Source organism: Corynebacterium silvaticum (assembly GCF_004382825.2).
GTDB lineage: Bacteria > Actinomycetota > Actinomycetes > Mycobacteriales > Mycobacteriaceae > Corynebacterium > Corynebacterium silvaticum.
The window spans coordinates 57672-115342 of the sequence record NZ_SDQO02000004.1 but is presented as its reverse complement, the minus strand read 5'-3'; the positions used below and the strand labels follow the sequence as shown (position 1 = coordinate 115342).

The window sequence follows — 57671 nt, the reverse complement described above, 5'->3', positions numbered from 1 at the left end:
TATGGTCACTCATGCTCGCCTAGAGTAGTCGTGCTTCCTAGATCTTGCAGCGGTGCGCGACTAGGAGAGGGAGCGGTAAACATCAATGGTCTGCTGCGCAATCGACGCCCACGAGAAATCATTGACTGCTCGAGTCCGCCCAATGCTTCCATATGCCTTGACCAGGTGGGGACGCGCGATGAGTTCGTTGACTGCGTGCGCTAGGTCGCGTTCGAATCCTTCGGTGTCGGTCTCGTCGTAGTGGACTAGGTTTCCGGTGTGTCCGTCTACAACAACCTCGGGTATGCCCCCGACGTCTGAGGCGATGACGGCTGTGCCACAGGCCATGGCTTCTAGGTTGACGATTCCTAAGGGCTCGTAGATCGAGGGGCACACGAAGATGTCCGCGGCGCTAAGGATTTCTTGGATCTTTTCTCTGGGCAGCATGTCCTGGACCCATATGATGCCGTCGCGTTCGCTTTGTAGCTTCTCGACGAGCCCACGGATCCTTGCGGCAATCTCCGGAGTATCGGGGGCTCCGGCGCAGAGGACCAGTTGGATCTCCGGGTCAAAATGACGCGCGGCTTTGATGAGATGTTCGACGCCTTTTTGCCGCGTGATCCTTCCTACAAAGGCCACGATCGGACGATGGGGAGCTACCCCAAGCTCCATCAGCACAGAGTCTTCTGCCTGGCTGAACGTGGGGCGGGGGCGCCACAGATCGGTGTCTATGCCGTTAAGTACAACTTTGATCTTGTCGGCGTCGATACGCGGGTACGCCGCGAGCACTGATTCTTTCATTTTCGCGGAAACCGCGATGATGGCGTCAGCATTTTCCATGGCGTTGCGCTCAGACCAGGAAGAGATGTCGTAGCCGCCTCCTAGCTGTTCGCGTTTCCACGGGCGGTCTGGTTCGAGCGAGTGTGCGGTGACCACATGCGGGATGCCGTTCAAAAGACCCGCGAGATGCCCTCCTAGTCCCGCGTACCACGTATGAGAGTGGACAACATCTACGTCGCGTAGTGCGCTGGCCATGCGAAGCCCAGTGGATAGCGTGGCAATAGCTGCGTTGGAATCAGCTAGAGCCTCGTCGACGTCGTGGACGTAAACATCAGGTTCCGTTCGGAGTGCCCCCATGCAGTGCACCTGGACGGGAACGATTTGCCGCATAAAGCGGGTCAGCTCGGCGACGTGAACGCCGGCGCCTCCGTAGATCTCTGGTGGGTATTCCTTAGATAACATCGCAACTCTCATACTCTTGAGAGTAACTATGTCGCCGACATTTTGTTGAGTGTTGTGTATCCCAGTGCTGAAGATTTCCTGCGGAACTCATCATTTACCGTTACATTGGGCAGTGTGAGGAGCCAACAGAACGTCTTAGCAATCGTGCTCGCCGGAGGAGAAGGTAAACGCCTCTATCCGCTTACCGAGGACCGGGCAAAGCCCGCAGTCCCATTCGGCGGCACCTACCGACTGATCGACTTTGTCCTGTCTAATCTGGTTAACGCGGGGTATTTGAAGATTTGTGTGCTCACGCAGTACAAATCGCACTCCCTTGACCGCCATATTTCCCAGTCATGGCAGTTCAGCGGTCCGACCAGCCAGTATATTGCGTCCGTCCCAGCCCAGCAGCGCCTAGGAAAGCGCTGGTACCAGGGTTCGGCGGACGCTATTTTGCAGTCGCTGAACTTGGTGTATGACGAGATGCCGGATTACGTGATCGTTTTTGGTGCAGATCACGTCTACCGGATGGACCCTGAGCAGATGGTGGCCGATCACATTGCGTCGGGTAAGTCTGCGACAGTGGCCGGCATTCGGATCCCGCGCAACGAGGCAAGCGCTTTCGGCTGCATACAAGCAGACGAAAATAACAACATCACGGAGTTCCTAGAAAAGCCTCAGGACCCGCCGGGGATCCCCGACGACCCAGAGATGACCTATGCCTCCATGGGCAACTATGTCTTTAGCACCAAAGCGCTTATCGACGCCCTCAAAGTGGACGAATCCAACGCCGACTCCGATCATGACATGGGTGGGGACATCATCCCGTACTTTGTGTCTTTGGGAGAAGCCAACGTCTACGACTTCAACAAAAACGTAGTCCCGGGGTCAACGGAACGCGACCGCGGCTATTGGCGCGACGTCGGCACGATCGATGCTTTCTACGAGGCCCACATGGACCTTATCTCCGTGCATCCTATTTTTAATCTCTATAACCAGCAGTGGCCTATTCGCTCCACCGACCTTGGCGATCTCCCGCCAGCGAAGTTCGTGCAGGGAGGAATAGCACAGTCGTCGATGGTGGCACAGGGATCGATCATTTCTGCAGCAACAGTGAGAAATTCGGTGCTCTCCACAGACGTTGTTATTGAGGAAGTCGCCACAGTCGAGGGCTCAGTCCTCATGCCTGGCGTAAGGATCGGAAAAGGCGCGGTGGTGCGCCACTGCATCCTGGACAAGAACGTTGTGGTCTGTGACGGCACGCTTATCGGCGTAGACCGTGACCGGGACTCGCAACGCTTCCAAATCAGCCCCGGTGGCGTGGTCGTTGTAGGTAAAAACCAAGTGGTCTAAAAGGACACACGGCTGGGTGTGCGACTATACAAAGTCGCGCACCCAGTTACTTTTTGGTGACCAGAGTGATTCCGGCTCCTAGTGGGAGGCGCGCAACGATCACGTTATCGAGGGAAGAAATGTACTCGTCTGCTTCCCTTGCTGCGACGGTGTCCCGATCCTTCCTAGTCGCGTCGGCAAGCGTGCCGTCGAGAAGCGAATCCGCGAGGACTAGTACGCCGCCAGTGGCTAGGAGGGGGAGGGCGGCGTCGGTGAAGGCCTTGAGGTCCACAGGAGAGACCTCGCCATACACAATGTTGTAAGAATCTGCGGCCAGTCGTCCCATGACGTCGAGCGGACGAGAGGGGAGGAAACGGATACGCGATGGTGAGTATCCGGCGTCGCGGAACGTTTGCTTAGCTCGTTTTTGATGCTCCGGCTCGGGGTCGATGCACGTTAAAATCCCGGAGTCGCTCAACCCAGCAAGAAGATGAAGCCCAACGACGCCTGCGGCAGGGGTGACCGCGATAGCCCCCTGTGCACGTGCGGTAGCGGCTAGCGTGGTGAGGAGGGCGCCCGTCATTGTGTCGGGGAGCGCAAGTCCGAACTCTTGCGCATCCTCACACGCAGCGGCGAGGACATCGCCCACGGTGGTGGTCGACTCAATGTAGTCGCGGAGGTAATCGTTAGAAGCATTCACAGTGGCTAAGTTTAGGTAAAACACGAGAGAAATAGTGCACAACGCGCAGGTTGTGACGTCTGTGGCGTATGGGAATTGTTACCAAAAGTCGTGTTTGATCACGTTTTGGGAAAGATTGGGCTTTGACAGGGCTTTTCCAGACTTCTCGCTGGTTTTCCCCAGAAGAGTCGGGCACAATACGTTTCATGACATCGAACAGCGGTTCCCTTTCACTCACTTCACGCCTGGATCAGACACACGAGACGGCTGAGCTGAATGGAACTGCTGTATTTGATGCCGGCACCGGGGCAATGCCCACGTGGGGAGAGCTCGTAGCAGAGCACGCGGACAGCGTTTATCGCCTAGCATTTCGGCTATCCGGTAACCAGCATGACGCAGAAGACCTGACTCAAGAAACCTTTATGCGCGTCTTCCGCTCGCTGAAGAACTACCAACCAGGCACCTTTGAAGGATGGCTGCACCGGATCACCACCAACTTGTTCCTAGACATGGTTCGGCACCGCTCCAAGATTCGGATGGAGGCACTGCCCGAGGACTATGAGCGAGTGCCCGGCACCGACATGACTCCGGAGCAGGCTTATAACATCTCCAACTTAGACCCGGCGTTGCAAAAGGCCCTTGATGATCTTGGCCCAGACTTCCGCGTTGCAGTGGTTTTGTGTGATGTTGTGGGCATGAGCTACGACGAGATCGCAGATACCTTAGGCGTGAAAATGGGCACGGTTCGCTCACGAATTCACCGCGGGCGCTCCCAACTGCGTGCGAGTTTAGAGGCTGCGGCGGCGACTAATGAAGAGGCCCAACTCCTCCTACCGATGTCTCACTAAAAACAACGGTAAAGTACGAGGCGGAGGTGGAAAGAGTGACCCATGGACACCGCAACAGTAGAGCCGAAAAAATTCGGCACTTTGCCTCGGTTGAGCATCTTAACCCGGAAGCCGTAGCCGCGCTTGTCGACGACGAACTCAGCAGCTCCGCAGCACATCGCGCAAAAATACATCTGGTGCATTGCAAAGAATGCCGCGATGAGGTCGACAGGCAGCGTCGTGCCGCTGACCGACTCCGTGGGTCTACGCACTCAGAAATGAAGGCCTCCTCCGATCTCCTAGCCAAGCTGCAGGGGATAGCGCACTCCTGCCCCGAGGGCCCCAACGCGGAGGACATGGTTGTTGCCCCGCAAACCCTCCTAGACAAGATCGATGGCATGGCCCGGAACATTAGGAAAACAAGCCAAAACCTGCGCAATGCTCGAATGGCGGCGCTGAAACACCTTGATGAGCCGAACTCCCGCTAAGGTATAAGTGTGTTTTCTTCCATCGGTTGGCCCGAGATCATCACTCTCCTAGTGCTGGGCCTCATCATCATCGGGCCCGAGCGTCTTCCCAAAGTCATCGAAGACGTCCGCGCCGCCGCGTATGCGGCAAAGAAAGCGATCCACAATGCCAAAGCCGAGCTCAACGGAGATTTTGGCGCTGACTTTGAGGAGCTTCGGGAGCCAATCAACAAATTGGCTTCTATCCAACGCATGGGGCCAAAAGCAGCGTTGACAAAAGCGCTTTTCGACGGCGACCAGGAATTCATGGATACCTTTGACCCGAAAAAAATCATGGAAGATGACACCGCAGGGCAGGCGTATCGTGAACAGCAGGCGGGCGTCGAAAAGCCTCACACTCCGCCGGCCCCAGAAATACAAAAACCCCAGCCAAAGCAGGGCTTTAGCTGGGACGATATTACTTAACCCTTCCTAGTGACTCCCAAACCAAGGGATTTACCTGCAAGGGATTCTCTTCGGACCACGAGCTTGTCTGCAATCGCATGAATCGCTTGTCCAGCGGGGGAGTCCGGAGCTCCTAGCGCAAGGGGCACGCCGGCGTCCCCGCCTTCGCGCAGTCGGGGATCGAGGGGCACGCTGCCTAGGAGAGGGACGTTTGCTCCAGTGAGCGTCCGCAGCCGCTCAGCCATCGCTTCGCCGCCGCCGCTCCCGAACACGTCCATGACGGTGCCGTCGGGAAGCACCATGGCAGACATGTTTTCGATGACCCCGGCGATGCGCTGATGCGTTTGAATGCTTATCGACCCAGCACGCTCAGCCACCTCCGCCGCAGCCGCCTGCGGTGTGGTGACAACGAGAAGCTCGGCGTTAGGAACGAGTTGGGCCACCGAGATGGCGATATCACCTGTTCCTGGCGGGAGATCGAGTAGGAGGATGTCTAGGTCGCCCCAGAAAACATCTGCTAGGAACTGCTGTATCGCACGATGCAGCATAGGGCCACGCCAAACAACAGGGGCGTTTCCTTCCACGAAGTGAGCAATCGAAATCAGCTTCACCCCGTGAGCCTGCGGCGGCATGATCATGTCGTCTACAGCATGCGGCCGGTCCTCGGAGCCCAACATGCCGGGGACCGAGTGGCCGTAGATGTCTGCGTCGAGAACACCTACTTTTAAGCCTTTCGACGCCAAAGCCGTGGCGAGGTTCACCGTCATAGACGACTTTCCTACGCCGCCTTTGCCTGACGCCACCGCGAAGACTCGGGTAGTCGAATCAGGTTGTGCGAAGGGGATGACGGGTTCTTCAGTGCTGCCGCGCAGTGTTTGGCGGAGTTCTCGACGTTGGTCATCGGACATGACGTCGGTGCTCACACTCACCTCTCCTACTCCCGGAAGCTCTTCAAGAACTGCGCGAGTATTTTCTGTGAGGGTGCTCTTCATCGGGCAAGCGGCAATGGTCAGATAAATCTCGACGTGCACGTCGTTTCCGCTGATCACAATGGATTTCACCATTCCGATCTCAGTGATGGGACGGCCAATCTCGGGGTCTTCGACGCGTGCGAGGGCTGCGCGCACGGCGGATTCAGAAAGATTATGTTGAGTAGTCATTGTTTTTATTTGTAGTCGTTCTTCTCGTCGTCGTAGAGATCGCCTTGAGTAGGATCGGATATTTCCTCGTGGCCGGTGTCGTTGAGCTCGTGGATGAGGGCGATTCGCGACGCTGCTTCGTCGTCAAGCTTTGCCTCAAGGCGTTCGAGCATGTTGTGAAGATCTTCAAGCTCGTGCCGTAAATAATCGCGGGAGACCATGTCGCCAACTGCCAGACGCAAGCCGGCAAGCTCTCGCGTGATGAACTCGGTGTCGGCCTTTGTCTCAAAAGCTCGACGACGATCCTCGTTCAAGGACACACGGTCCCGATCCTCTTGCCGATTTTGCGCTAGGAGGATGAGAGGGGCCGCGTACGCAGCCTGCGTAGAAAACGCGAGGTTGAGCAAGATGAAGGGATAGGGGTCCCATTGCCAGACAAAGACTCCACAGTTGAGCACCACCCAGACGGCAACGAAGATGGTTTGCCACATGAGGTAGGTGCCGGTTCCAAAGAACCGTGCCACTTTTTCGGCGTAGGCGCCGACGGTGTCGTCGTCAAGCTTAAGGAATCTGCGGCGCTTCTTTAAAAAGGGCGTGTCAAGGTCAGAGCGATTGTATTCTGCCATGGGCTAGCCCTCTTTAGAGATGGGTGTTACGGGGCGGATCCCGGTTTCTCGCCAGTCATCCGGTAGGAGGTGGTCGAGAAGGTCATCGACGGCCACCGCGCCTAGGAGGTGGTTTTCGTCGTCAACCACCGGACCGCACACCAAATTGTAGGTGGCGAAGTACCGCGCGGCGGTTTCCTGAGAATCGCTGGCGTAGAGCGGCGGGAGATCGGGGTCGAGGATGCCGGAGATCAGGGCGCTGGGGGGTTCTCGCAAAAGTTTTTGCAAGTGCACGCATCCGAGATATTTTCCGGTGGGCGTGGCAGTAGGAGGGCGGACGACGAACACCAAGGACGCCAAGGACGTTGGAAGATCGGGGTTCCGCGCAAGGGCGAGAGCCTCAGCGACCGTCGTTTGGGGCGCAAGAATGAGCGGTTCGGGGGTCATGAGTGCGCCCACGGTGTCGGGGCTGAAGCTCATGAGTCGGCGAACCGGAGCGGATTCTTCTGGATCCATGAGCTCTAGGAGAACGTCTGCTTTGTCGTCGGGGAGTTCGCCTAGGAGGTCGGCGGCGTCGTCAGGATCCATCTCCTCAAGAACATCTGCAGCACGCTCGATGTCGAGGGTCTCAAGGAGTTCGGCCTGCCGATCCTCTGACATTTCTTGGAGCACGTCGGCGAGGCGATCGTCGTCAAGCTCGCTGGCCACAGTGACACGCTGGCGCTCTGGAAGCTTATAAAGCACCGTGGCGACGTCCGCAGGCCGCATATCCTCAAAGCCCGCTATAAGCTCGGCCGCGGCATCGGAAAGGCCTACGCCAGCAGCAGAAATGCCGTGCACGTGGGACCACGGAACGGTAAAGAGATCGGGACGACGGCCAAATTTGGGTCGCTCGCCGATCACTGCGACACGAGAGATAGCCCAGTCGCGAGTTCGGGTGCGCTCTAGTTCTACGTCCGCGACCTCGACCGGACGGCCATGTAATTGATCAAGTTCGGGGTCATCAACATGAACTTTGGAGCCGATGATGTCGCCGACCACAGCGACTTCACCATGCCGAGGTTTATAACCACGCAATGAAACCGAACCAGAAACGAGGTTGATCTCCTGTGGTTCGATAGCCGCGACGCGCAGCATGGGCAGAAAGATTCTTCGATTATTCATCATTTCCACCACAAGCCCCAGGACCCGTGACATGTGGCCGCTAGGGCGAACGTTAACGACCACGTCACGGACTCGACCAATAACATCTGTGTCTGGTCCGCGCACTACCATTCCGGCGAGGCGGCCGGCGTACACTCGTGTCACTTGACTCATGGTTTACCAGTCTACGTACGTGCTTAAACGAAGTCGACAACTTCAAGGGTGCTCTAGGGTTCCCGCGACTAGGAGAGGGGAGAGGGCTGGGATATTTACTAAAGCAAGCTAAACTCTCCCAAAGCCCCCTTTCCTAGTCACGTGGATGAAAGGCCCCCTGAACACATATGAGCCGTCGAGCAGAATTAATTGGATCGCTACTTGTGGGTGTTGTCGCATTAACCGGATGCTCCCGCTTTGAACCAAACGCAGATCCCATACCGGACCAGCATAAAGTGATAGTGATTGCGGTCGACCCCGGCTCTTGGGAGCAAGTCGTTTTGGGAGAAGCTTATAGCCAGGCGCTTCAGCATGCCGGGCGAGAAGCTGTGATTAGAGTATCGGCGACGACATCTCAGACGGATCCGCTGCGGTTGATCTCCCAGGGGGAAGCTGATTTGTATATCAGCTGTACCGGAAAGATTCTTACCTTGGCTAATTCGCATCGAGCGCGGGAGCTTTCCGACGACTACGTCAAAAACAAAGGGGCCTCCACCACCGATCAGTGGCGAGAAACTGTGTACTCGGAAATGATGGCGTCGCTAGGAAATAATGTGAATGCCACCGATCCTAGTAACACCATTGGCTGCGAGGATGAGACTCCGGAGCTACCTGAGAATCTTGTGCCGGTGTATCGCGAACCAGTGTTTACCAGGGAAAACCGCAATATCTTGAATCTCGTGTCAGGCTCGCTGTCCACAGAGAAATTGGAAAAGCTCGTGGAGGAAGCGGAACAAGGCATGAGCGCCTCCGCACCGGTGGAGAAGTTCCTCAAAGACGCCAAGCTTTAGATCAATATCACAAAAATAAGGTGTGAGGTACGAATCCGTACCTCACACCTTATTGTGCTTTGCGGCTAGTCGGCGAATGCTTCGTCGAGAAGCTGGCTTTGCTCAACTGCGTGGATCTTGTTCAATCCGGTTGCCGTTGATGCCTGAGCACGACGGGAAACGCGCTTCATCGGTGGCATATCCGGGATGAGCTCAGGAAGGTGCTCGTGGAGGAATGGCCACGGTCCCTGGTTAGCGGGCTCGTCCTGGCAGAAGCGGATCTCGTCGACATTCGGGTAGTAGTTGAATGCGTCGCGCAGACGGTTGAACGGAATCGGGTGCAGCATTTCGATGCGAACTATTGCCACGTCTTCGCGCTTGTCCTTTTCAACGCGCTTGGCAAGGTCGTAGTAGAGCTTGCCGGACACCAGCATGATCTTCTTGACCTTGGATGGATCAAGGTTGCCGTCGGTAAACCGTGGGTCGTTGATCACTGACTGGAATTTCTTTACCTCGGTGAAGTCGGAGACATCGGAGGTAGCGGCCTTCATGCGCAGCATGGACTTGGGGCTGAACACGATCAACGGACGCTTGAGTCCGCCAAGTGCGTGGCGACGCAGGAGGTGGAAGTAGTTAGCCGGGGTAGTCGGCTGAGCTACGGTCATGGTTCCTTCGGCGCTGAGTTGCAGATAGCGTTCGATTCGTGCAGAAGAGTGATCGGGGCCTTGGCCCTCGTAACCGTGCGGGAGTAGGAGGATCAATGAGGATGTTTGTCCCCACTTCGCCTCACCCGAGGAGACATACTCATCGATGATGGTTTGTGCGCCGTTAGCAAAATCGCCGAATTGCGCTTCCCAGGCGACTACTGCTTCGCCGTTTCCTACGGAGTAGCCGTACTCAAAGCCCATACCTGCGAATTCGGTGAGGGCGGAGTTATAGACGAGGAACTTGCCGCCGTTGCCCTTACGCTCAGCGAGCTCATTGAGCCCGTTGAACTCTGTGCCGTTGCGAGGATCGGAGACCACTGCGTGGCGCTGGGTGAAGGTGCCGCGTCGGGAGTCTTCACCCGTCAACCTCACAAATTTGCCGCCGGCAGCGAGGGAACCGAAAGCGATAAGCTCGGCCCAACCCCAGTCGATTCCACCGTTGTGCGCAGAGTCCAGGCGCTTTTGTGCTACTGGTGCCACGCGTGGGTGGAACTCGAAGCCCTCTGGCGCGGTGGCGTAGGCCTGCGCAATCTCCACGAGGTCTTCGCGCGAGATGTTGGTTTCCAAGCCGTGAGGAACCTGCTGAGAAGCGGTAATACCCGCCTGTGCTTCAAAGGGCTTCTTCTCGGATTCTTTGACATCGTTGAAGATGGATTCCATCTGGTCGTGGAAGTCGCGCTGGACCTTTTCTGCGTCCTCGGCGGTGAGTTCGCCGCGGCCCAGGAGGTTTTCCTTGTACTGCTCACGGACGGTCTTGCGAGCGTCGATAAGCTTGTACATCTCTGGCTGCGTCATCGATGGGTCGTCGGCTTCGTTGTGTCCGCGCCGGCGGTAGGAGATCATGTCGATGAAGACGTCTTTGCCAAACTCGCGACGGTATTCGGTAGCCAGCTTGCCCACCCATACGACTGCCTCGGGGTCGTCGCCGTTAACGTGGAAGACGGGGCAGCCATAAGCCTTAGCCAAGTCAGTGGCGTAGTGGCTAGAACGTGCAGAATCTGGTGTGGTGGTGAAACCGATTTGGTTGTTCACAACGATGTGAACGGTGCCGCCGACGGTGTAACCGCGCAGTTGTGCGAGGTTCAAGGTTTCCTGAACAATGCCAAGACCTGCAAAAGCTGCATCGCCGTGGAGCATCATGGGCATGACGGAGTATCCATCCTTGCCCTTGTCTAGGATGTCTTGCTTGGCGCGGGCGATTCCTTCCAAAACCGGATCGACGGCTTCGAGGTGTGAAGGGTTAGCGGCAAGTGAGACCTTGATCTCGTTGTCGCCAAACATCTGGATGTGGTTACCCTCTGCTCCAAGGTGGTATTTGACGTCACCGGAACCACCGGCAGCCTTAGGCTCGATGTGCCCTTCGAATTCGGTGAAGACAGTCGCGAGCGGCTTTCCAACTACGTTGACGAGGACGTTGAGGCGGCCACGGTGAGGCATACCGATAACGACTTCGTCCAGTCCCTGGCCTGCAGCGGTATCGATAGAGGAGTCCATGAGCGGGATAAGGGCTTCTGCACCTTCGAGGGAGAAGCGCTTTTGTCCGACGTACTTGGTTTGCAGGAAATCCTCAAAGGCCTGTGCGGCGTTGAGCTGCTGCAAGATGTATTTCTGCTCCGGCTGCGTGAACTTAGGCATGCCGGCTTCGATGCGATCTTGGAGCCAGAGGCGCTCGTCGCGGTCGAGGATATGGGTGTACTCGGACCCAACTTTGAGCGTGTATGCGGCGTGTAGCTTGCTGAGCACCTCACGCAGCGTCATGCTTTCCTTGCCGCCGAAACCGCCGACGTTGAAGGTGCGGTCAAGATCCCACAATGTGAGGCCGTGGGTAGCAATATCGAGATCGCGGTGATCTGGTACTGGCATACCCGGCTGGTGCCAACGCAGGGGGTTCGTGTCTGCGATGAGGTGACCGCGGGAACGGTATGCCTCAATGAGCTGCATAACGCGGGTGTTCTTGTCCACGCCGGTGTTAGGAAGATCCTGAGCCCAGCGCATAGGAGAGTAGGGGATGCCTACGGACTCAAAAATGCTGTCCCAGAATGCATCGTCGATGAATAGCTGGCTCAATGTGCGGAGGAATTCACCGGACTCAGCGCCCTGGATGATGCGGTGATCGTAAGTGGACGTAATAGTCACCAGCTTGCCCACACCAAGCTCGGCGAGGCGATCCTGGGAAGCCCCCGCGAACTCTGCTGGGTAGTCCATTGATCCAACGCCGATGATCGCGCCCTGGCCTTGGGTAAGGCGAGGCACAGAGTGGCGGGTACCAATTCCACCGGGGTTGGTCAGGGAGATCGTCACACCGGAGTAATCATCCATGGTGAGCTTGCCCACGCGAGAGCGTGCGACGATGTCCTCATATTTGGCGACGAACTCGGAGAAGGAGAGCTTCTCCGCCTCCTTGATGGCTGCTACGACGAGCGCACGCATGCCATTTTTTTGCTGCACATCGATGGCTAGACCCATATTGATGTGCTCAGGCGTATGAAGTGTGGGCTTGCCGTCAACAACTGAGTAATAGTTGTTCATATCGGGATGTGCCATGGTCGCCTTGACCACTGCATAACTGATGATGTGTGTGAATGAGACCTTTTCGCCCTTGGTGCGCTTGAGATGCTCATTAATAATTGCCCGGTTTTCAAACATGAGCTTGACAGGCATATCGCGAACCGAGGTTGCCGTGGGAACCTCGAGCGACTCATCCATGTTTTTGGCGATAGCCTTGTAGATGCCTTTTAGCGTTTGTTCGCCGGCTTGGGGCATCTCGCCTGTGCGCTCTAGCGGGGAAGGTTGAGTTTTCTTCACTTTTTTCTCGGGCTTAGGGTCTTTGGCAGCCGCCTGAGCTGGTTTATTCTCGCTCTTAGCTGCGACTTCAGCGGATTTCTTCGCCGAAGGGGTGGGCTGAGTGGACGTGTTCTCTGTGGGAGTGCCCGATTTCTTGGGTGCACCCTGCTCTTCGAAAAGTTCGCGCCATTCCTTATCTACGGACTGCGGATCCTTCTGGAACTGCTGGAACATCTCGTCTACCAGCCAATCATTCTGGCCGAAAGTACTAGCGCTGCTCACTGCAGGTGCTCGCCTCATTTCTTTGTGAGATTACTTACGTCTATTCACACTGTAATAGCTTTTATATAGGCTAACCAGTTTCTCCCCTCAACGACGAAATCCACAGGAAAGTTTTTCGTTCTTGGGAGGAAACAGCTGGAAACATCACCGCATAAAGGCGTCTAACTGCGTAATCCTCCTTCTCCATGCGCCCACATTCTGGAGTAAATACCCCCAAAAGTGCGGAGCTGGTCGTGGGTTCCTTCCTCCACAATTGTGCCCTTGTCAACAACTAGTATCCGGTCGGCCTTCGCCGCTGTGGCAAGGCGATGCGCGATGATGATGGACGTTCGGTTGCGGGTAAGGCGTTCCGACGCTTTCAGGATCGTCGCCTCCGTTGCCGGATCTAACGTTGCGGTTGCTTCGTCGAGAAGCAAGACATCAGGCTCGATCATCTCTGCGCGGGCAAGCGCAATGAGCTGACGCTGCCCGGAGGATAATCCACGCCCCCGTTCTCCTACGCGCGCGTGGAAACCTCCCGTGATGGCAGCAATTGCGGTGAGCGCTCCGACCCGCCGCGCCGCGTCGGTGATTTCTTGTTGCGATGCGTCGGGACGTCCATACGCGATGTTATCGGCCACTGTTCCTGCAAAGAGATGCGCCTCTTGGGGGACAAAACCCACGCGCTGCCGCCATCGGATAAGCGGAAGTTCCCGCAGATCCGTCCCCGAGGAAGAGACAGATCCCCGGGTGGGGTCGTAAAACCGTTCCACTAATTTGATGGCCGTGGATTTTCCCGCGCCAGTCGGGCCGACCACAGCCACCGTGCTTCCTGACTCAAATCGAGCATGAAAATTACGTATGACTTCAGCATCTGGCGAGTAGGAGAAAGAGACATCGGAGAATTCAATCGGCCCTGCCGCCTCGACGCGCTGATCCCCTCCTAGCGACACGGATGGTTGTGTCGCTAGGAGAGAGGAGATGCGACAAAAACCAACTTGGGCCTGCTGATAAGAATCAAAGACCTGCGACAAGTGCTGGATGGGAGTATAAAGCCTGTCGAGGTAGAGCAGGAAGGCAACAAGTACTCCGGCCTTGATCTGTCCACTAATAACAAGCTGTGTACCTACCGCAAGCACGGCTGCCTGTAAGAGCTCGCTGACCGCATTGATACCAGGAAAATAGACGGCGACGGCAGTTTGCGACTGGATGCGAGTGCGTCGATACGCTGCTGCACGACGGGCGAAGCGCGCAATGGTGTACTCCTCCATGCCTGCCATCTGGGAAGCTTTGAGGCCGTTCATGGATTCCTGGAACATGGCGTTGACACTGCTGATTTCCTCGCGCGCTTTGGTGTAGAGCTGTGACGAGATGCGCCGGAAGAAGAACGTGGCGACGGCAACCACCGGCACTCCTACTAACGCGATAAGAAAGAGTGTGACGTTGGTGAACCCCAGTAGCACGAGGATCCCTATCAGCGTGGTCAGCGAGACCACGGTCTGCGCCAAACTAGTCTGTAGGAAGGAGTTGAGCGCGTCGATGTCGGTGGTCATCCTCGTCATGATGGTTCCCGACATCGTGGTCTCGTAATAATCCATCCCCAGTTTTTGCAGGTGCGCGTAGGAGCGGACCCTGAGGTGATACAGAAGACGTTCTCCCGTACGCGCGGTAAGAATCGTGGTGGCTATGTCTGCACACCATGCAATAACGACGACCGTGAGGCCGATGGCGATGACTTCCCAGAGCACGCTCGCATTACCCATGGTCACGCCATCGTCGATAGCCCGGCGCACCAGCGTGGGAATAGCAAGACCAGCGGCAACCCCAACAATATAAAGGCCAACAACAAGAAGAATAAGCAGCCGCACCGACCCGAAAAGCTGATGCGCGGACACCCGACTCAGCTCGTCCGTAGGAGGTGGGCCAGGGCTTTCCGACGCCCGCGGCAACGCATCAACGCGCGCAAGCAGCTCCGGGGTCGCCGGCATAGCTGCCGCAGCAGAGCGGCCTCCTCGGCCTCCCGGTTTAGCCCCCGCCGAAGAAGCAGCGGCACGAATGGCCGAGGAGCTCATCGTCAAACGCTCATCCGTCTCCGCCACTGGTGTGGGCCACAGCGCATCCCAGTCGGGCTCAGCACCAGAATCAAAGGGAACACTGACTCCCTCCTCGTTGCTTTTGTCCGTAGGAGAGGAGAGGTCCATCAAATGGGCGAACTGTGCATCCCCGCGCATTTCCTCCCCATCTCCTACTCGCGTCACTCGGCCGTCCTCCACGAGTGCGATGCGATCAGAAAAGACCAGAGTGGAATGGCGATGCGCCACTGTAAGGATGGTGGTGCCTGGCAGCTCTGAGTGGATGGCACGGAAGATCGCACGCTCTGTAGAAGCGTCGATGGCAGAGGTTGCGTCGTCGAGAATGAGCACGCGCGGGCGCGTGACCAAGGCGCGGGCTATCGCGATGCGTTGGCGTTGACCGCCTGATAGCGTCAGGCCGCGCTCGCCGACGATCTGATCAATGCCTTGGGGCAGCGCGGAAATAAAATCTTCCGCCTGGGCCCACCGAATCGCCTGGATTATGTCTGCATCGCTTAGCCCTCGCCCCATGTCGATGTTGTCGCGGATAGTCGCAGAATAGAGGAAAGGTTCATCAAAAACGCAGCCTATGGCGGCGCGGAGGTCTGGGCGGGAGATGTCGGAATAATCCACCCCTCCTACTCGCAGGGATCCGGCGGCGGGCCTATAAAAGCCCGTGAGCAGCTGGACAAGCATTGTTTTGCCGGACCCCGGCGGACCAACCAGAGACACTGTTTCGCCAGCGGACACAGATAAGGAAAAGTCTTTGAGTATTCCGTCAAAGCTGACGGAGTCGCACTCTATCCCTAAGGGGCCCTCGGGGATGGCAACGGGGTGATCCGGTTCTGGGGCTTCCGGCTTTAAATTAATAACGTCCATCACTCTGTCAAAAGAGCTCAGTCCAAGCTGGACCTGGATCACCATCCCTGCAAGCATGGACACGACTGCGGTCATAGAAGTCAGATAAGCGCTGAACGCAAGAAAAGACCCGATAGTAATGTGGCCGCGCAACGCGAGGAAACCGCCGAGACCAATGCCCAGCACTAGCGCAATGTTGGGGAGTTGTTGGACGAAAGGTTTAAAGCGAGCAGTTAAGCGGGCAGAGCGCATTTGCTCGGAATAAACCCTCCTACTCAGCGCATCTAAGGTGGCGACTTCGCGGTCTTCTTGTGCAAAGGCTTTGACTACGCGAACACCCGTGATGGTTTCTTCTATGTGCGTGGCCAAGTTTGCCACCGATTGTTGCGCCGACCATGTCGCGGCAAAAAGCGTGGAGCGGGAGCGAAGCGATAACCAGACCAGTGGCGGAATGGACACCACAGCGATAAGCATCAGCCACGGGTTAATCCACGCCAGGATGATTAATGTAATAGCGATCTTGAGGAAGTGGCCAAGGAGAATCGGAAACATGGCCACCATGGCTTGCACGAGGTTGAGATCCGAAATGGATCGAGAAACTACTTGTCCGGTGATGAGTTGGTCTTGGCGGGGGCCGTCGAGAAGCTGAAGCGATCGCAGAACATCAATGCGGAGGCCGTGCTGGAAAGAGTTGGATAGAACACCCGCAAAATAACGACGGCCGAACTGGAACACGTACCGAGATAACGCCACAGCGATCAGAGCCCACACGACCGCGGATACTGAGTGCTTTGCGGAGCCCGTAGCTGCATCGACTGCGGAGCCGGCTAGGAGGGGGATGGTGGCGTCGAAAAGCGTAGTAAACACCGTCGAAAGGATCGCCGCGATCACAACGACGGGTTGACGCCACAACGTGGCTAGGAGAGTGCGGCCAACGTTGGGCGTCATAGTAGCGTGGGTCCTTTGTGCGTTAGTCCTTCAACGCCGCAGCTGCAATCTCTGTGGGTTCTGGAACGGAATCTTTGTTCGGAGCAGGGGAACTAAAAGCCGCGGGGAGTGGCCCCAGAGACTCATTGGTGTTATTTACCACTTTGGAAGCAAGTTTGCGATTGGCCACGGTACCAAGTACCGCTCCCACACCCATGGGCATGATCTTTCCGATCCATGCTGTCCTGAGCCGCTTGGACACCTGGTTAAGGGCCATTCGCAGAAGCTGGTTGTTCACTTCTCCCAGGTTGCGAACCGATAAGCGTGAGATCGCGGCGACGGAGTTACCGGCATTGATGGAGGCGTCGGCAAGGGCAGAGCCCGCGGAACCCAGGATCGCTACGAGGATAAGAGCTTTTCGACGTTCAGGGTCGCGGATATCGCCGCCGCGCAAGTACGCGGACGCCACAGTGTAGAAGGCGGCCGCGTCGAGGAAGACAAGCGATTCCGCGCTTACTGCCACCGCTCCGGTGATAAAACCAATACCCGGAACAGCGGCTGCGATTCCAGCCCCGGCGCCGGTGCCAGTCGCAAGCCTCATGAAGTGCTTGTCCATGAGACGCTGAATCTCTTGAGGGCTGGCCTCAGGATTACGAGAACGCAACCAATCCACATAGCCCGTAATAGCTGAGGACTGTAAATGCACCGCTTTGTCGAGGGCCTTGATAAGGACGCGTCCTGCTGGGCCAGTTTCGTTGGCCAAGGCTTGGGGATCGGAGCCATAAGTATCAGTGATCGGCTGGTCGCTATCTTTACCTCTAAACAGCACCTTGTCGGTGACAGAGGTAATGGCTTTGTTCACAATTCTCATTGATTCCAATCCTTACGGTATATGGGCGAAATATGGATTAAGTATCCATTGTTTTTAACGGCTCGTGTGGCGAGATGTTCCAAAAACTAGATCACGATATAGCCACAATTGGAACAGCAATCGTTATCTGCTTGCGGGATCTTGCGTGCAAGAGCTGCATGCAAGCCGAAAAATTATGACGCGTGCAAGCCGACTCACGCGGGCGATTGCGCGTATCGTTCGGCCTCTTCAACATCTGCCAAACTCGGCTGGATTCCTGTGTATAGAGCGAACTGTTCGGCAGCCTGAAGCGCGACTACTTCGCTGCCGTTGATAACCCGCTTTCCTAGTCGCTGTGCAGCGAGCACCAGAGGGGTCTCCACGGGATAAGCAACGACATCAAAATAAGGGAGGCAGCACTGATCTCCTCATCAGTGAAAGCTTGCACATCGTGGTCGTCGCCTGTCATCCCCAGCGGCGTCACATTCACCAGCATCTCGCTATCGTACGGAACGCTTTCTGCATAGCTCCACCCGTATTGCTGCGCGAGGGCCTCGCCGGTGACGGAGTTACGCGCGACTACAGTGCCCACCAATCCGTGGTCGGCAAGAGCGGCAACAACAGCATTAGCCATACCGCCAGAGCCTCGGACAGCCACAGACAAAGTAGGAGAGACGTCATGCGAACGCAGCAAGGACGCGACCGCCACATAGTCGGTGTTATAGCCGGTAAGCACTCCGTTGTCGTTGACAATGGTATTAACCGCATTGATGCGCTCAGCGGACGGGTGGAGGGAATCAATGAGCGGAATGACATCTTGCTTATAAGGCATAGAAACACCAGCCCCACGAATATCAAGACCTCGGATACCAGCCACGGCAGCAGTAATATCCAAAGGGGCTATCGCCTTGTACACAAAGTTCAGCCCCAATCGCTCATAGAGCCAGTTGTGGAATCGCACACCGTGATGAGACGGACGGGCAGCGAGGGAAATACACAGTTTTGTATCGCGGTCGACGTGATTAACCATGTCCCCTACTGTAGAACACATGAGTGCAGCCAGCGCCCAGCGTCTCCGAGTCGATGTTTCCTCCGGAACGATTATGGGAACAACAACCATCGGTGTGGAAGAAGGAACAGGCGTGCTTACGTGGCGTGGCGTGCCCTACGGGAAAGCCGAAAGATTCCGTGCACCTCGGCCAATGGACTCGTGGACAGGGGAACGCGAATGCGTGGCTTATGGCAACGTCGCCCCGCAAGCAACATATGGACCCTCGGATAAAATCCGGGGCGACGAGGATTGCCTCAACCTCGATATAGTTCGTCCCGACACACCACAGGTGCTTCCCGTAGTCGTATACCTGCACGGCGGATCGTTCATCGTAGGTTCCTCTCACGAGCAACTTTTAAGAGGACACGTTCTTGTTCAATCCATGAACGTCGTCTACGTATCCATCAATTTCCGCTTAGGAGCTTTGGGATACCTCGATATGCGGTCGCTAGGAGATGACTGCGTTGCCAACCCTGCGATACTCGACCAACTCCTGGCCCTGAAATGGATCCGCCACAACATCGAACGTTTTGGCGGCGACCCCAACAACATCACCTTGATGGGAGAATCAGCAGGCGGGGCAGCAGCGCTGACCCTCATGTGCGTGCCGTCGGCAGCAGGACTCTTTCACCGAGTAATCGCACAATCCCCTCCTATCGCCGCCATACATTCACGCGCCCAGTCCGTCCTATGGGCGAACGAACTAGCTTCGCGACTAGGAGGGGAAAAGACCCTCGCTAGCCTGCGACAGCGCCCAGTCGCCGACATCGTGCGCGCCGGGCAATCCATGATGTGGCGAACTCGCGAGCTTTTTTATCTCAATTCCTGTTACGCGCCCACCGTCGACGGAACCACGTTGTTTGCGCACCCCCTGGACGTTTTTGCTTCTGGACAACAACATAAAGTTCCTTTGATTGTCGGAACGAATGTGGACGAAACCTCTTTTGCTAAAGGCTTTTATCTGCGGTCAACAGCACGCGCGCGGGCAGCTGATCGCTTCCTACGCGTCTTCGATCCTCAGGGTGCTGACGCAGTACTTGCTGCATACGATTACGGGGCACGTCGAAGCGATTTTGCGCGTTTGCTTGCCGACGGCGTCTTCTGGGCGCCCAGCCTGCGGGTGGCAGAGACACATCAACAGGTGGCCGCTACGTGGATGTATCGTTTTGATTTCGCTCCGGCGCTTTTACGCTGGCTCGGTTTGGGGGCCATGCACTCGAGCGAGCTCACATCTATTTTTGGAGATACCAGTGCTTCAAGAATGTCAGGGCTCACTGTATTTACTCCGCGCGCAGAAATGGACGCGCTGCGGGAACACATGCAAACGATGTGGGGAAACTTTATGCACCAAGGCGATCCCGGAGCCACCTGGCCGCAATATCGTCTTGCTGGAGATTACTTACCAGGGCGCGCGACGATGGTTTTTGACCGAGAAAATCGGTTGGTCTATGACCCGGAACAGAACTATCGGCAAGCATGGTCCGGATACGATATGACCGAGTGGGGGACTGGCCGACCTGATCTCTTGCAAGCGTTGGGCTTAGACACCGGTCCTACGCGGTTTGACCCGTTGGAGCTAGAAGAAGGAACGTTGTGACGCCATCGATGAGTAGGAAGGTGGAGGGGGCACTCGACCGAATCTGCGCCGAACACCCTAGACTCATTCCTGCCGTGACCCCGACGCACCACCAGATCACGTTTTCTGAATTATGTTCGCCGTCCACTGTGTGTGATGCCTTAACTGCAGCGAAAGACATTTTTACGCTTACAACACCCAAGCATTGTGGGCAGCTATGGCTCTATACGTTGATGGGGGACATAGTGGCGCCTTCAGTGATGATGATGGTGTCTACAGGCATGGCAGTGAACTTGGAACCAGATAGTGGCATTCTTTTTCGCCGTGATGATCCGGAGTTCGCGCCGGGGTATTGGTACGGGTGGCGCCCGCAGTCATGTACGGAAAGCTACCGTGCAGCGAGTGCGGCGCTAGGAAAGGCGTTAGGTCCGCTCGTCGATACGCTGTGCAAGCAAGCCGATCTACGCCCGGCGCCGTTGTGGGCGGTGATTGCGGACGGCCTGGTACAGCCGGCCATGGCCGCGGGAAACGATGAACTGGAAACACGTCGTGCGGTGAAGATAGCCACAGAATTAGTCACGGGACTCAGTGAGGGAGCAGGAGTTGCTGTTCCCGCTGCGCGAATAGAGCACATCGTGGATAGCCAGATCTGCTCGCTAGGAGAGGAAGAGCCAGATTATCTGGTAGCCCACAGAAGTTCCTGCTGCATGATCTTTCATTCGCCCATCGCCGGCATGTGCACCTCGTGTCCGCACCACGACAAAAAGGAGCGAGAAGCTGCTCTAGTCGCTGCAGCCGAATTCTTTAGCTAGGCTTGGAGCAAGTTCAGAAAGGTGGACCAATACATGAGCTTTTTCGAGGATATTGCTGCGGCCCTAGACAAAGAGGGTTTGGAGTCTCGAGTACATGACGACGTCATGTTCGTACCGATTACCTCTGATCTGGAGATTCAGTTCGTTGAGATTGATCCGCTAATGCCAGCAGCCAATGTATATATTGCTGCAGCGGATGTTGATGAGGACGATGAGAACTTTGAGGCGGCTCTTGTCTCGGTTGTCTTTTCCGTGAAAGATGCCGTAAAGACTGTGGCTGAGCATGTTGCTACTGACCAGATCGTCACTGTTTTGCGTGATCTGCTCGATGCAACAGATGAGCGTATTGAGGATCTTGACTTCTTCCAAAATCCCCAAAACCCCCATATGGTTCATGCGGAAGTTGCTGCAAATTCTGAGCTTCAGGTGGTCGTTGAAGTCGTTGACGGTGAGCCGACAGCCATGGTGACGTTCGTTGCTTTTGGTGAAAGCTTTGATGAGCTCGTGGATCAAGCCATCGAAGAACTGTGGAGCCCGAATGGCGAAGATGCTTTGTCTGAGGAAGACCACGAGCGTCTCTTTTTCGACGTTGCTGCTGAACTAACTGAAGAAGCTAGCGAAATACTCGAGTTGGGCACGTTCACCGACTTTGACAAGCTTTTCGACGTTCTTAGCCTGGCTGCTGATCAAGCCGATGATTGGGAAGAACAATTGGTGCCACTCGATGACGAAGAAGCAGACAGCGTAGATGTGTATGACATTTTTACGGAAGAAGACGATGAAGAATTTGATCTCGACGACTCCGATGCTGCCGACGACTAATCAGGATCGCGTTTCCTTTCTGAGCACATAGTGGCAAAGGGGAATAACTATCTACGCTGCTTTCAACTCGTCTTGAAATATGGAGGCGGGAGAAGGTAGCGGCTGAAAGTCACCGTCAACGATCCATAAGAAAGTGGGAGCTGTTTTGTCGGTGAGTTCATGAGCACACGCAATGCACTCGGGTGGGATAATGGCTCGAATCCACCCCTCGGCAACCTCGGTCGGGACAAGAAAACCTTGCGGGTTGGTAATGCGTATTTGAACCAAGTATGCAGGGGACTTTTGTACGCCGTAGCTCTGTAGAAGGTTGCGTGCTCGTGGTCCTACGCGGTGGCGTGTGACTGTCACATTAAGCTCATTTTCTCCCAGGGTACTGACGACATTGATTGAAGGTGGCCTCCAGGAAGGCAATGATCGGGCTAAAGACCGCGGATGTCGAATAGTGCTGTGGATGGCGGCTAGCGTTTCGGGGTGGGAGCGTCTTATATGACCTGCTCGTTGTTCTGCGGAGTAGCGAGGCGCTGAGATCGGTGCTGGAATCATACGAAGGCGGGGGAGTTTCATGTGGACAACATTATTAAGCTGCGGGAACATCATAACTCACAAAATAGCACACTTGTTCTAATTTTGAATAGGGTGTTCGTTTTTATTTTCCTTGTGGGGGGAGGAGGCGCTATTGTGCGCTGTCTTCTGTATTGGGAATCGCGGCGGCCGGTAAGTAATCGAGCAATAACAGCGTCTTTTGGGACGCTCAAGGGTGTTAGATAACACAAATACAGAGGCTTGATAAAGGCTCAAGGCTTAAACGAATGAAGGAAAAGACATACGGTCCACACGGGAAAACCTATTCGGGGGAAAACTAAAAAAGTGATTGACGGGTGATTGCACCGGCGGTAACTCTGGAGATAGAACAGTCGCTTAGCGAAAGGGGGGGATCCTCATGTCAGGAGACAGTTCTGGCCGCTGCGAGGTCCTTGCTATCTCACAGGGTCGTTATAAAGCAGAGATAAACACCTTTGGTGGTGGGATTAAGTCTTTGTCTTTTGACGATAAGCCCCTTACTGAGACCTATCCTGACAGTGATAACCCTCCGCTATCTTCCGGAGTCGTCTTGGCGCCGTGGCCAAACAGAACAGCTGACGGGGCTTTCGTTTATTCGGAGCAGCGATACCAATTAGAGATCACTGAGCCAGCTCGCAATAACGCCATACATGGGCTTGTTCATAATCGGTTATGGGCTGTAACGAAACATTCGCACGACAGCGCAGTACTAAAAATTTCGCTTGGAATAGACCAAGGATGGCCTTGGGCCGTGGAGATAGAAGCAAAGTATCTGTTAAAAGACGATGGATTACATGCGCATTTTAGAGCGCTCGGAACTGGTCCATTTGGGTGGGGATGGCAAACGTATCTTTCTCCGTTAGGAGAGGAAGTAGATCGTGCAGTACTCACCCTAGGCGTGGACCAAGAACTTCCGCTTGGAGAACGCAATCTTCCTGTCGGAGAACGTACATCGCTATCACTTCCTCTAGACACCGGGTTGCCCATTGCCGGCCACCTTCTGGATAGGATAACTGCTATTACGCATCCAGCGGTCCGGTTCGCGCAACTATGGTGGTTGATGGACGTGGTGTGGCCATGGAGTGCAGCGATAATGTGCGCTGGTTTCAAGTGTTTACTCCCGATTTGGCCTGGGGCATGCCATATCCCGGACGAGATCGCGCAATAGCCATTGAGCCAATGACCGTTCCGCCTAATGCTTTGAATACAGGTATTACCTCCATCGATGTGCATGAGCCTTTTGAGTGCTCGGTGCGAATCTCAGCTTTATAAAATTCTTCCCTCATTTACTACGAACAAAGGATGCCCATTATGGAATCCGCATTGAGACTAAACGCAAGTTGGGTCGACTACTCCCTCGTAGCGATGTACTTCGTCTTCGTCCTAGGCATTGGTTGGGCCGCAAAGGCCCGAGTTTCCTCTTCCATCGACTTCTTCCTTTCTGGCCGGGGGCTTCCCGCATGGGTGACAGGCCTTGCCTTTGTCTCTGCCAACCTGGGAGCGGTTGAGATTATTGGTATGTCTGCCAATGGTGTCCAGTACGGTTTCCAGACCATGCACTACTTCTGGATCGGTGCTGTTCCCGCGATGGTGTTCCTAGGCATTGTGATGATGCCGTTCTACTACGGCTCAAAAGTTCGTTCTGTCCCTGAGTTTATGAGGCGTCGTTTTGGCGATGCTGCGCACCTTGTCAATGCGTGTCGTTTGCTCTTGCCCAGCTGCTGATCGCTGGCGTAAACCTCTTCTTACTGGCTAAGGTCGTCAATGCATTATTGGGCTGGCCGCTATGGGTGGCGCTTGTGCTTGCAGCTGTGATTGTGCTGTCCTATATCACTCTGGGAGGCCTATCTGCGGCAATTTATAACGAGGTTCTTCAGTTCTTTGTTATATTGGCTATGCTTCTTCCGATCACGATCATCGGGATGAATCGCGTTGGTGGCTGGCAGGGCCTTAAGAGGCTGATTACTGCGGAAACGCATTTCCATACATGGCCTGGTGTAGAAATCTCGGGATTCCAGAATCCGATTATTTCAGTTTTAGGTATTACATTTGGTCTTGGTTTTGTTCTTTCCTTTGGCTATTGGACAACCAACTTCGTAGAAGTGCAACGCGCGATGGCATCAGAATCCCTTTCTGCGTCTCGTAAGACTCCGATTATCGGAGCCTTCCCCAAGATGTTTATTCCGTTCTTGGTGGTCTTGCCCGGAATGGTTGCTTCCGTGACAGTCGCCGAACTGATGGGAGATGCTCCTGCGGGAAAGCCTAACGACGCCATCTTGTACCTGATGCGCGATCTCTTGCCCAACGGCCTCCTTGGCGTTGCAATCGCAGGTTTGTTGGCCTCATTTATGGCGGGAATGGCAGCAAATATTTCTGCATTTAATACTGTCATCTCGTATGACATATGGCAGACCTATGTGATTAAAGATAAAGAAGACGATTACTACCTCAAATTCGGTCGGCTTGCCACGGTGGCAGCAACATTGATTGCTGTGTTTACTGCGCTTCTTGCACAGAACTTTGGCAACATCATGGACTACCTGCAAACTCTCTTCGGCTTCTTTAATGCCCCATTGTTTGCCACCTTCATCTTGGGAATGTTCTGGAAACGCATGACGCCTCACGCTGGTTGGTCGGGATTAGTGGTGGGAACGGCATCTGCCATCATCTATTGGTATCTGGCTACGTTTACTGATTCCACCGCCACGCTTTTCAATCTCCCAGGCCAAGGAACAGCCTTTGTTGCAGCAGGCATCGCCTTTGTGATGGACATACTCGTATCCGTTATCGTCACATCCTTCACCCAGCCTAAACCGGACGCTGAGCTCGTGGGATTTGTAAAATCGGTCACTCCAAAGGACCACTTCCAGGATGATTCGGAACAAAACCAACCATGGTATCGCCGTACCGTTCCTTTGGGAATGGTGTGCTTAGTCCTTGTTGTTGCCCTCAACGTCGTCTTCGCGTAGTGCTGCGAACAAAATAACTTAAGGAGAATTCAATGTCACAGAATACTTCGACTCCGCGTACGCCGAAGGCAACGAGTCAACACCTCGCCGGAGCTTTTGATATCCGTAACGTTATTGGTGCTCTTATCGGTCTTTATGGACTTATCCTCGTTATATGTAGCTTTGCTCTTGACCCGGGCGTTAACCCGGATACTGGCGTAGCAAAGAGTTCCCAAGACAACCTATGGTCGGGTCTCGCCATGCTTCTGGTCGGCGCTATTTTCTTCCTATGGGCGAAGCTGCGTCCGATTGTTATCGATGAAACAAAAATAGATGAGTCGGTTCTTCCCTGTGGTCATTAATGAATATCATCGAGTCCAAGCTTGCCGACGGCCGCGACATCATTTACTACGATGACCACGAGGTACGCGTCGGTGAACGGGTTCTGCACGATCCCCGTGACCTCCCCGTGGCACAGCCATTGTCTGAGATACGTCGAGATCCTTTGACCGGAAAATGGGTGGCATATGCAGCCCATCGGATGAATCGCACTTTCATGCCTCCGGCTCATGAGAATCCGCTGGCACCCTCGTTGCCGGGAGAAAATCCCACAGAAATTCCTTCCCCTACATACGATGTCGTTGTCTTTGAGAATAGGTTTCCTTCTTTCTATATGAATATCGACGTGGGGGAGGACTGGGAGCATTCCGTGGACGGGATTGATCTTTTCCCGCGAAAGCCAGCGCTTGCGCGTTGCGAGGTTGTTTGTTTTACCGAGAACGCAGACACATCATTCAAAGATTTGCCGGTTAATAGGATCCGAACGGTCATAGATGTGTGGGCACATCGAACAGCGGCTTTATCTGCCTTGCCTACAGTCAAGCAGGTTTTCCCCTTTGAAAATAGGGGAGAAGAGATAGGAGTGACGCTGCAGCATCCCCATGGGCAAATTTACTCATATCCATTTTTGAGCCCGCGTATTGCAGCAATAACAGAACAAGCACGTGATTTTGCCAGAAAAAATCCCGGCAAAGAGCTTTTTTCAGAAATTCTTTCCGCTGAAAAAGCAGTACGGACTCGGATTATCGCGGAAACGGAGTATTTCACGGCCTTTGTCCCCGCAGCAGCTCGATGGCCTGTGGAGGTTATGGTGTGGCCTAACCGACACATAGCTGATTTTACGGAGCTGACGAGTACAGAACGCGACGATCTAGCTGTGCTGCTCAAGCGGCTGTACATGTCTATTGACAGGTTTTTCGATGGCGTAGAAAAAACCCCATATATTGCTGGTTGGAATCAAGCGCCGGTAGATCCTGAGCAACGCAGCCTTGTCCGCTTGCATCTACAAATATTCTCTTTGATGCGGTCCCCACACCGCATGAAATTTTTAGCTGGTAGCGAGTCGAGTCAAGGCGTGTGGATTAACGACACCACACCAGAACGGATCGCCGAAAGATTCAGAGAGGTTTGGGATTAAATGTCAGAGCTACGTTGGGTCCGCACTCGGAACCCGGAACATATCGCTCAGGATGCAACGCAACTGTTTCGGGAGCATTACCACTATGATCCCGCGGGAGTATGGGGAGCGCCAGGGCGCGTCAACGTGATTGGCGACCATGTGGATTACGCGGGAGGTATTTCCATCCCCTTCGCGCTGGAACAGCTTACCGCTGTTGCGATGTCTCCGAATACCAGCGGAATGTTTAACCTGGTGTCTTTGGCACCAAACGGAGAAGCATTAACCAAAAATATCAACGTTGACTCGGTAGGCCCACTCAGCCCTAACAACTGGGCCGGCTACGTTGTGGGCGCCATATGGGCTGGCACCGAGTCTGGTGTTATCGAAAAAACTCAGGGATATGACATCGCTATCGTTTCTGACGTCCCCTTGGGCTCAGGGCTTTCCTCCTCAGCAGCTTTGGAATGCTCCACGGCAGTAGGTGCGTTTGAACTCGCTAACGGCAGGCCTCCTAGCCATGAGGAGTTGTCGCAGCTTGTCGACGCCTGCGTGAGGGCCGAGAACGATGTCGTTGGGGCATCGACTGGGGGCCTGGATCAGCGCTCTAGTTTGTTTGGTCAACAGGGTAAGGCGCTCGTGATTGATTTCCGTTCAGGAAAAACTACACTAGTGCCCTTTGATTTGGCATCCAAGGGGCTAGCCCTTTTGATTGCAGATACTAACGCACCGCACACGCTTAACGATGGGCAGTATGCGTCGAGACGCGGCCTTATCGACGCCGTAACTGCCGCGTTGGGCGGTGACGGTGAGACACTGCGAGATATTGATGAAGCTCCTACTCGGGCACGTCAGTGGGCAGAGGACAACGGTGTACATGGCGAGGAAGCATATCGGCGTGTCAATCATGTCGTGGAGGAAACTCTGAGGGCACAGCAGGCTGCTGCTCTTGAAAGAGACGATATGGACACCTTCCGTCGCTTGATGCAGGAGTCTCATGAATCCCTCCGAGACCAGTATGAGGTAGTCACTGCGGAGCTGGAATCTGCGTTTCAGGCAGCTGGGTGTTACGGATCACGTATGACTGGTGGGGGATTCGGCGGCAGTGTCATTACCCTTGTGGATTCGGATAGCGTCACTGAGGCTGCGGAACGAATAGCAAAAGCTGCTTGTCAGCAGGGTTTTCCCTCTCCTACTTTCCTTATCGCGCGGTCAGGGGAAGGTGCTAGGAGGCTGCTATAAGGCAGGGAAAAGTGGCACCCGAGGCTAGCTAGGACTTTCTTAAGCTAGGAAAACTTTTAAAAAATACAAAGATTGTGGGAGGTATTTATCTAATTAAGAACTTAAGTGACAGTGGTCGCATCTGGCGGAATCGGCTATAGTTATCACCTTTGAGTGTGTGACTAGGAAAATCGTGCTGCGTAGCGTAAGTTTAACTGAGCAATGAGCATTACCGATGACGCCACCGGCGGCGCTAACGAGCCGGATGAGAAGATTTTGTCGGAATCTCAGGACAATTCGCAGGTAGACGAAGGCAACATCGCACTTGATGATGTTATTGCCGATGTAGACGACTCCAGGGTTGCGAACACTTCTGAGGACACCGGCTCCGCACAAGAAGCGGACAGTGACAGTAACGATAGCTTCGAGGCTTTGGGCCTCCCAGACGCAATCCTTAAGGCAGTCGCCAAGGTTGGCTTTGAAACGCCGTCGCCTATTCAAGCGCAGACCATCCCAGTCCTCATGGAGGGCCATGATGTGATGGGTCTGGCACAGACGGGTACAGGTAAGACCGCTGCGTTTGCCCTCCCGATCCTTTCCCGTATCAACGTGAAGAAGCGCCACCCACAGGCGCTGGTTCTTGCTCCTACTCGTGAGCTTGCACTTCAGGTTGCTGACTCTTTCCAGTCTTTTGCAGACCACCTCGGTGACATTCATGTCCTACCGATTTATGGTGGACAAGCATATGGTATTCAGCTGTCGGGCCTCCGTCGTGGCGCGCAGATCATCGTGGGTACCCCGGGTCGTGTTATCGACCACCTAGAAAAGGGTTCACTCGATATTTCCAACCTGAACTATCTCGTCCTTGACGAGGCAGATGAGATGCTCAGCATGGGCTTCCAGGAAGATATTGAGCGCATTCTTGAGGACACCCCAGCTGACAAGCAGGTTGCGCTGTTCTCTGCAACGATGCCTAATGGCATCCGCCGTTTGAGCAAGCAGTACATGAAGGATCCTCGTGAGATTCAGGTGAAGTCCGAGACCCGGACCAACACCAACATCACGCAGCGATTCCTGAATGTTGCTCACCGTAACAAGCTCGATGCTTTGACTCGTATCCTTGAGGTTACAGAGTTTGAAGCGATGATCATGTTCGTGCGCACGAAGCATGAAACCGAAGAGGTCGCAGAGAAGTTGCGCGCTCGTGGTTTCTCGGCTGCTGCTATCAATGGTGACATCGCACAGGCACAGCGTGAGCGTACTGTGGACCAGCTCAAAGATGGTCGCCTAGATATTCTTGTGGCTACAGACGTGGCAGCTCGTGGTCTAGACGTTGAGCGCATTACTCACGTGTTCAACTACGACATTCCTAACGACACCGAGTCTTATGTCCACCGCATTGGACGTACCGGCCGTGCCGGACGTAGCGGTGAGGCGATTCTCTTTGTTACTCCACGTGAGCGCCGTATGCTGCGCTCCATCGAGCGTGCTACTAACGCAGAGCTCATCGAGATGGATCTTCCTACGGTTGATGAGGTCAACGAGTCCCGTAAGGCAAAGTTTGCGGACTCTATCACGGAATCGCTGGAAGATTCCCAGGTTGCGATTTTCCGGAACCTGATCAAGGCCTACGCAGAAGAGCATGACACTCCGCTTGAAGACATTGCTGCTGCCTTGGCTACCCAGGCCCGTGCTGGTAGCGAGTTCTTGATGAAGGAACCGCCACCAGAGAAGCGTCGTGAGCGTCGTGACCGCTTTGAGCGTGATGATCGTCGTGGCGACCGCCGGGATCGCGGTGAGCGTCGTGACCGCGGTGACCGTGGTGACCGTGGCTCTCGCTTCGAGCGTTCCGGTGATATGGCTGTGTACCGCCTTGCGGTGGGCAAGCGTCAGCACGTTCGTCCAGGCGCTATTGTTGGCGCACTGGCAAACGAAGGTGGACTCAGCAACAAGGACTTCGGTCGTATCACCATTGCTGTGGATCACACGTTGGTGGAGCTTCCTAAGGGACTTCCACAATCCGTCTTTGATAATCTGCGCGACACCCGTATCTCGGGCCAGTTGATTAACATCGAGAAGGATAACGGACGTCCAGGCCGTCGCGATGACTACCGTGGCGACGACCGTCGCGGCGGAGATCGCAGGGACGACCGTCGCGATCGCAGGGACGACCGCCGTGATGATCGTCGTGGCGATCGCGGTGAGCGTCGTGATCGCTACCGCGGCTAGGATAGACACCTAAGGTCTAGTACAAATAGGAGGGTACGGAATGTGGTTCCGTACCCTCCTATTGCCTTACATATCGGAGCTTCCGCTATGAACAGAAACTTCCTAGCCGTGCTTTTTGTCGTGGCTGCTTTGGTCACCCTTGGCGTTTTTATGGTGTGGCTTGTGAAAAATGATTTGCTGGAACAAGCGCTGAAAAACCAAGAATCGCCTGTGACCATCGATGTGCATGACACCTTTGGTGACGAGTGGCAGTATCTTGCTGCTGTTTGCCCTGGCGATACTCGGGAGGCCGCGGAGAAAAGACTCGGTCTTTTCCTCTCTAGATACCCCGAAAGACGGCCCCGAACCCGGTGACAATTACCTCGTGTTGCTCGACGGCAAGGGCGCATACGAGTCCAAAAAGTATCACCGCGACGCCATCGATTTGTGCAATCGAAAAGCCGAACCTTCTCCTCACGCGACCTTTGCTAGGAAGGGGGATGGGTGGGCGCTAACGGCTTCCCACTAACCATGCCCCTCTCAACGCCATAAGGCGTATGATTGCTGACGTGACACCATACCGACATTTCCGCGGACAAGCGAAAGAAGCTCTCGAGTTTTACCGAGATGTTTTTGGCCTTGACCTGACACTGATGACCTACGGGGAATCGGGTTTTGCAGATCAGGCAGGAGGCAGCGAATGGTCCAGCGAATGGATCATTCACGGTGAGCTTCGCGACGCCGGCAGGAAAGTGCTTTTCGGCGCAGACGTTCTCCCAGAGCGTGAGCTCATCGCCGGCGACGATACCGTCGTCGCACTTACCGGAGGTGCTGATGCTCGCGCGGAGATTGAGGGCCAATGGGAGGCTCTCTCACAGGGCGCTGAGATTCATATGCCGCTAGAAACTGCTCCGTGGGGCGCATCCTTTGGACAGCTGCGCGATCGCTTTGGCACGTTGTGGATGTTCAATATCGAAGGATAAAAATAAGAAAGTGGGTCTCACATCAGCTGATGTGAGACCCACTTTCTTGCGCTTTGCGCTTAAAGAACCATCAAGACGGCGATAATAACCCAGAGTAGGGAGAAGATTCCGCCGAACATGGAGAGCTGGCTTTTAGCCTTATTCCAGTCTGCGACCTCAAAATTTCCGGCCTCAAGCTCGTCGGCCTCAAGCAGACCAAGTGCGCCAGCGAGTTTCTTTTGACGGGGCATGATGAGGAAGATCAAGACGGCCCACGCGACGACTGCTAGAGCAATCGATGCATGGAAACGGCCATCGGACCAGTAACTATCATTGGTGAACATCACGGCGAAACCGATCAGCGGAACCAACAGTGAGAGCATGCCGTAGGTTTGCGTGATCTTATAGAGCGTCAACGCAGAGCCTTGAGCGGTAGCGTTTCCATTGTGAGCTTCTACAGCGCGAGACTGGAAAGAAGAAACCGCGACAGTAACGGGGCCGAGGAAGAGAATAGCCGTGAGTACGTGGAGAATAATAAGCAGAGTTCCCACAGGAAGCCTTTCGCAAAAAATTGGGTGAGAAATACCACACTAACATTGTCTGCGCATGACCGAGACATCCGACCGGCTAAGCGGCAACTGGTATTTCTGCGCAACCTCCGCTAATCGACGTGCATACCAGCACCGATGAGCTCGTTGAGCAGGAAGCCATTCTGAGGGTAATTTGTCTGATTTCTGCTGGTTCTGTTCTTTAGAAGCAACCACAAGATTCAGCGGATCATTGGCAAACGCAAGGCGCTGCTCTGCACTCCACGCATGGGCTCCCATGTCCCATGCTGCGGATAGTGGGAAAACGTGATCGAGCTCGATAGGCTCTGCGGTGCCGTCGACAGAGATTTTTCTTCCAGAATAAGGATCGAGAATCCACCCCGAGCTTAATGAGCAGGAAGCCGTGAGGTGGACGTCGTTAAGCGTGGCAGCCAAAACCGCGACTTTCGTATTGCATCGTGAATGAGGCGCGGGTCCCCATGACGCTCCGAAATACTCTCGCTTGTAACCTAGGACCGTCGTTCTTTGCTTGACGGTGGGGAGGTCCGCGAATTTCCGCGAATGAGGAATCGTAAAAGCGATCAGCAATAATGTGGCTGTCACTAGGAGAAAGAAAAGAAGGCGCCGCATTCCCTTTAGACGGAACGCGGCGCTCGTTCGGTTCCTACGCAGATGTGGCGTGGGAAGCTGCCGGGGTGGGGCTTTCTTCAGTATGGGTTGTGAGGTCTCTGGCCTTATCAAACGTGGACAGCACCTTGGCCTGTGGTGGAGGTGTTGCAAGGGATACCACAATCATGACGATTCCTCCGCCAAAGAAGCCGGGGACGATTTCGTAGAGGACATCTCCTAGCGACGACATTCCCCATGCGAAGCACACGACAGCGCCTGTCACCATACCGGCGATTGCGCCTGGAACGTTGAGGCGTCGCCAATAAAGCATGCACAAGACGAGGGGGCCAAAGGCCGAGCCAAAGCCTGCCCACGCAAAGCCTACGAGGCCGAGGATGGAGTCGGAAGGATTAATAGCGAGGACTCCGGCAACGATGGCAACCCCAACCACTGCAGTGCGAGACAGATTGATCATCACTGACTCACTAGGAAGGGTTTTCTTGAACGCCTTGAAGAGGTCTTCGATCAAAGATGTGGACGTAACCAAAAGCTGCGAAGCAATTGTGGACATGATGGCAGCGAGGACGGCTGTGAGGATGAGACCGCCGATGAGAGGGTGGAAGAGCACGCGACCCATGTCGAGGAAGATTGTCTCGTAGGACTTCTGATCCACGATGGAGAAGTTCTTGTTCTGACCAAAGAACGCTGTGCCGATTATCGCCGTGAACGTGGCTCCGGCGATGGAGAGCACCATCCAGCCCACGCCGATCCAGCGGGCGCGCCGTGCATCGGACGGGGCTCGCAGCGCCATAAAACGGACGATGATGTGCGGCTGCCCGAAGTATCCCAAGCCCCAGGCCAGGTTGCCGATTAAGGCGGCCGCTGACACGCCAGAGATCATGGAAAAGTAGTGGGGGTTGCCGATGCCGTCTGTATGCGGACCGTAATCATTATGGGATGCCCATGACCAGATTGAGGAGGGGTCGTCTAGGTAAATAAGCGCCATAACCGGGACGATGACCAGCGAGACAAACATGATGGTTCCTTGAACCGCGTCTGTATAAGAGACCGCAAGGAAACCACCGACGAAAGTATAAACAACCGTGATGCAAGCAACGATCATCATGCCGTCGATATAGGCGCTTCCAAAGGTGGACTCGAAGTAACGGCCACCCGATACCATTCCCGAGGATACGTAGAAGGTAAAAAATACGATGATGACGATGGAACTGACAATGCGTAGGACGCGGGATTGATCCATCAGACGGTTCTCAAAGAACGAAGGCAACGTGATGGAATTGTTAGCTACCTCGGAATACGCCCGTAGCCGTGGTGCAACCCATCTCCAGTTAGCCCAAGAACCGATGAGTAGCCCCACCGCGATCCATAGCTCAGACATACCTGTAACAAACAAAGCTCCTGGCAAACCCATGAGCAGCCATCCAGACATATCTGAAGCGCCGGCTGATAGAGCAGCTACAAAGGGGTTCAGATCGCGTCCGGCTAACACAAAGTCGTCGTACTGGTCAGTCTTTCTATAGCTCCAATAGCCAATCGCGAGCATCGCGCCCATATATATCATGATGGCAACGATGAACCACGTATGTTCAGACACCACAACCTCCAAAAATTATTCTCTCAAACACTACCTGACCGTTACGGAATATCTTCACAAGCTGGTAAGACTAAGTAGATGACTACCCACCTGCTCCATGGACTTTGGCTCAAGGCCTCTGGTCTGCATTTGTGGATAGAACAGGTGGAGGGCCACAAAATTGTGACGGCTGACTCCGTGCCGGAGGGGACATTTCCCCCGCAAATTATGGGGATTCTTGCAGGAAAACGCTTTAACCATAGAGTGCGTACTACCTTGCTCACTCCTAAGGGCCGAGAGGTTACTCTGCCTCTTCCTACTGTGGCGTTTACTCCCGAACAAGCGGTGAGCGTTTTAGCCACCATCGCTGCAGTTACCCCCATGACGGCTACTGTGGATCAGCGCTCAAGTATTGCGCCCGACCTTTTGTGGTTGGTCCGTATGTATGAAGGACTGACGCAGTTTGTCAGAGCTGGGCGCGTCACCATCAAGATGAGTTTTGCCGACCATCAGTGGTGGCCCATGTGGCAGCTTTCTTCCGGGCTTTCGGAACGCGGGTGGATAGCACAGATGACGGCTGCGGCGCCCGGCGTACTAGTGGCAAACGGCGGGACTGCCGTTGCCGAGGACATTGCGGATGACCTTCCTCATTGGATTGCGCATTCGCTGCTGCAAGGACTAGCTGCTGAGCCGCGACCCACAGAGTGGCACAATTTCTCCAGCGCTTTGCTCCACAGCACGGCGCTGCGTAAAGGGACTGCCCAGTTGGTTTCTGCGCTTAATTCCTGGAAAGACTCTATTGCCTCTGTAAATCTACAGATCGTTTTCCTCGTTGAGGAGCCGCCTAAAGAAGACGACTCTGTCATGGATCCCATAGACATCCTCTGGCCAGTGCGTGTCCAGGTGCGGTCTGGCGTAGATTCTCCGCAACCCATCGCGGTCAGTAAGTTCGATCGGACTACGGTGGAAAGGCTCCAGGCGCTTTTGCGGGAAGCGATTGTGGTTACGCCTCTACTAGATCCGGCGAGGGAACACACAAACTCCCTTCAACGGTATGCGCTGCAACGGGCAGACAACGCAGGGGACTGGGATTGTTACCTCTCTACGGATGAGCTAGTCGAGTTCATCGGTTCCGCTGTTACTACGCTGAAGTCTCGGGGCTTTGCCGTTATGTTGCCCAGGGCATGGAGCCAGCAGGAGACAAAAGCTCATATCGACATCGGAGATCCGGCAGAATCATCGACGCAGGCCAAGATCGGCTTAGATAAAATCGTTGACTATAACTGGCGCATTTCTGTGGGAAGCGTTGAGCTCAGCGATGAAGAAATGAATGAGCTGGTGCGTTCTAAATCCGGGCTTATTCGTCTTCGCGGTGAATGGGTCATGGCAGACACCGCAGCAGTGAAACGAATCAGCGAGTACACGTCTGAGCTGGCTGCGCAGTCTCGGAAACGCAAACGCGCAGAGTTGGATCACGCAATGATGGTGGCTCAGCTAGCTAAAGCGAATGATCAACCTGGGTGGCAGCAATTGGAGGCTCATGCTGAAACCCTTGCTGAACGCTTTAACAACGAATTCGCCGATTTCGGGCAGGTGACTCTCGCTGAGCTACGCGAAATCGCTATAAAAGCTGCGGAAAAAGAACCCGTCGAATTTCAGGGATCAACGTGGCATACAGCTCTGGTTGGCGGACTTGTTTCTCAAGACATCCCAGCGCCTCAGCGTATTGAGCTACCAGACACCGTGCATGCGACCTTGCGCGAATACCAACGCAGGGGCGTCGATTGGCTAGCGTGGATGTCTAATAACGGCCTTGGCGCTGTGCTTGCCGACGACATGGGGTTGGGCAAAACACTACAGTTGCTGTCCCTGGAGGCAGCGGAGCGATCAGAACAGTCAGAAGTACAGCGTGGTCCTACACTCGTCGTAGCTCCCACATCGGTAGTAGGGAACTGGGCTCGGGAAGCTCACAAGTTCGTTCCTAGTCTGCGGGTTCTTGTCCATCACGGCTCGTCCCGCTTGCGCGACGCGGCTTTCCTAGAAAAAGTGCAGGCAAGCGACATCGTGGTGACCAGTTACGGAACGATCGCACGGGATCATCAGCTTCTCTCCCAAATACAGTGGGAGCGCGTAGCCCTAGACGAGGCACAGCAGATTAAAAACTCGGCGACTAAAGTTTCCAAAGCTGTACGAGCGATGCCGTCAAAACACAGAATCGCATTAACCGGAACCCCGGTGGAGAATCGTCTTTCTGAGATGCGATCAATTCTTGATTTTTGTAATCCGGGTGTCCTAGGCTCTGCGTCCTTTTTCCGAAACCACTTTGCCAGGGCCATTGAGCGTGAACAGGATGAGGCCATGACGGAGCGGCTTCGTGCCTTGACCGCTCCCTTTGTCCTGCGGAGATTGAAAACAGATCCTAGTATCGTCGATGATTTGCCAGAGAAGACCGAAATTATCCTGACTGTGGACATGAAACCCGAGCAAGCTGCCTTGTACCGGGCTTATGTGGAAGACATACAGAAACAGATTGACCAGGCAGAAGGAATCTCTAAACGCGGTTTAGTGCTGTCTGCTTTGACCAAAATTAAGCAGATCTGTAACCATCCGGCGCATTTTTTGGCCGATGGTTCCGACGTCACTGTAAAAGGTAAGCATCGGTCAGGGAAAGTGGAAGAACTTATGCGTCTGGTTGCAGACGCTGTGGAATCGGAACAGAAGCTCCTCATATTCACGCAGTATCGGGTTTTTGGAGAGATTCTTGCCCCTTATCTTTCGGGTTACTTTGGCACACAGATCCCTTTCCTACACGGTGGTGTAAGCAAGGTTGGGCGTGACCGCATGGTGGAGACTTTCCAGAGTCCGGAGGGGCCTCCCGCTATGATTTTGTCTCTTAAAGCAGGAGGAACCGGTTTGAACCTTACGGCTGCGTCCATAGTTGTCCACATGGACCGTTGGTGGAATCCTGCAGTAGAAAATCAGGCAACCGACCGTGCCTTTAGGATCGGGCAGCGCAAAGACGTCACCGTTTATAAAATGATTACCGCAGGCACGTTGGAAGAATCGATTCAGGATATTCTCGACGGAAAAACTGAGCTGGCCTCCGCCGTTGTCGGTGAGGGAGAAGGCTGGCTGACAGAGCTTTCTCCTGAAGAACTCGCCATGCTCATGAGCTATAGAGGAAGGGACACATAATATGCCTCAGCGTCCTTCCAAAGACAACGTCATCTACGCAAACTTCGGGGCAAAGAAGCGAGTATCTTCTCCCGAGGAGCTACCGGATTTGCGGGAAACCACGCAATTTAACGCTGTGGCACGCAAAGTGCGCGATCTTGTGCATCACCATACAGATCAGGGGCGTCTGAAACGGGGGCGCGATTACGCTAGAAACAACAACGTTCTTAACTTGAAACTTGATGGCTCGACGATTTCTGCTAATGTTGTCGGATCCCAGAACGAGCCGTTTCGTGTGACCATTTCTTTGCCGTATCGCGATACGGATGACTTAGCTGCTGTTACTGCTGAGCTGGCTGAATTACCTAACGGAATCAAGCGAGCAAAAGCAGGAAAACTCAGCGAGGATGTGGCCGAGACCTTGATCGGATCAAGCGCACAGTTTTGGTGTGATTGCCCCGATCATGTGGTGTGTTGCAAGCATGCTGTGGCAGTTGCCTATGCTGCGGCGGACCGGCTTGAAGCAGAACCGCTTTTAGCTTTTGAACTGCGTGGTTTGGACTTGCTCAAACTAGAGCAGTCGCTCACGATGCAAGCGCGTTCCATCAGCGAGCGCAATGTTAAAAGCCATTTTTGGGACGGCAAAACCTTGCCAGATCTTCCTTCTCCTAAGAAAGCGCCAGCTTTAGAAGATTCGGATGAGTCTTTGTTGCGTAAAGCCATGCGACTCGTGTCTTTGACCTCTATTGACGAGCTCAAGGCCGTTGCGGATATCGAAGACCTGTACTACCACCTCACCCGAGAGTAGGGGTACCTCGGTGCCTCTGGCGTTGAATGCTCATGGTAGACAAAGTTCATGACCGTCACCTTTTTACACACATCGGATCTTCAGATCGGAATGATCAGGTGGTTTCTTGATTCCGATGCTCAGGCGCGTTTCGACGACGCCCGTATCAACGCCATCGCTCGTCTAGGTGCCATTGCGGAAGACACGAACTGCGAGTTCATCGTGATGTCAGGTGACGTCTTTGAACACAATTCTTTAGAGAAGAAAACATCAGGTAGAGCCTTAGAAGCATTAAAGAAGCTTCCGGTGCCCGTATATCTTTTATCAGGAAACCATGACCCGCTTGTCGCAGATTCCTTGTTCTATCAGGCAGAAAATATGGAAAACGTCCATGTTTTATCTGACTCCAGCCCTATTGAGGTGCGCAGAGGCGTTGAGATTGTGGGGGCACCGCTAAAAACCAAGCGTGCTACATATGACGTCTTGGGGGCTGCTTTGGAAGCGCTCGACCCTAGTGATGCCATCCGAATCGCAGTGGGACACGGACAAACTGAAGCGAGAACACATGAGATTATTCCGGATCTCATCAACCTAGATTTAGCGGAAAGAAAACTCGCAGATGCATCCGTGGACTATATTGCGCTGGGTGACACACATTCAACCCAAGCAGTGGGGGAGACCGGTCGAATGTGGTACTCGGGAGCACCAGAAACGACTGATTTTTATGAAGTGGCAACTGGTGGCGGTGAAGCTGATTCCGGAAATGTATTAGTGGTAACGGTAGGGAAAGGTACCGCTGAGGTTACAAAAATTCCCTGTGGGTCGTGGGTTTTTGAGGCGCTTACTGTTCCTATCAACTCTCAAGAGGAAGCGGAAGCTTTTATCTCAATGCTTGAGGCATATCCAGATAAGTCCACGACTGTAGTTAAGTATGCACTGCAAGGAACCGTTTCTCTGGCCACAATGAAGTACGTAGAGCAAGAGGTATCACGGCTTCAACCTATTTTTGCAGCGTTGTATGAGAGGCCTAGGCTCATGGATTTTCACGTCGATCCATCCGAGGAAGAACTCTCCGATCTAGGCCTTTATGGTTTTGCCAAAACTACGTTAGAAGAACTCGCGGCAACGGATAGCCAGCCTGCTCGCGATGCTGTCAATCTCCTATTCCGGCTGAGCAAGGAGCAATAACTCACGATGCGTATTCATGACATACAAATCCAGGATATGCGTTCCATTGGTCATCTGGAATTGCGTGATCTCCCAGAAAAAGGCGTTATTGTGATCGCCGGTGATAATGAGTTGGGTAAGTCCACCATTATGGAGGCGATCTCGATAACTTTGGGAGAGCAATACTCTACGGGCAAAAAGAATGTTCGTGACATTAAACCTGTGGATAAGGATGTTCCTACTAAAACTTCTTTGACTGCAACCATTGGCCCATACACTTTTACGATTTCTAAGACATGGAATAACTCTCGGGCCGCTGAACTTGTGATCCATGCTCCCACTCCTGGGAACTACTCAGGTAGAGAGGCTGAAAATAAACTTTCTGCGATTCTCGATGAACACTTAGATACGCATCTGCGTGAGGCTTTGTTCATGGAGCAGGGAAAATACGACGTTACATTTGCTGCTGCCGGAATCCCCTCATTAAGCGCTTCTCTAGGAGATGGAGAGTCAATCAGCAAAGCCGAAGATAATGAACTAATTTCTGCCGCTGAAAAGGAGTTCAAGCGCTATTATTCGGGACAGAAAATCAAGAAAAACGGTGAGTTAGATAAAACTCTCAATGAGCTGGATAAAGCACAGCACGATCTTGACGAGGCGACTCGTAGGAGCAGTGAGCTCGAAGGAAGAGTCAGCCGTATTAGTGCTACCACTCAGCGGAAAGCTATAGCAGAGGAACAGCTTCCCCAGGCCAAAAAAGAATGCGCAGAAGCCCAAGAAAAGTGGGAAGCGGTACAAAAGCACATACAACAGGTTGCATTGGCGCAATCAGAAGTCGATCGACTACTTGAGCAGGTTGAATATAGTGATCGCTTACTTCTTCAGCGGAAAGCGAAGATTGAGCACCAGGCAACTGAGGAAGCTGAGTTGGCTGCGTCGAAGCAAAGTTTGGCGGAGGAACAAGCCAGGGCTGAGTCAGAAGAAAAACATATTTCTGAGTTGAATAAGGAAAAACAAGAGGTACAGCAGCGGCTAAAAGAGGAACGAGAGCAGCTGTCTTCTCTTCGGAAGGAGAGCACCTTAGCAAAAGCTTTTCAGCGTCAAAAAGAGCTGGCCGCGGTTAAGGAAGAACTAGCGGCTCTGGATAAAAAACTCGATGTAATCACGAGTTTTCCTCGTGTGACAGATGCCCAACTAGAGGAAGCTGAACGTGCTTATGCGGAGTATCGAGTTGCGGTGGAGTTACGAGACGCAAGCGCTGCTTCTATTCTGATTCGATCAGATGAGCCTGCCTCTGTAACGCTGGATGGTGCCTCGATTGATACCGATGATGTAGCTCAAAGTTTTGCTATTGGTACAGAAACCGTGCTCAAAGTCGGTTCCGTGGAAGCAACTTTTTCTCCAGGATCCGCGGCGCGTGTAGGCAATGCTGCAGTTGAAGAGTCAGAAGCAGCATTAAAGGTGGCACTTGGTAACGCAGCCGATGTAGAAGAACTTCGGAATTGGCACAGGCAAGGCCGGATTGAAGAAAGCAAGACACAACAGCTTCTGCTAGAGAAACAACGAAAAATAGCGGAGGCAGAAACCCTTCAACGGCAGAGCACGGCACTCGAAGATGACCTAGAAGAAGTGCACAAGCCGGACAAGACTGTAGCTCAGTTCGAAGAACTTATAGAGTCAACCCAAGCCCGAATTGAAGAACTCGGGCACAACATCGCGCACATAGAAATCTCATTGGCGCCGTGGATCGACGGCAACGCGAGGAAAAACGCGGCGGTGAAGCGTGCTGTGGTAGAAGAATCAGAGAAGAGAATTTCTGCGAATCGTGAAGTTCTGCAGCAGGAAGAAAAGCAAGCTCCGCTTGAGAACCTTGAAAAAGATCTTGCTGATGTGCAGAAGAGACATGAAGAAGCGCTTGTAAAGCTTGAAGCGCTATCTACTGATGTGGACTCATCGCTAGCCAAGGGACTTTTTGAAGGGGCACAAGCGAAAGTAGCTGACTTGGAGCGAACCATCCTTACCAGCGATGCCGACCTTAGGGCTCTGGCGGAGATGATTTCTTTATCTACAGGCGTAGCAGAAAAAGTAGATGTGGCTACTGCCGCGGTCGAGGTGGCCGAGCGTCGGTTAATTTCAGTGAAACGCCGAGCTGAGGCAGCGAAGCTGCTTTTTGAGACGTTGGTTCGTAACCGAGACGAAGCACGGCGGCGATATGCGCAGCCTTTTGTTGAGCAGCTAGCGCGACTGGCCACACCGGTGTTCGGTGCTGATGTGAGTTTTAACCTTGATGAAAACTTATCGGTGGTTGCCCGTACGTCCGGAAATAAAACTGTTGCGGTCAAAGACCTTTCAGGGGGAGCACAAGAACAACTGGCAATTCTGACTCGGTTTGCAGTGGCTGGGTTGGTAAGCGAAGAATCAGTGCCGGTGTTTGTTGACGATGCTCTAGGTTCCACAGATACGACACGACAACGGCTTATGGCCATGTTGTTTAGCGAGCTAGGGAAAAGTACCCAGATCTTCGTTTTAACATGTGTGCCTGATCGATACTCTTATGTCGTAGGAAAACACCAGTACAATATGGCGGAACTGTTGGCATAAAGCAAAGGCGGCAGCTGGTAAACAGCTGCCGCCTTAATACGTATGAGCCTAGGCTTGCTTGATTGCAGAGCCTTCGATCTCAATCTTTATTTCTTCAGAAAGTAAAACACCACCGGTTTTAAGGGGAGCGTTGAAGTCTACTCCGAAATCAGTTCGGTTGATCTTGGTGCTGGCCTCAAAACCCAGTCGCGTGTTACCAAAAGGATCTTCTGCGATTCCGTCGATGGATACATCAAGATCTACTTGCTTGGTCACACCCTTAATCGTGAGATCGCCTGTGACCGTGGCTTTGTCGCCAGATATGGAAACGCTGGTAGAGGTAAAAGTCATCTCGGGAAACTCTGCAGTGTTAAAGAAGTCGATGCCCCGTACGTGGTTGTCGCGATCGTCATTGCCTGTGGTAATCGACTCGGTTTGGATTGTTGCATTAACAGTAGCTGCTGACTCGTCAACGGTGACCGTGGAGTTGAAATCAGTAAAGCGACCACGAACTTTTGTGACCATGGCGTGACGGGCAATAAAACCGATAGTTGTGTGTGCGGGATCTAGGACATAGGTTCCGTTAAGGTGGCTCATGTGGCTCTCCTATCAAATAAGTTTATTTTTTGTTGTCGTATCAACAATTGCAACTATACACCCTTTTGGTGATATGTCAACTAAAGGTCTAAAGAAATTTTTGGATTTTATTATTGCAGGTAGTTGGGATTAAATGCTAGTGCCTGTCGCACTTTCTCTATTTTCATTTGGTTGGGAATAGGGCTAGTCTTTACACTCATGACAACTCCGAGATGGCTCAATGATGAAGAACAATCCCTGTGGCGTCTGATGCTTGCTGCGAATCGAAAAGTTAGTAGGGGGATCGACGACACATTGCAGGCAGGGCCGGGGCTAACTTCTCCGGAGTTTGCAGTTTTGGTGAATCTTTCCGAAAGTCCTGACCATATTATCCGGCTTCGGGACCTGTGCATCTCTCTTAACTGGGATCGAAGCCGCACGTCTCATCAGATCACAAGGATGGAAAAGCGTGGTCTAGTGGCTAAGAAACGATGTCCGGACGATGCTCGGGGCGTTTATGTACAGCTGACTCGCGAAGGTGAAGAGCGGTTACGTTCTGCGGCGCCTGGTCATGTAGAAGTCGTCAGGAAATTGGTCTTTGATGCGATGACCCCAGAGCATGCAGTGGTCTTACGTGATTATTTTGAAAAGATCGCGGCTGTGGATTTTGACCCGGATGACTATGTGAGCGGATAAATCGGGAATTTTTCAGGGGTTTCCCTGATATGAGGGTCCTGCTGATTGCGCCATTATGAAGTGGTAAGGCAATCAGATATTCGATAGAGAAGGACTTTCACCATGGATACACATTTTTATGGACGACGCCTCGTCCGGAGCACTACCCAGAACTGGGTGGGTGGAGTCCTGAGCGGTATTGGAGGGACCTATGGAATCAACGTCACTCTTCTTCGGATTCTCTTTGTTGCGAGCATTCTCCTACCCGGCCCGCAGGTTCTTCTTTATATTGTTGCTTGGTTTATCATGCCCAAGTACTAGGACTTGTCAAAAAGTGGCCGTGATTAATATCGATCACGGCCACTTTTGTGTATTAAGCAGCTAACCTTCCTAATTCGGTATCCACATGGGCGGAGAACTTGGCTAGGACGTCGGCAAGCGCACGTGGGGAAGATTCCATGACTTTAACTCCGTGGCCGCGCAAGTTGTCGGCGTGGAAGCTGTCTGTGTCACCGATGATAAGCACCGGTTTTGCGTGTGGGGCAGCGATGGCTTCGCGCTCGATCCCCTTGCTGACGTCGATAATGGCACATTCGACAGTTTCTAGCTTTGCAGCTTGCGACGTGGCATTCTCTTCCCATGGCACCGTCACTGCGGCTAATTTTGGTGGAAGATTGCGCAGGATGTCGTGGGCGAGGTCGGTGCTGGCATAAATTCCTGTGGTGCTGATCATGGCGATTCGTCTCCTGAAAAGGTTCCTGAGGTGGGCTCTTTTGATTCTTATGTAAAAGGATAGGAATCATATCGATCGTTGTCGATGATTGTTTATGATCGGAATTGGGGTCTAGGATAAGGGGATGGAGCAACATGAACGGCACAGGGTTATTATTCGCGCAGTGGACTCTGGGGGTAAAACGATCGCGCAGTTATGTGAGATCACGGGGGCCTCTGCGGTGACTATCAGGCGCGATTTGTCTGAATTGGATGCGTTAGGGGCGATAGATAGGATTCGCGGCGGAGCGCGGCCTGCACATCGTCGTGGGGCGCACTATCCTCTGGAAGTTCGCAAGCATGAACAGCCAATCGCTAAACGAGCGATAGCAAAGGAAGCAGTGGGAATGGTTGATTCGGGATTTAGCGTGCTTGTGGATTCTGGAACTACTCCGTTGGAAGCTGCGAAGCTCTTGGCTGGAAAAGACATACACGCGCTAGCGCTATCCCTTTATGCGGGAGCTGCGCTAGCGCGTGGGCCGGAAACATCTGTTTTGATACCCGGTGGTGACGTGAATAATGAAGATTTAGCGATCTGGGGTGCGGCAGCTGTGGAAACTGTGCTCTCTATGCGCTTTGATCTTGCTTTTATAGGCGTTTGTGCCTGTGATCCGTCGGTTGGGGTTATGTCTCCAAATCTTAACGAAGCGACGCTTAAACGTGCGGTCTTTCAAGCGTCGCGACGGGTCGTTGTTCTTGCTACTCCGGAAAAATTTTCCCGAGCCTCATCGCACCGGGTCGCCACTTTTGAACAGGTAGACACGGTGATCACGACAAACGATCTTGACATGGAAATCGCTGAGCGTCTCACCGAGTTGGGGACAAATGTGGTGATGGTTCCCGCTTTTGATGAGTGAACTTTTCCGGGAGATTACTGCGCTTGATGCGGGAGTGGGATGGGATTCTTGCCGCCATCGCGCAGTAGGAGCAGGATGTCCCTGATGTCTGCTTGTAATGCCTCAAATAATTTAAGGTCGCCTTTGCGCAGTGCTTCTTCTGATTGAGTATGGATGCTGTCCATGTATTCGCAGAGGCTGATCTCCTTGGGGAACTGCTGCTTACACCACACCATTCGATGTTGGATTTACCGTAGGATGCAGCGTTAGCTACGCCCACCCCCGAGGCGAGTCCGACTGCAATTGCTACTACTGCCAGTTTCGTGGCTACTTTGTTGATCTTCAAGAGAATTCCTTTCGGTAGAGGGGTGATTGTCGTTTTTGAGAACGCTAGAGGGAATCTATACGTAAAACGCCAGGTGGAATTCTCTAGCGTTCTCAAAAAGGACAAACGGGCAATGTTTGGTACGTGATCCTCGATTATTGCAATGAGATTGGCGCTCAATCCTGCATTTCCATAGACAAAGTCCTCATACTGTGAAGCAAAGGGGCCTTTTGTCTATGGAAATGCAGGTTCGGGTGTTGCGGATAGGCTGCAGTCGGTTAAACGGCTTGAGTGGCAAAACTAAAACCTCCTCCCACCAAGAATTTTGCTGGTAGGAGGAGGTTTTTAAAAGTGTCCCCGACAGGATTCGAACCTGCGACCTTTGGTACCGGAAACCAATGCTCTATCCACTGAGCTACGGAGACGCGCTGAATACAACGGATGTAATTCTAACCCATAATGCTCAAAAATACGAAGACGCCCCCTATGAACGGAGTCAAAGGGGGCGTGACGTGGGGGGTTATGGAGACTAATCCACAACCACGCAAATGAGGGTACGAGGACCGTGCACACCTTCAACACGGTTCAACTCGATGTCTGATGTGGCGGAAGGGCCGGAGATCATCGTGTTGGGGCGTGTGTGATCAAGCTGTGCAACCATCTCTGGAACGCCATAGACTACGTTGTCCATGCGGACGATGCAGACGTGGCAATCAGGCACGAGAGTCAGCGCGCGGCGACCACAAACCTCGTTGGAGACCAGACAAATGGTACCGGTTTGAGCGGAGCTCACGTGGGAGTCAGTGACCACAGCGTCGACGTCGTTAAGCAGGCGGGGATCGCTTGCATGATCGTCGGCTACAGCTTTGCCCTCAAAGTCTGCGAACAGTGCAGCATCGAGGCCCTCTGCGTAACGGATCTCTTTGGCTCCACGGGAATTCAGGACCTCTGCGATGCTGTCAGCTAGCTCAGCGTCAGTGGTCTGAACAACCTGTGCCTTGTAGTCCAGGAGGCGATCAATAAGCAGCTCTTTGAGCTCTTCGCGGGGGAGCTCGGTCTTAGTGATGTATTCACGGACTACTGGATAGGCACCCTCGGGAACACCAGCAAGTTTGTTGGCGTTGCGGATGCGCTCGAGGATCTCAGTTTTGGCATCCATGGTTAGTTCTCCTTCTTCTGGTTAGCAGCAGGATCGTTGGGGCGGATGCCTTCGTTGCGGGCGTCGGCAAGCAACTGTTGTGCTTCCTCGGAATCGAACCACTGGCGGAAGGACTTCTTTGGTGGAACAGCGGTGTCGCGAACATCAGTCCAACCGGCCAAGAAGCTTGGCAGGTGGGTAATCTTGCCTTTGGAACCACCAAGGATGCGGCCCATAAAGACCATGCGGGTGATCATGTTCCAGACCTTTGCATTGCCCCATGCGAGCTGCATGCTGCCCATGAGGGCCTTCTCGATCTTTGGAGCATCGGTTTCGACCTTCTTGTGGCGAAGCTCCAGCAGGATATCCGTGAATGGAATCTTGACGGGGCAGACCTCGTTGCATCGACCGCAAAGGGAAGATGCGTAAGGGAGATAGGCGTTTGGATCGTGCTTATCTTTCATGCCGGTCATCTGAGGCGACAGGATTGCTCCGATGGGGCCTGGGTAGGTCGAACCATAGGCATGGCCACCGGCACGTTCGTAGACCGGGCAAACGTTGAGACATGCAGAACAACGGATGCACTTGAGGGCTTCGCGGCCGAGTTCGTCAGCAAGAACTGCGGTTCGTCCGTTATCGACAAGGACGATGTGGAAGTTCTTCGGGCCGTCGCCTTCGGTGACGCCGGACCACGTGGAGACATAAGGTGCCTGGCGCTCGCCGGTGGAGGAACGGGGGAGAAGCTGCAAGAAGACCTCAAGATCCTGGAAAGCGGGGAGGATCTTCTCGATGCCCATGACCGAGATCAGGGTCTCCGGGAGGGTCAAGCACATACGGCCATTGCCCTCGGACTCCATGATGGTGACGGTTCCGGTTTCTGCAATGCCAAAGTTGGCGCCAGAAATAGCAACCTTTGCCTTCATGAACTGCTCGCGCAGGAAGGAGCGCGATGCCTCTGCGAGCTCAGCAGGCTCAGAAGAAAGCGAATCGTCAGTGTTGGGCATCTCGCGGATGAAGATGTCGCGAATCTCCGCACGGTTACGGTGAATAGCCGGAACCAGGATGTGAGATGGCTTGTCCTTACCCAGCTGAACGATGAGCTCTGCAAGGTCGGTCTCGCGTGCGGAGATGCCGGCCTCGCGGAGACGAGAGTTGAGGCCAATTTCCATGGTTGCCATGGACTTGATCTTGACCACGTTATTCTCGCCGGTCTCCTGGACCAGCTTGGTTACGATGTTTCCGGCCTCTTCAGCGTCGCGCGCCCAGTGGACGTGTCCACCGCGTGCAGTGACAGCCTCTTCAAACTGAACCAGGAGCTCGTCGAGACGCTGTCCCACGTCGCGCTTGATTCCGGAACCTGCTTCACGAACAGCTTCCCAATCGGGCATTTCTGCGGTGACGTTGAGGCGCTTACCACGAATTGTGGTGGTTGCCTTGGTTAGATTGCGACGCTGGGTTGCGTTGTAAAGCTCATGGTGCGCGGCATGAACAAAGTTCTCGTCGCCACGAAGTTGGCTAATTTCCGATGCGCGAGGTGGCATCGTGGGGGTTCCAAGTGAGACGCTCACAGCATTACCTCTCGGGAGTAGGCGGCGGAATCGGGAGTCCAAGGGTGCTCCTTGGTGGAGGCTAGGATCTCTGCGATATGGATGGCACGGATACCCACGTGCTTGCGGGACAGGTTTCCGGCGATGTTCATCAAGCAGGAAGAGTCGCCACCGGTGATGTACTCAGCACCAGTGATCTCGATGTTGCGGGTCTTGTCGGAGACCATTGCAGCCGAAGTCTCGGCATTCTTCAGGGAGAAGGTGCCACCGAATCCACAGCATTCTTCCTTGTTAGGAAGCTCCACAAGCTCCATACCTGCCACCTTGGAAAGTAGGCGGTAGGGGCGGTCGCCGAGCTTGATAAAGCGTAGGCCGTGGCAAGAAGGGTGGTACGTGACCTTGTGGGGGAAGAATGCTCCGACGTCTTCCACGCCGGCAACATCGATGAGGAATTCTGGAAGGTCGAGGGACTTCTTAGCTGCGTCACGTGCGCCAGCTGCCAAAGTTTTATCGCCGTACCTATCCGCGATGTGCTCATGCTGCTCGCGGACTGCGCCGACGCATGAACCTGAAGGTGCGACGACGTAGTCAATGGAGGGATCGGTGAACGCATCCACATAATTGCGGATCAGTGGGATGGCTTCTTTTTGATAGCCGGTGTTGACGTGCATCTGGCCGCAGCAGGTCTGATCCTTAGGAAAGACGACCTCATAGCCAAGTCGGGACAATACGAGTGCAGTTGCTTTGGATGCGTCGGGGAACATGGCGTCGCCGATACAAGTGGAAAAGAGCGCTACTCTCACGGTAATTGCTCCTTGCTTCGAGGGAAACGTGGCAGTTTGTTGTGGCGTTCCAAATAATCGGAAGCGTTACGCGCCACTGGACATAATAAATACTAGCGGGTGTATCGCTGAAATAACATCTGAATAACCCCGGACTACCAGCGCTTATTAACGAAACGTTAGTGTTATTAAAATGCGGGGAAATGGGGGATGAATTGGGGTGTGGTGCATATATGCGCACTGAGGGGCGTTTTGTCACAAAATGTGGTGAAAAATACAGCAGAAAAAGTGTGGTGATAAATACACAGAAGCGGTGGTTGAAAATCAACCAAATGTGTGACCTACTGCAAAAAGAACTTAAATTATGAGTTGATAGCTATTTCATCGCAGAATAGTAGTGACCCAAGTCCCTCGAGATGGGAGAAGCAACTAGTGTTTTCACCTGTAACGGATGCTGTAGGCGGAAGCCTTGGCCTCTCGGCGCTCTGCGCCATATTGCCGCTCATTGGCTTCTTTGTGTTCCTGATGGTGCTCAAATGGAAGGCTCACTGGTCTGCGCTTGCGAGCGTGGTAGTAGCCCTTCTGGTTGGCATCATCTTTTTTCATATGCCAGCCAACCTTGCGGTACTCGCCTTTTCACAAGGCGTAGCGTTTGGTATTTTCCCGATCGTATACATCATTTGGATGGCCGTATGGGTCTATGACCTCACGGTTATTTCAGGACGTTTCGACGATCTTCGTACGATCTTTGCCAAGATCGGCCGAGGCGACATGCGCGTTCAGGCAATGTTGATTGGCTTCGCCTTCGGCGGTCTCCTAGAGGCCCTCGCCGGATTCGGTGCCCCCATTGCTATCGTTGCGGCAATGCTTCTGGCTATTGGCCTTAAGCCGATCAAAGCCGTTCTGGTTACGTTCGTGGCAAACTGTGCCCCCGTCGCCTTCGGTGCTATGGCTATTCCGGTGACCACGGGTGGTCTTCTTACTCAGATCCCAGGTGAGCAGGTGGCTGCGATGGCTGGCCGCCAGGTTTCTTTGATTGCCCTGGTTGTGCCGTTTATTTTGGCACTGATCATGGACGGCACACGAGGCGTGCGCCAGACATGGCCAATGGCACTTTTGCTGGGCGTGGCTTTCGGTGGTGGACAGTTCCTCGGGTCCAATTACTTCTCTTATGTGCTCACCGACGTCGTTGCTTGCCTTCTTTCCCTCACATGTGGCGTTCTGTTCCTCCGTGTGTGGAAGCCAACTACCCCCGAAGATCAGGCATCGTCCATCAACGCTGATGAGCTCCACCTGACAACGGAGCGGACCGTTTTGGCACTGTTCCCGTACCTTCTCATCGTCTTTGTCTTCTCCTTCACCAGCCTCTGGAAGATCGGCGTCAACATTCCTGCAGCTTTGAAGTCCACGGATATGAAGATCCAGTGGCCAGCGCTGCACGGTCACATCGTTAATGCTGCAGGCGAGCCAGTTAATAACACCATCTTCAACTTCAACTGGCTGTCCACCCCGGGCACGATCATGTTCTTCTGTGGCCTGATCACAGTCGGCGTTTACACCGCATTCTCGCGTGGTGGAAAGTACCCAATGAACTTTGCTACAGGTCTGGCTCAGCTTGGCAAGGGCGCATACAAGATGCGTTACTCTGCGCTGACCATCGCAGCGGTGATGGGCTTGGCATACACCATGAATATGTCCGGTCAGACTGCTTCCATCGGCGCTTTCTTGGCAGCAACCGGATCGGTATTCCCGCTGCTATCTCCGTTGTTGGGTTGGATCGGAACGTGGGTTACTGGTTCCGCTACTTCTGCAAACGCTCTGTTCGCTCAGATGCAGGCCACCACGGCCTCCCAGGTGGGCGTGAGCCCGACGCTCTTGGTGGGTGCCAATACCGCTGGTGCAACGCTGGGTAAGATGATGAGCCCGCAGACCCTGACCATTGCCGCTGGCGCTGTTCAGATGGAAAACGGCGAGCGCAAGATTATGGCTCAGGCATGGAAGTATTCCCTTGGTTTGCTGGTGTACTTGTGCATCATCATTTACTTGCAGTCCACCCCAGTTCTCGGATGGATGGTTGTGGGCTAAACTGCTAACCCATGACACCAGCGGATCTTTCACACCTCATTAAGCGCACTGCTACCACCATCCTTGAATCACGTGGCCTCGATGCCTCGGTTCTGCCTGAGACGGTGGTTGTGGAGCGCCCGCGTAACCCCGAACATGGGGACTATGCCACAAATGTCGCCCTTCAGGTGGCTAAAAAGGTGGGAATGAATCCGCGCGAGCTTGGGCAGTTGCTTGCCGACGTCCTAGCTCTTGATGAAGCCGTCGATGTGGCCGGTATTGCCGGCCCTGGCTTTATCAATATTCGCCTTGCTGCTGCGGCCCAGGGGGAGATCGTTGCTAAGATTCTCGCCGCAGGTGAGGCATTTGGTCATTCAGACCTCTATGCGGGGACTCGCGTAAACCTAGAATTCGTTTCCGCAAATCCGACGGGCCCAATTCATCTAGGCGGTACCCGCTGGGCAGCCGTTGGAGATTCCCTAGGCCGTGTCTTGGAGGCTTCAGGTGCTGACGTCACGCGGGAGTATTACTTCAACGATCATGGGCGCCAGATCGACCGATTCACCAATTCGCTCGTCGCTGCGGCAAAGGGGGAGCCTACACCAGAAGACGGCTATGGCGGAGACTACATCCATGACATAGCAAAAGCTGTGGTTGCAGCGCATCCCGATGTTCTTTCTCAGGAACCAGCAGAGATGGCGGAGACGTTCCGTGCTGCTGGCGTAGAAATGATGTTTGGTCATATCAAGGAATCACTCCATGAATTTGGCACGGACTTTGATGTCTTTTTCCATGAAAACTCATTGTTCGAGTCGGGTGCCGTGGATAAAGCGATCGAACGTCTTAAGGAAAACGGAAATCTCTATTTCCAAGACGGAGCATGGTGGCTGAAGTCTTCTGATTACGGCGACGACAAAGATCGCGTTGTGATTAAGTCAGACGGCGACGCAGCCTATATCGCTGGTGACATTGCATACGTGGCCGACAAAATCGAGCGCGGGCATGACCTGTGCATCTACATGCTTGGCGCGGATCATCATGGGTATATCTCTCGGTTACGTGCTGCTGCCGCAGCGCTGGGCTATGAGCCCAGCAGCGTAGAGGTCCTTATCGGTCAAATGGTGAACTTGGTCCGCGATGGGCAAGCAGTGCGTATGTCCAAGCGTGCTGGCACCGTAATCACCTTGGACGATTTGGTGGAGGCCATCGGCATTGATGGTGCCCGCTACTCCATGATTCGGTCATCGGTGGACTCTAGCCTTGATATCGACCTTGCTCTGTGGGAATCACAGAGCAGCGACAACCCCGTTTACTATGTCCAATACGGGCATGCGCGTCTGTGCTCGATCGCTAGGAAGGCTGGCGATCTGGGGATAACCGCCCTTGACCCTGACCTTGCATTGCTAACCCATGATCGCGAAGGCGATCTGATACGCACGCTGGGAGAATTCCCTGCAGTGGTCAAGGCTGCGGCTGAACTGCGCGAGCCACACCGCGTCGCGCGCTATGCAGAGGAATTGGCTGGGACCTTCCACCGCTTCTACGACTCATGCCAGATTCTGCCTAAGGCTGGCGAAAGTGCGCAGCCTATTCACACCGCGCGTCTTGCCTTGGCTAATGCCACCCGCCAGGTTCTTGCTAATGCCTTGGGATTGGTCGGTGTTACAGCGCCGGAGCGTATGTAGCCGTGGAGAGCTTTAACGCACTGCCATCGCATGTATGGCCTAAAGGCGCGCGTCGAGAAGCTAATGGAGAAGTCTCAGTTGCAGGAGTGTCTCTCTCCGACGTAGCTGAGCAGTACGGGACTCCGGTTTTTGTTGTAGGCGAAGACGATTTCCGCAACCGCTGCCGGGACATGGCCGCGGCCTTTGGTGGGGCCGAGAAAGTCCACTATGCATCTAAGGCGTTTTTGACTCGTCGGATTGCTAAGTGGGTGGAAGAAGAAGGCCTCAACCTTGACATTGCGTCTCTAGGGGAATTTCAGGTTGCGCTAAGCGCTCATTTTCCTCCTGAACGCATAACAGCTCATGGCAACAATAAGAGCGAGGAATTTCTTCGCCTCTTGGTAGCTAACCGGGTCGGGCACATCGTGATTGACTCGATGACTGAGCTAGAGCGTTTGGAAAAAGTCGCGGCTGAGGCAGGCGTTACTCAGCCGGTGATGGTTCGCGTGAAGCCCGGCATTGAGGCTCATACACATGAGTTTATTGCTACGAGTCATGAGGATCAGAAGTTTGGATTCTCTTTGGCTTCCGGATCGGCGTATGCGGCGGCAAAGCGTGTTATTGAATCTGACCCCTTGTACCTGATTGGCCTGCATTGTCATGTGGGTTCGCAAGTTTTTGATGCCCAAGGTTTCAGCTTGGCAGCCCAGCGTGTGCTGACGCTGTATTCAAAGATTCATTCAGAACTCGGTATCGACTTAGAACAACTAGATCTAGGCGGCGGCTACGGCATTGCTTACACCGAAGATGAGACCCCTCTGGACGTTACCTCTGTGGCCCAAGATTTGTTGGGGGCAGTGGATGAGGTAGCTCGCACCTTAGGCATTGATGCCCCCGAAGTGCTCGTGGAGCCTGGGCGGGCCATCGCAGGGTCGTCCACCGTGACGGTGTATTCCGTGGGAACTGTGAAGGACGTCCACGTGACGGATGAACAGCTGCGGAGATATATCGCCGTGGACGGTGGCATGAGCGATAATATTCGCCCTGCGCTGTATGAAGCTGAGTACGACGTGCGGGTGATCAACCGCAACGTTGCAGGGAACCTTGTCCCCAGTCGGGTTGTAGGCTCGCATTGTGAGGCGGGGGACATTCTGATCAACGATCGGGAACTTCCAAGCGGAATTGCTGAGGGGGATCTCATAGCTTTGGCGGCTACTGGAGCTTATTGTTTTGCAATGAGCAGCAGGTACAACATGATGGGGCGGCCGGCAGTAGTGAGCGTTAGAGCAGGTGAATCTCGCCTAATGGTTCGCCGTGAGACCATCGAGGATCTACTTGCTTTGGACGAGGGCTGATAGGAGATCACCGTCGCTACATGGTGGTAGCAATGCAAGAAAAACAGCTGGACATGCTTTTACGTTACAGACTTTTATGGTGAAGACGTTGACGAGAATGTCCAGCTGTTTTCTATCCTTTTAACCGTCTCGATTGCGCTAAAACACTCATAGCGTTCGTTTCCTCAATGTGGGGTCCTGATGTCGGGAGGAAACAGCGCGTGGGTCCCCTGAACGGGAACTCACCGGTAAGGGCGCTGCTACAATGCTTCGAAAGCTAGTGTTCCTACTTTTTGCCCTAAAGGAGTCTCATGTCGACTGAACAGCACATCAGCGCCACGTTCAACCCTGGAAAAGGGGAGGGGGTCCCGGTAGGTATTGCCATTTTGGGCTACGGAACAGTTGGCAGCCAAGTGCTGCGACTTCTCACTGAGAACGCTAGCGACTTCAAGAGCCGTTCTGGGGGACCACTTGAAATCAAGGGTGTGGCTGCATCCAGCAAAGAAAAACACAAGGGCTCCCTGGCCGATGAGCTGGGGGTCCTCACGGATGATGCTCGCTCACTCATCGAGCGTGACGACGTAGACATCGTTGTAGAAGTCATCGGTGGCATTGATTACCCGCGTGAGCTGATCCTCAAAGCCTTGCGCTCTGGAAAATCGGTCGTCACCGCCAACAAAGCGCTGGTAGCTGCACATTCCGCTGAACTTGCACAAGCTGCTGATGAGGCAGGCGTTGACCTCTACTTTGAGGCCGCCGTAGCTGCAGCGATCCCGGTAGTCGGGCCTCTGCGTCGTTCTCTGGCCGGCGATCAGGTGCAATCCGTTGCCGGAATCGTTAATGGCACGACTAACTTTATCCTGGATGCGATGGATTCTACCGGCGCCTCCTATGACGATATGCTCGCTGAAGCCACGCGTCTGGGGTACGCAGAAGCCGACCCAACTGCCGATGTTGAAGGCCATGACGCTGCAAGTAAAGCAGCAATTCTGGCTTCCCTAGCATTCCACACCCGGGTTACCTCGGATGACGTGCACTGCGAGGGCATCTCTAAGATCACTGCGAAAGACATAGAGGCGGCGAAACAGGCCGGTCACACTATCAAACTCTTGGCTATCTGTGAGCGACTCCAAGGAGAAAACGGCGAAGAAAAAGTGTCTGCCCGTGTCCACCCAACCTTGGTTCCTCGAAGCCACCCGTTGGCAAGCGTGAGCAAGTCCTTCAACGCCGTATTCGTTGAAGCTGAGGCAGCAGGGCGTTTGATGCTCTATGGAAATGGTGCAGGCGGTAACCCCACTGCGTCGGCAGTGCTCGGCGATATTGTAGGCGCTGCTCGTAACAAGGTGTTCGGGGGACGCGCTCCAGGCGAGTCAACGTATGCAAACCTTCCGATTGCAAGCTTTGGCGAAGTCCTCACGCGCTTCCATATCGATATGGAAGTCGAAGACCGCGTTGGCGTCCTTGCGGACCTCGCGCAGATTTTTGCAAGCAATGGGATCTCACTTAGTACGATCCGGCAGGAAGAAAAAGACGGACACGCACGGCTTATTGTGGTCACTCACACGGCCCTTGAGGCGGACCTGGAAAAAACCGTTGACAATATCAAGAATTCCGATGCTGTTAAGCAGATCAGCAGCGTGATTCGTTTGGTGGGGGAGTAATCATCACTCATGAGTATTGAGCTTGAAGTAGGTAAAAAGGTCTCAGTCACCGTCCCAGCATCCTCGGCCAACCTAGGCCCCGGCTTTGACACACTAGGTCTTGCGGTGTCGTTGTATGACACAGTCGAGGTAGAAGTTGTTGCCTCAGGCCTTAGCGTGGAAGTCTTTGGCGAGGGCCAGGGAGACCTGCCATTAGACGGTTCTCACCTCGTAGTGAAAGCACTGCGTGCTGGGCTTAAAGCGGCGGATGCGCACGCCCCAGGGTTGAAAGTGGTGTGCCATAATTCCATACCGCAGTCTCGTGGTTTGGGATCTTCCGCAGCCGCTGCAGTAGCTGGTGTATGCGCTGCTAATGGTTTAGCCGGTTTTCCTTTAAGTAATGAGCAAGTGGTACAGCTGTCGTCTGCTTTTGAAGGGCACCCAGATAACGCAGCGGCGTCTGTTCTGGGGCAGGCTGTAGTCTCATGGACTGAGATTCCGGTGGATGGCAGGACAGAGCCGCAATATAGGGCGGTTACTATTCCCGTTGCCGAGTCGATTATGGCGACTGCGCTAGTGCCAAACTTTCATGCATCCACAGAGGCTGTCCGTCGCGTCCTTCCTACGGACGTGACTCACGTGGACGCACGATTCAACGTGTCCAGGTGCGCGGTGATGACCGTTGCTCTGCAGCATCACCCGGAACTCCTGTGGGAGGGAACACGCGACCGGTTGCATCAGCCATATCGCGCCGACGTATTGCCCGTAACCGCAGAGTGGGTGAATCGGTTGCGTAATAGGGGATACGCTGCGTACCTTTCGGGCGCGGGCCCGACCGTGATGGTGCTATCTACAGAACCGATCGATGAGTCAGTGCTTAACAACGCCCGCGAGGCCGGCTTGCGGGTGCTCCCGCTAGAGGTTGCTCCGCCGGTGTCTGTCACTGTTTCCTAGCGGCGCGGTGCTTGGTGCCGTTATTGATCTTAACGGCACAGTAGGTGGGATCCTGGTCTGGTTCGAGGCTGACGTCGAGGTCCGTATTGAGGACTAAAGCTTGGAGCATTCCGTCGTGAACGGCGCAGAGAAAGCTGATGGGTTTTTCATTGCCCGTGATAAAGGGGCATGAGTAAAGGCGTAGCTCGTCTTCATGTTCAATAGGGTCAAAACCCATGAGGCGGAGACGTCGAGCGAGGATCGCAGGGGTTTTTCGCGGATGGCAGGTCTTGTGCATGACCTGCCCCCATTCAAGACCTATTTCCCTGGCTGTTTCCAAGGATGCGTTGTCGTCTGCGAGACGCTGCGCGAGAATTCTAATGAGCGTCACGTATTCCGAGGCCACGGCCCTATTGTCTGGAATCCTGGATCGGTATACCAGCGAGGGGCGGCCCCTGCCCTTACTAGGAGCGGGGACGGTTTGTATCGCCTTGCGCTCTAAAAGCTCATCTAAGTGACCACGGGCAGTATTGATATGCATGCCAAGGGTTGCGGCGAGTTCTTAGATTTTTGCGCCGTCTTCAAAACTTGCGACGGTGTCTAACACTTCACGTTGTCTTTGACTAAGGCTTAGGGCCTCGGGAAAGAGTTCCGTAGTAGGGCGGGGCGCTCGCTGGCTCATGGATTGTCCTCATCTAACAAACCTTGACACAAATGGAAATAACGCATCCTAACTGAGAATGCTCTTGGTGCGTGGTTTGTAACGTCTATTTCTAGCATAAAAGACGTCTTGTATCACTTCAGTCTCCCACTATGATTTATATCGCTTGACTATTAGGGTTGAAGAGCAACAATTGGCGCGGCTGGGTGTTACGCCCCCTGGCCGCGATGCAGCGACGTAATGCGGCCTTTGGTTAGGTTACTGCGGGGAATCATCACCGGAATGGCCGGGGCCGAGCAGCGAGATGATCTCATAATCTCCGTCGGCAACATGCTTTCTCAGGTCGATCTTGTCAAACTTGCCCACAGAGGTTTTATCGATGGAATCGACAAAAGCCCAGTACTCCGGGATCATCCAATTGGGGAAGGTATCGCGAAGCCGTGATCGGAGGCGCTCGGCTGTTTTGTGATTGCGGGGAATATCTGGGGAGACCACGGTAACTGCGAGGGGGCGTTCGCCCCACTTGGGATCCGGATAGCCGATTACGGCGGCTTCGACCACGACTGTTGCCGCCATGATCTCATTTTCGAGCATTGCGGAATAGATCCATTCGCCGCCTGATCGAATGACATCCCTGGCTCTATCGTGGATGGTGAGGAAGCCGTCTCGGGTTACGGAGCCCACATCGCCGGTGCGCAACCAACCATCGGAGGTAAATTGCCCGGGAGCGTCTTCAACGTGATGGTCCCGAAACATCGAAGCGGGACCCGTGCCCTCTTCCGAATGTGAATGGTAGTAGCGGGTTGTGACCCAGTTTCCACGCACCTGGATTTCTCCCTGATTTCGGTCGGTGGCGCTCATAACCTCGCCATCGTTGACAACGCGGTATTCCAAGGATGTGGGGAAACGACCCTGGCTGATTCGATAACTCCGTCGAGTTTCACCGGAAACACCCGACGGTGGACGTGCGACTGTGCCTATGGCGAGCGTCTCTGTCATGCCCCAGACATGAACGACGTCAACGCCGTAGCGCTCTTCCCAGAGTTTGATCAGGATAGGAGGCACCGCAGAACCTCCAACGTAGATCTCTTGTAGGCTCATGCGCTCGGGGGAATGGCGCATGTAGTGCACCATGAGTTGAATCCACAGGGTTGGTACTCCGTGGGCGACCCGGGGAAGTGCTGTGGCAATAATCTTTGCCAGGGAGGGTCCAGATACATCTGCGCCAGGGAAGACCAATGGTGTTCCAGACATGAAGGCGGCGACGGGAACACACCAGCTTAAAATGTGATAGAGCGGTACGCAGCAGAGAAACGATTGTCCGTGAGTAACTGCTAAAGAATCTGTAGTTCGCAGGTTCATACACTGCAG

46 protein-coding genes, 1 tRNA gene and 4 pseudogenes (2 of these 51 cut by a window edge) are annotated in these 57671 nt (G+C 54.0%); 28 read left to right on the top strand and 23 right to left on the bottom strand.

The window, feature by feature from the left end; all coding sequences use genetic code 11:
- Together budA and glgA are read right to left on the bottom strand one after the other, a co-directional pair.
- Nucleotides 1-13, bottom strand: partial view of an acetolactate decarboxylase gene (budA, locus tag ET810_RS10365; RefSeq protein ID WP_134316010.1) — the 5' portion only. The gene continues 728 nt to the left of window position 1, outside the view; 13 of the gene's 741 nt are visible here — the first part of the coding sequence; its start codon is at nt 11-13; its stop codon lies off the left edge, out of view.
- 47 nt (nt 14-60) lie between these two features.
- The gene (gene glgA, locus ET810_RS10360) at nt 61-1233 is read right to left on the bottom strand and encodes a glycogen synthase (protein WP_134316009.1); all 1173 of its coding nucleotides are present in this window, start codon (nt 1231-1233) and stop codon (nt 61-63) included.
- Between the two features lie 93 nt (nt 1234-1326).
- Between glgA and glgC the strand changes: the two genes are divergently transcribed.
- Entirely contained in the window at nt 1327-2553 is a 1227-nt protein-coding gene (gene glgC, locus ET810_RS10355; protein ID WP_087453757.1) for a glucose-1-phosphate adenylyltransferase, read from the top strand.
- A gap of 46 nt (nt 2554-2599) precedes the next feature.
- Here the strand turns inward: glgC and ET810_RS10350 are convergent, their stop codons facing one another.
- Nucleotides 2600-3232 (bottom strand): O-methyltransferase, encoded by a 633-nt coding sequence (locus tag ET810_RS10350; protein WP_087453758.1) that lies wholly within the window; start codon nt 3230-3232, stop codon nt 2600-2602.
- Nucleotides 3233-3417: 185 nt separating this feature from the next.
- On the opposite strand from ET810_RS10350, the gene sigE reads away from it, so the two are divergent.
- The 3 genes from sigE to tatB are packed head-to-tail and all read left to right on the top strand — an operon-like array spanning nt 3418 to nt 4970.
- A complete protein-coding gene (sigE, locus tag ET810_RS10345; protein ID WP_087453759.1) occupies nt 3418-4059 on the top strand; it encodes an RNA polymerase sigma factor SigE in 642 nt (213 codons plus the stop codon).
- A gap of 35 nt (nt 4060-4094) precedes the next feature.
- Complete coding sequence (locus ET810_RS10340; RefSeq protein ID WP_134316008.1) at nt 4095-4526, top strand: anti-sigma factor family protein; 432 nt, start codon at nt 4095-4097, stop codon at nt 4524-4526.
- A gap of 9 nt (nt 4527-4535) precedes the next feature.
- A complete protein-coding gene (tatB, locus tag ET810_RS10335) occupies nt 4536-4970 on the top strand; it encodes a Sec-independent protein translocase subunit TatB (protein WP_134316007.1) in 435 nt (144 codons plus the stop codon).
- Here the strand turns inward: tatB and ET810_RS10330 are convergent.
- Genes ET810_RS10330 through ET810_RS10320 form a run of 3 tightly spaced genes read right to left on the bottom strand, consistent with a single transcriptional unit; the run spans nt 4967 to nt 8010 of the window.
- Nucleotides 4967-6109 (bottom strand): Mrp/NBP35 family ATP-binding protein, encoded by a 1143-nt coding sequence (locus ET810_RS10330; protein WP_087453761.1) that lies wholly within the window; start codon nt 6107-6109, stop codon nt 4967-4969. The genes tatB and ET810_RS10330 overlap by 4 nt on opposite strands.
- A 5-nt stretch (nt 6110-6114) precedes the next feature.
- The gene (locus ET810_RS10325) at nt 6115-6714 is read right to left on the bottom strand and encodes a DUF1003 domain-containing protein (protein WP_087453762.1); all 600 of its coding nucleotides are present in this window, start codon (nt 6712-6714) and stop codon (nt 6115-6117) included.
- A 3-nt stretch (nt 6715-6717) separates the two neighbouring features.
- On the bottom strand, nt 6718-8010 hold the full coding sequence (locus ET810_RS10320) for a magnesium transporter MgtE N-terminal domain-containing protein (RefSeq protein WP_087453763.1): 1293 nt from the start codon (nt 8008-8010) through the stop codon (nt 6718-6720).
- A gap of 167 nt (nt 8011-8177) precedes the next feature.
- On the opposite strand from ET810_RS10320, the gene ET810_RS10315 reads away from it, so the two are divergent.
- The gene (locus ET810_RS10315) at nt 8178-8840 is read left to right on the top strand and encodes a hypothetical protein (RefSeq protein ID WP_087453764.1); all 663 of its coding nucleotides are present in this window, start codon (nt 8178-8180) and stop codon (nt 8838-8840) included.
- A gap of 65 nt (nt 8841-8905) precedes the next feature.
- Here ET810_RS10315 and ET810_RS10310 read toward each other — a convergent pair whose 3' ends face one another.
- The 4 genes and pseudogenes from ET810_RS10310 to ET810_RS10295 form a co-directional block, all read right to left on the bottom strand.
- Nucleotides 8906-12592, bottom strand: coding sequence for a multifunctional oxoglutarate decarboxylase/oxoglutarate dehydrogenase thiamine pyrophosphate-binding subunit/dihydrolipoyllysine-residue succinyltransferase subunit (locus tag ET810_RS10310; RefSeq protein WP_087453765.1), 3687 nt, complete (start codon nt 12590-12592; stop codon nt 8906-8908).
- A 161-nt stretch (nt 12593-12753) separates the two neighbouring features.
- Nucleotides 12754-16449, bottom strand: a complete 3696-nt coding sequence (locus tag ET810_RS10305; protein ID WP_087453766.1) for an ABC transporter ATP-binding protein — start codon at nt 16447-16449, stop codon at nt 12754-12756.
- Nucleotides 16450-16471: 22 nt separating this feature from the next.
- Nucleotides 16472-17299, bottom strand: a complete 828-nt coding sequence (locus ET810_RS10300; protein ID WP_134316006.1) for a hypothetical protein — start codon at nt 17297-17299, stop codon at nt 16472-16474.
- Nucleotides 17300-17493: 194 nt separating this feature from the next.
- Nucleotides 17494-18308 (bottom strand): annotated as a pseudogene (locus ET810_RS10295) (shikimate 5-dehydrogenase).
- Between ET810_RS10295 and ET810_RS10290 the strand changes: the two are divergent.
- From ET810_RS10290 to ET810_RS10280, 3 genes are read left to right on the top strand one after another with little or no spacing between them, the layout of a single operon-like run.
- The gene (locus tag ET810_RS10290) at nt 18307-19926 is read left to right on the top strand and encodes a carboxylesterase/lipase family protein (RefSeq protein WP_087453768.1); all 1620 of its coding nucleotides are present in this window, start codon (nt 18307-18309) and stop codon (nt 19924-19926) included. The pseudogene ET810_RS10295 and the gene ET810_RS10290 sit on opposite strands and share 2 nt — an antisense overlap.
- Entirely contained in the window at nt 19923-20717 is a 795-nt protein-coding gene (locus ET810_RS10285; protein ID WP_087453769.1) for a (2Fe-2S)-binding protein, read from the top strand. The genes ET810_RS10290 and ET810_RS10285 overlap by 4 nt, the downstream gene beginning before the upstream one ends.
- Before the next feature lie 33 nt (nt 20718-20750).
- The gene (locus ET810_RS10280; protein ID WP_013911234.1) at nt 20751-21539 is read left to right on the top strand and encodes a hypothetical protein; all 789 of its coding nucleotides are present in this window, start codon (nt 20751-20753) and stop codon (nt 21537-21539) included.
- A 51-nt stretch (nt 21540-21590) separates the two neighbouring features.
- On the opposite strand, the gene ET810_RS12845 is transcribed toward ET810_RS10280, so the two are convergent.
- On the bottom strand, nt 21591-22136 hold the full coding sequence (locus tag ET810_RS12845) for a hypothetical protein (RefSeq protein ID WP_087453770.1): 546 nt from the start codon (nt 22134-22136) through the stop codon (nt 21591-21593).
- A 343-nt stretch (nt 22137-22479) separates the two neighbouring features.
- Here ET810_RS12845 and ET810_RS10270 point away from each other — a divergent pair.
- The 8 genes and pseudogenes from ET810_RS10270 to ET810_RS10235 all read left to right on the top strand — a co-directional run bounded on the left by ET810_RS10270 (nt 22480) and on the right by ET810_RS10235 (nt 30916).
- Nucleotides 22480-23372, top strand: a pseudogene (locus ET810_RS10270) (aldose epimerase family protein).
- A 39-nt stretch (nt 23373-23411) separates the two neighbouring features.
- Nucleotides 23412-25069, top strand: a pseudogene (locus tag ET810_RS10265) (sodium:solute symporter family protein).
- Nucleotides 25070-25101: 32 nt separating this feature from the next.
- A complete protein-coding gene (locus tag ET810_RS10260; RefSeq protein ID WP_087453771.1) occupies nt 25102-25410 on the top strand; it encodes an LPXTG cell wall anchor domain-containing protein in 309 nt (102 codons plus the stop codon).
- On the top strand, nt 25410-26525 hold the full coding sequence (galT, locus tag ET810_RS10255; RefSeq protein WP_087453772.1) for a galactose-1-phosphate uridylyltransferase: 1116 nt from the start codon (nt 25410-25412) through the stop codon (nt 26523-26525). Before ET810_RS10260 ends, galT begins: the two co-directional genes overlap by 1 nt.
- Nucleotides 26526-27746: a galactokinase gene (gene galK, locus ET810_RS10250; protein WP_087453773.1), complete on the top strand. Its 1221-nt coding sequence runs from the start codon at nt 26526-26528 to the stop codon at nt 27744-27746. It begins immediately after the preceding gene.
- A 201-nt stretch (nt 27747-27947) separates the two neighbouring features.
- Nucleotides 27948-29954 (top strand): DEAD/DEAH box helicase, encoded by a 2007-nt coding sequence (locus tag ET810_RS10245; RefSeq protein WP_087453774.1) that lies wholly within the window; start codon nt 27948-27950, stop codon nt 29952-29954.
- Nucleotides 29955-30041: 87 nt separating this feature from the next.
- Nucleotides 30042-30308, top strand: coding sequence for a hypothetical protein (locus ET810_RS12840; protein ID WP_225870119.1), 267 nt, complete (start codon nt 30042-30044; stop codon nt 30306-30308).
- A 182-nt stretch (nt 30309-30490) separates the two neighbouring features.
- The gene (locus tag ET810_RS10235; protein ID WP_134316005.1) at nt 30491-30916 is read left to right on the top strand and encodes a VOC family protein; all 426 of its coding nucleotides are present in this window, start codon (nt 30491-30493) and stop codon (nt 30914-30916) included.
- 59 nt (nt 30917-30975) lie between these two features.
- Here ET810_RS10235 and ET810_RS10230 read toward each other — a convergent pair whose 3' ends face one another.
- Genes ET810_RS10230 through putP form a run of 3 tightly spaced genes read right to left on the bottom strand, consistent with a single transcriptional unit; the run spans nt 30976 to nt 33667 of the window.
- Nucleotides 30976-31446 (bottom strand): DUF2269 domain-containing protein, encoded by a 471-nt coding sequence (locus ET810_RS10230; RefSeq protein ID WP_087453776.1) that lies wholly within the window; start codon nt 31444-31446, stop codon nt 30976-30978.
- Between the two features lie 39 nt (nt 31447-31485).
- Nucleotides 31486-32073 carry an HNH endonuclease family protein gene (locus ET810_RS10225; protein WP_087453777.1) on the bottom strand — a complete coding sequence of 196 codons (588 nt, stop codon included), beginning with the start codon at nt 32071-32073 and terminating at the stop codon, nt 31486-31488.
- Between the two features lie 34 nt (nt 32074-32107).
- On the bottom strand, nt 32108-33667 hold the full coding sequence (putP, locus tag ET810_RS10220; protein ID WP_087453778.1) for a sodium/proline symporter PutP: 1560 nt from the start codon (nt 33665-33667) through the stop codon (nt 32108-32110).
- A 78-nt stretch (nt 33668-33745) separates the two neighbouring features.
- Between putP and ET810_RS10215 the strand changes: the two genes are divergently transcribed.
- From ET810_RS10215 to ET810_RS10200, 4 genes are read left to right on the top strand one after another with little or no spacing between them, the layout of a single operon-like run.
- Nucleotides 33746-36841, top strand: coding sequence for a DEAD/DEAH box helicase (locus ET810_RS10215; RefSeq protein ID WP_087453779.1), 3096 nt, complete (start codon nt 33746-33748; stop codon nt 36839-36841).
- A gap of 1 nt (nt 36842) precedes the next feature.
- A complete protein-coding gene (locus tag ET810_RS10210) occupies nt 36843-37628 on the top strand; it encodes a hypothetical protein (RefSeq protein WP_087453780.1) in 786 nt (261 codons plus the stop codon).
- Between the two features lie 48 nt (nt 37629-37676).
- Nucleotides 37677-38795 (top strand): metallophosphoesterase family protein, encoded by a 1119-nt coding sequence (locus ET810_RS10205; RefSeq protein WP_087453781.1) that lies wholly within the window; start codon nt 37677-37679, stop codon nt 38793-38795.
- A 6-nt stretch (nt 38796-38801) separates the two neighbouring features.
- Nucleotides 38802-41375 (top strand): AAA family ATPase, encoded by a 2574-nt coding sequence (locus ET810_RS10200; protein WP_134316004.1) that lies wholly within the window; start codon nt 38802-38804, stop codon nt 41373-41375.
- Between the two features lie 48 nt (nt 41376-41423).
- On the opposite strand, the gene ET810_RS10195 is transcribed toward ET810_RS10200, so the two are convergent.
- Complete coding sequence (locus tag ET810_RS10195) at nt 41424-41951, bottom strand: YceI family protein (protein ID WP_087453783.1); 528 nt, start codon at nt 41949-41951, stop codon at nt 41424-41426.
- 198 nt (nt 41952-42149) lie between these two features.
- Between ET810_RS10195 and ET810_RS10190 the strand changes: the two genes are divergently transcribed.
- Both ET810_RS10190 and ET810_RS10185 read left to right on the top strand, forming a co-directional pair.
- Nucleotides 42150-42626 carry a MarR family winged helix-turn-helix transcriptional regulator gene (locus tag ET810_RS10190; protein ID WP_087453784.1) on the top strand — a complete coding sequence of 159 codons (477 nt, stop codon included), beginning with the start codon at nt 42150-42152 and terminating at the stop codon, nt 42624-42626.
- 102 nt (nt 42627-42728) lie between these two features.
- Complete coding sequence (locus ET810_RS10185) at nt 42729-42926, top strand: PspC domain-containing protein (protein WP_087453785.1); 198 nt, start codon at nt 42729-42731, stop codon at nt 42924-42926.
- Nucleotides 42927-42978: 52 nt separating this feature from the next.
- On the opposite strand, the gene ET810_RS10180 is transcribed toward ET810_RS10185, so the two are convergent.
- On the bottom strand, nt 42979-43338 hold the full coding sequence (locus ET810_RS10180) for a hypothetical protein (RefSeq protein WP_087453786.1): 360 nt from the start codon (nt 43336-43338) through the stop codon (nt 42979-42981).
- A 124-nt stretch (nt 43339-43462) separates the two neighbouring features.
- Between ET810_RS10180 and ET810_RS10175 the strand changes: the two genes are divergently transcribed.
- A complete protein-coding gene (locus ET810_RS10175) occupies nt 43463-44233 on the top strand; it encodes a DeoR/GlpR family DNA-binding transcription regulator (RefSeq protein ID WP_166741013.1) in 771 nt (256 codons plus the stop codon).
- Between the two features lie 14 nt (nt 44234-44247).
- Here the strand turns inward: ET810_RS10175 and ET810_RS12835 are convergent, their stop codons facing one another.
- From ET810_RS12835 to ET810_RS10150, 5 genes are all read right to left on the bottom strand, one after another.
- A complete protein-coding gene (locus tag ET810_RS12835; protein ID WP_225870120.1) occupies nt 44248-44448 on the bottom strand; it encodes a hypothetical protein in 201 nt (66 codons plus the stop codon).
- Nucleotides 44449-44889: 441 nt separating this feature from the next.
- Nucleotides 44890-44962 (bottom strand) — tRNA-Arg (locus tag ET810_RS10165).
- 104 nt (nt 44963-45066) lie between these two features.
- The gene (locus ET810_RS10160) at nt 45067-45696 is read right to left on the bottom strand and encodes a LutC/YkgG family protein (protein WP_014525613.1); all 630 of its coding nucleotides are present in this window, start codon (nt 45694-45696) and stop codon (nt 45067-45069) included.
- 2 nt (nt 45697-45698) lie between these two features.
- The gene (locus ET810_RS10155; protein WP_087453787.1) at nt 45699-47243 is read right to left on the bottom strand and encodes a LutB/LldF family L-lactate oxidation iron-sulfur protein; all 1545 of its coding nucleotides are present in this window, start codon (nt 47241-47243) and stop codon (nt 45699-45701) included.
- On the bottom strand, nt 47240-48025 hold the full coding sequence (locus ET810_RS10150; protein WP_013911259.1) for a (Fe-S)-binding protein: 786 nt from the start codon (nt 48023-48025) through the stop codon (nt 47240-47242). Before ET810_RS10150 ends, ET810_RS10155 begins: the two co-directional genes overlap by 4 nt.
- A 411-nt stretch (nt 48026-48436) precedes the next feature.
- On the opposite strand from ET810_RS10150, the gene ET810_RS10145 reads away from it, so the two are divergent.
- The 5 genes from ET810_RS10145 to thrB all read left to right on the top strand — a co-directional run bounded on the left by ET810_RS10145 (nt 48437) and on the right by thrB (nt 55660).
- Nucleotides 48437-50089, top strand: coding sequence for an L-lactate permease (locus tag ET810_RS10145; RefSeq protein WP_134316003.1), 1653 nt, complete (start codon nt 48437-48439; stop codon nt 50087-50089).
- A gap of 11 nt (nt 50090-50100) precedes the next feature.
- Nucleotides 50101-51753: an arginine--tRNA ligase gene (gene argS, locus ET810_RS10140; RefSeq protein WP_087453789.1), complete on the top strand. Its 1653-nt coding sequence runs from the start codon at nt 50101-50103 to the stop codon at nt 51751-51753.
- A gap of 2 nt (nt 51754-51755) precedes the next feature.
- On the top strand, nt 51756-53087 hold the full coding sequence (gene lysA, locus ET810_RS10135; protein ID WP_087453790.1) for a diaminopimelate decarboxylase: 1332 nt from the start codon (nt 51756-51758) through the stop codon (nt 53085-53087).
- Between the two features lie 290 nt (nt 53088-53377).
- Complete coding sequence (locus ET810_RS10130; protein ID WP_087453791.1) at nt 53378-54727, top strand: homoserine dehydrogenase; 1350 nt, start codon at nt 53378-53380, stop codon at nt 54725-54727.
- Between the two features lie 9 nt (nt 54728-54736).
- Nucleotides 54737-55660, top strand: coding sequence for a homoserine kinase (gene thrB / locus ET810_RS10125; protein WP_087453792.1), 924 nt, complete (start codon nt 54737-54739; stop codon nt 55658-55660).
- On the opposite strand, the pseudogene ET810_RS10120 reads toward thrB, so the two are convergent.
- A pseudogene (locus tag ET810_RS10120) lies at nt 55647-56321 on the bottom strand (helix-turn-helix domain-containing protein). The gene thrB and the pseudogene ET810_RS10120 sit on opposite strands and share 14 nt — an antisense overlap.
- A gap of 237 nt (nt 56322-56558) precedes the next feature.
- On the bottom strand, nt 56559-57671 hold the 3' portion of the coding sequence (locus ET810_RS10115; protein ID WP_134316002.1) for a long-chain fatty-acid--CoA ligase. 624 nt of this gene lie beyond the right edge of the window; 1113 of the gene's 1737 nt are visible here — the last part of the coding sequence; its start codon lies beyond the right edge, outside the window; it ends in the stop codon at nt 56559-56561.

Excerpts from the sequence above, each read along its gene's own strand:
- galT (WP_087453772.1), top strand. The coding sequence starts at position 25,410 with ATGAATATCATCGAGTCCAAGCTTGCCGACGGCCGCGACATCATTTAC.
- ET810_RS10190 (WP_087453784.1), top strand. The coding sequence starts at position 42,150 with ATGACAACTCCGAGATGGCTCAATGATGAAGAACAATCCCTGTGGCGT.
- ET810_RS10215 (WP_087453779.1), top strand. The coding sequence starts at position 33,746 with ATGACTACCCACCTGCTCCATGGACTTTGGCTCAAGGCCTCTGGTCTG.
- ET810_RS12845 (WP_087453770.1), bottom strand. The coding sequence starts at position 22,136 with ATGATGTTCCCGCAGCTTAATAATGTTGTCCACATGAAACTCCCCCGC.
- ET810_RS10245 (WP_087453774.1), top strand. The coding sequence starts at position 27,948 with ATGAGCATTACCGATGACGCCACCGGCGGCGCTAACGAGCCGGATGAG.
- ET810_RS10280 (WP_013911234.1), top strand. The coding sequence starts at position 20,751 with ATGAGCTTTTTCGAGGATATTGCTGCGGCCCTAGACAAAGAGGGTTTG.
- ET810_RS10305 (WP_087453766.1), bottom strand. The coding sequence starts at position 16,449 with ATGACGCCCAACGTTGGCCGCACTCTCCTAGCCACGTTGTGGCGTCAA.
- sigE (WP_087453759.1), top strand. The coding sequence starts at position 3,418 with ATGACATCGAACAGCGGTTCCCTTTCACTCACTTCACGCCTGGATCAG.
- ET810_RS10130 (WP_087453791.1), top strand. The coding sequence starts at position 53,378 with ATGTCGACTGAACAGCACATCAGCGCCACGTTCAACCCTGGAAAAGGG.
- ET810_RS10185 (WP_087453785.1), top strand. The coding sequence starts at position 42,729 with ATGGATACACATTTTTATGGACGACGCCTCGTCCGGAGCACTACCCAG.
- galK (WP_087453773.1), top strand. The coding sequence starts at position 26,526 with ATGTCAGAGCTACGTTGGGTCCGCACTCGGAACCCGGAACATATCGCT.
- ET810_RS10200 (WP_134316004.1), top strand. The coding sequence starts at position 38,802 with ATGCGTATTCATGACATACAAATCCAGGATATGCGTTCCATTGGTCAT.
- ET810_RS10210 (WP_087453780.1), top strand. The coding sequence starts at position 36,843 with ATGCCTCAGCGTCCTTCCAAAGACAACGTCATCTACGCAAACTTCGGG.
- ET810_RS10160 (WP_014525613.1), bottom strand. The coding sequence starts at position 45,696 with ATGGATGCCAAAACTGAGATCCTCGAGCGCATCCGCAACGCCAACAAA.
- ET810_RS10235 (WP_134316005.1), top strand. The coding sequence starts at position 30,491 with ATGATTGCTGACGTGACACCATACCGACATTTCCGCGGACAAGCGAAA.
- ET810_RS10325 (WP_087453762.1), bottom strand. The coding sequence starts at position 6,714 with ATGGCAGAATACAATCGCTCTGACCTTGACACGCCCTTTTTAAAGAAG.
- ET810_RS10225 (WP_087453777.1), bottom strand. The coding sequence starts at position 32,073 with ATGCGGCGCCTTCTTTTCTTTCTCCTAGTGACAGCCACATTATTGCTG.
- ET810_RS10290 (WP_087453768.1), top strand. The coding sequence starts at position 18,307 with ATGTCCCCTACTGTAGAACACATGAGTGCAGCCAGCGCCCAGCGTCTC.
- ET810_RS10180 (WP_087453786.1), bottom strand. The coding sequence starts at position 43,338 with ATGATCAGCACCACAGGAATTTATGCCAGCACCGACCTCGCCCACGAC.
- ET810_RS10205 (WP_087453781.1), top strand. The coding sequence starts at position 37,677 with ATGACCGTCACCTTTTTACACACATCGGATCTTCAGATCGGAATGATC.
- ET810_RS10315 (WP_087453764.1), top strand. The coding sequence starts at position 8,178 with ATGAGCCGTCGAGCAGAATTAATTGGATCGCTACTTGTGGGTGTTGTC.
- ET810_RS10260 (WP_087453771.1), top strand. The coding sequence starts at position 25,102 with ATGTCACAGAATACTTCGACTCCGCGTACGCCGAAGGCAACGAGTCAA.
- glgA (WP_134316009.1), bottom strand. The coding sequence starts at position 1,233 with ATGAGAGTTGCGATGTTATCTAAGGAATACCCACCAGAGATCTACGGA.
- ET810_RS12840 (WP_225870119.1), top strand. The coding sequence starts at position 30,042 with ATGAACAGAAACTTCCTAGCCGTGCTTTTTGTCGTGGCTGCTTTGGTC.
- argS (WP_087453789.1), top strand. The coding sequence starts at position 50,101 with ATGACACCAGCGGATCTTTCACACCTCATTAAGCGCACTGCTACCACC.
- ET810_RS10195 (WP_087453783.1), bottom strand. The coding sequence starts at position 41,951 with ATGAGCCACCTTAACGGAACCTATGTCCTAGATCCCGCACACACAACT.
- ET810_RS10320 (WP_087453763.1), bottom strand. The coding sequence starts at position 8,010 with ATGAGTCAAGTGACACGAGTGTACGCCGGCCGCCTCGCCGGAATGGTA.
- ET810_RS12835 (WP_225870120.1), bottom strand. The coding sequence starts at position 44,448 with ATGGTGTGGTGTAAGCAGCAGTTCCCCAAGGAGATCAGCCTCTGCGAA.
- ET810_RS10300 (WP_134316006.1), bottom strand. The coding sequence starts at position 17,299 with ATGAGAATTGTGAACAAAGCCATTACCTCTGTCACCGACAAGGTGCTG.
- ET810_RS10330 (WP_087453761.1), bottom strand. The coding sequence starts at position 6,109 with ATGACTACTCAACATAATCTTTCTGAATCCGCCGTGCGCGCAGCCCTC.
- thrB (WP_087453792.1), top strand. The coding sequence starts at position 54,737 with ATGAGTATTGAGCTTGAAGTAGGTAAAAAGGTCTCAGTCACCGTCCCA.
- ET810_RS10175 (WP_166741013.1), top strand. The coding sequence starts at position 43,463 with ATGGAGCAACATGAACGGCACAGGGTTATTATTCGCGCAGTGGACTCT.